The following is a 57297-nucleotide window of genomic DNA, read 5'->3' on the forward strand; positions in this document are numbered from 1 at the left end:
TGGGCAAGCACCTTGCCAAGGCACAAGATCATGTCGCTTATATTGATCTAAATCAAATCGGACGCAAGACTAGGAGTGATTCTGCTTAAGTGTAAGTGCTCACTATCTTTTAAACCATTACCAAGATTGAGGCTGACATGGTTAACCCGGTTTGTTGTTGAACCTAATTAACCCTATAATCAGCGCTAGAAGTATTGGCTTGATACCGCTTTTTTGGGCTTTTTGAGGCTTTATTGCCGCAAAAGTTCATGACAATAAACAGAGAATAAGATGAATTTATTTGGAAAAGTCACTAGGGCTTCGCTCTATTTAGTAGCAGCCTTCGGCACTGCAATTGCACAGGCAGCTGAAAATATGCCAGGCGGCCCAGCTGTCAATCAATTGAATTTTGCCGCTCCAGCGACAAAAATCATGCAAGAAATCCATTGGTTGCATTGGATGATGTTGATTATTTGTGCACTCATTTTTATTGGTGTTTTTGGAGTGATGTTCTATTCCATTCTCAAGCACCGTAAATCTTTAGGTGCTAAGTCTGCATCTTTTCACGAGAGCACTACGGTTGAGATCATTTGGACAGTTATTCCATTGTTGATCGTTATCGGTATGGCTTTGCCAGCAACAAAAACTGTTGTGGCAATGAAAGACACTACTAACTCTGATATCACTATTAAGACCACTGGTTACCAGTGGAAATGGGGTTACGACTACATCAAAGGTGAGGGTGAGGGCATTAGCTTCTTATCCACCATGTCTACTTCACGTGAGGCCATCAATAATTTGGCTCCTAAATCAAATACGTATTTGATGGAAGTGGATAACGAGATGGTTGTACCAGTTGGTAAAAAGATTCGTCTCATCACTACAGCTAACGACGTAATCCATTCATGGACGATTCCTGCATTTGGCGTTAAGCAAGATGCCATCCCTGGTTTCGTTCGCGATACTTGGTTCCGTGCTGACACTATCGGTAAATTCCGTGGCCAGTGTTCTGAGTTGTGCGGCGCTGAGCATGCCTTTATGCCTATCGTGGTGAATGTGGTGTCACAAGACGACTACACCAAGTGGGTAGAAGAGAAGAAAAAAGAAATGGGCGCGGCCTCTGATGATCCAACTAAGGTTTACACCTTGGATGAGCAAAAAGAGCGTGGTGCCAAAGTCTATGCGGCCAATTGCGCAGCTTGCCATCAGCCTAACGGTAAAGGTGCGGGCACATTCCCAGCGCTTGACGGTAGCAAAGTGGTGCTTGGACCAAAAGCTGGTCAATACAACATTCTTATCAATGGTAAGGGTGCTATGCCGAAGTGGGCTGGTGTAATTTCTGACGGCGATATTGCTGCCGTGATGACATATACCCGCAATGCTTGGGGCAATAAAACGGGCGAGATTATTCAGACCCAAGATATTGTTTCTGCACGCGCTGGCAAGTAATTTATTTATTAATACAGATCAAACTAAACCGGAGTAATCCATGAGCACAGTCTCTACCACCCACGATCACGCACACGACCACGCGCATGATGATCACACGCCACATGGTTGGCGTCGTTGGTTGTTTGCAACCAACCATAAAGACATCGGCACGATGTACCTCATCTTCTCATTCGTGAGTCTGATGGCTGGTGGTGTGATGGCTTTGGGTATTCGCTTGGAATTGTTCCAACCAGGTTTGCAATTCTTGCGCCCTGAGTTTTTCAATCAGTTAACTACCATGCACGGTTTGGTGATGGTGTTCGGTGCGATCATGCCGGCGTTCGTTGGTTTTGCTAACTGGATGATTCCTTTGCAAATAGGCGCATCCGATATGGCCTTTGCTCGTATGAATAACTTTAGCTTCTGGATTCTTCCAGTAGCAGCTTGCTTGTTGTTTGGTTCATTCTTAGCTCCTGGTGGTGCTCCTGCTGGTGGTTGGACTTTGTATGCTCCATTAACCTCACAAATGGGCCCTGGCTTGGACATGGGTATTTTTGCACTCCATTTATTGGGTGCCTCTTCCATCATGGGCTCGATTAACATCATCGTAACCATCTTGAACATGCGCGCTCCTGGCCTGACATTGATGAAGATGCCAATGTTCTGCTGGACTTGGTTGATCACTGCTTATTTGTTGATTGCTGTAATGCCTGTATTGGCTGGTGCAATCACTATGGTTCTCACGGATCGTCATTTCGGTACTTCTTTCTTCTCCGCTGTTGGCGGTGGTGACCCAATCATGTTCCAGCATATTTTCTGGTTCTTTGGCCACCCAGAGGTGTACATCATGATTCTTCCAGCATTCGGAATCATTAGTGAAATCGTTCCTGCATTCTCTAGAAAAACCTTGTTTGGCTACAGCTCCATGGTTTATGCAACCGCATCTATTGCGATCTTGTCATTCATTGTTTGGGCTCACCACATGTTTGCAACTGGCATGCCTGTAACTGGTCAGTTGTTCTTCATGTACGCCACAATGTTGATTGCCGTCCCAACTGGTGTGAAGATTTTCAACTGGGTCGCAACTATGTGGAAAGGTTCGATGACTTTCGAAACTCCAATGTTGTGGTCTGTTGGCTTCATCTTCGTATTCACAATGGGTGGTTTTACAGGCCTAATCTTGGCAATGGCTCCAATTGATATTGGCGTGCAAGATACTTATTACGTTGTTGCCCACTTCCACTATGTATTGGTAGCAGGATCATTGTTCGCAATGTTTGCTGGCTTCTATTACTGGTGTCCAAAGTGGACTGGCTACATGGCCAATGAAACTCGCGGCAAGATCCACTTCTGGACTTCCATGATTTTCTTCAACATTACTTTCTTCCCAATGCACTTCTTGGGCTTAGCAGGTATGCCACGTCGTTACGCTGACTACCCAACTCAGTTTGCTGATTTCAATATGGTTGCTTCTATTGGTGCGCTTGGTTTTGGTCTGTCACAAGTTTATTTCTTACTCTTTGTTGTCTTGCCAGCTTACAACGGTAAAGGCGAAAAAGCGCCAATGAAGCCATGGGATGGTGCTAAAGGTTTGGAGTGGACAATTCCATCGCCAGCTCCACACCACACATTTGAAACACCTCCTGATGCTAAAGAGTTGCATGCTGCAGGAATCTAAAGTAGCCGCACACAGATCCCAGTCTGCTAGCAATCGCAGATTGGGTTTTATCCTTTTAAGCGTTGCCCTAGTTTTCTTTATTGGTATCGTAATTAAACGGAGTGTGCTGGGTTAAGGCCCTTCATCATCATGTCTGCTATAGCCTCCATTAACCGCCAAATCTTACTCAAGCTATTGATCGCTTCAGTAATGATGTTTGGTTTTGGTTACGCACTAGTGCCGATGTACAAGGCCTTATGCGAGGTGACTGGTATTAATGTGGTGACTAGTAAGAATGACTATGGCATTCGAGCCTATAGCGCGAACAAGGTAGGCAATACCCAGGTCGATTATTCCCGTAAGGTAACTATCGAGTTTGACTCCAATAGTCGTGGCCCGTTTACGTTTCGCCCAGTAAAGAACTTCTTGGAAGTGCATCCGGGCGAAATGACGGAAATTGTTTACGAAGTAACAAATAATTTGAGTCGCCCTGTAGAGGCACAAGCAATTCCAAGTTATGCGCCTAAAAGCGCGATGGAGTTCTTCACCAAATTGGAGTGTTTTTGTTTTCAGCAACAAACCTTGGCAGCTCATGAGATGAAGAAGATGCCAGTAGTGTTTGTGATTGATGCAGGTTTGCCTGCTGATGTAAAAACAATTACTTTGTCGTACACCTTCTTTGAGTTAGGTGTTGGTCAGCAGCCAGCGGGCTCAACAACCCCTAAATCGAAAACGACGTCATGAGTAAGAAAAGTACTTTTATGCAATCCATGATCGCTGTATTGTGGGCTTTTCTGGGTGTGCGTAAAAAATCAGGATTGCAGGAAGATGTAGCTTCATTAAGTTTTGTCCACATTATTATTGCGGGAGTAGTTGGCGCCTTGATTTTTATGGGCGTACTCCTTTTGATAGTTAAAGCAGTTGTGTCCCATTGATTATTTTTTGATTGAATAGAGAGAATAAGATGTCATCCAATTCAACCCCTTACTATTTCGTTCCTGGACTATCCAGCCATCCAGCTGCAGCAGCTCTGGGCTTACTTGCCTTTGCTGCCGGTATGTCTGGCTGGGTAAACCATGCAGCTTGGGGCGGCCCAGTAACTGCAGTTGGTGTGCTCTGGGTTTTATTTGTTCTCTACAACTGGTTCGGGGACACGATTGCCGAGTCTAATGCCGGCAAAAATGGTGTAAACGTCGATATTTCTTATCGCTGGTCGATGGCTTGGTTTATCTTCTCTGAGATCATGTTCTTTGGTGCGTTCTTTGCAGCATTGTTCTATGCGCGCAATATTGCGATGCCTTGGATGGGTGATGTAGAGAGCAAATTGCTCTGGCCTAACTTCACGGCGGTCTGGCCTAATGATGGTCCTGCAGGTTTAGTTGAGAAATTTACTACTATGGGCCCATGGCCAATCCCAACAATTAACACTTTGTTGCTTTTGAGCTCAGGCGTAACGGTTACTTATGCTCACCATGCACTTCGTGACAATCAGATGAAGAAAGCTATCAAGGGCTTGGCTGCCACTGTTGGTCTTGGCATTATCTTTTTGGGCTTTCAAATGTATGAGTACTACCATGCATACCATGCCCTGAACTTGAAGCTGACTTCAGGTGTTTATGGTTCAACATTCTTTATGTTGACTGGCTTCCATGGCTTCCACGTATTCCTTGGGGGTTTGATGTTGGCGATTGTGTTGCGTCGTGCAATTCGTGGTGACTTTACTGCTGAACACCATTTTGCGTTTGAAGGCGCCGCTTGGTATTGGCACTTCGTTGACGTAGTCTGGCTCGGTCTCTACATCGCTGTTTACTGGATGTAAGGAAATAAAAAATCGGGGCGTTAAGCCCCGATTTGTTTTGGATTATCGCTTTTATATTTCTTAGTTAGTTCCCACCCGAACACCGGTAGCTTCAATATAACCAAAGTAGTGGGCAATCAATATGCCAAGAAACAGTACTATTGAAAGTCCGATACGAAGCATGAGAGACTGAACCATTCTTGAGCTGCCGCCCTTATCTTTCATCATGAAGTAGAGGGCAGAGCCTAAGCTCCCTACAATCATTAGCAGTGCAACTGGAATAATCCATTTCATCTCAAAATACCCCTGTGAATATCTTTTCTAGCTTAATTACTAGTCGTATAGTCGCTACTTTATCAGCCCTGCTGGTAATTTTGGTTGGCTGTGGCGCGGGTATTTGGCAGCTGAATCGGGCGGATCAAAAGATTCGCCTAGGTGACTCTCTGGCTGCCAAGCTGCAAATGCCCATACTCAACGCTAATACCGATAGCTTAAGCTTAGAGCAGGCTTCAGAGCGTCGTATTCTTGCCCGTGGCCGCTTTATCCCAGCCGAGGCTATTTGGCTGGATAACCGCCCACGCCCTATTCCGGATGGTGGGGCTGGCAGTGCAGGGCAGTCTGGCTTTTATGTGATGATGCCTTTGAAATTAGACGGTCAAGATGCCGTTGTTTGGGTCAATCGAGGTTGGGCTCCTCGGAATAACGAAAATCGTACTGAGCTACCCCCAGTCAATACCCCAGATGAAGTGGTGACTATTGAGGGTGTTGTTTTCCCCCACCCTGGAAGGGTTTATGAATTGGGGCAAAAAGGCGATACGAAAGCGATTCCTAGAATTGAGCAAAATTTTGATTTAGCGCTCGAGGCCCAAAGTCATGGGTGGAAGCAGTTGCCATTTATTGTTCGTGAATCTGATTCAGCCAAAAAAGATGGTTTAGTCAGAAATTGGCCCTCTCCAACAAATGGAGTCGATCGCCATTATGCTTATGCCTTTCAGTGGTTTGCTTTGGCATTGGCTGGATTTTTATTTTGGCTCATTAATGGGCTTATGAAATATCGGCGAGAGCTTGCTGTGAATGGAGATAGAGTGTGAGTGATAAAGAGTTATTGATCCCAGCTTCGCAAATGGATTCCTTGGCAATTAATGCGCAGACTCGCCGTGGTCGCCTGCAGATGCTATTTTTATTGCTTGCATGTGCAGCACCGGTCATCGCATCCTATTTGGCTTATTACGTTTTTAAGCCAGAGGGTGGAAAGACCAATTTCGGAACCCTGGTTCAGCCGGTGCAAGATGTGAATCCTGCTTGGTTTGATATTCCTTTTAATGGCAAGTGGACTTTGCTAGTGGCTAGACCAGCCGGCGAATGCACCATTAAAAATGAATCTTGCCTTGAGGCTTTATTCTTGATGCGTCAGTTGCGTATAGCTGTCGGTCGTGAGAGTGGTCGCGTTCAGTTGGTTTGGGTGAATACAGATGGAAAGCCAGTAGACCCAGAAGTATTGCTAGCCTACGATCAAAAGACTGCAGGATTTCAGATTCTGAGTTTGCCAGCAGATCCTAAATTGAAATCTGAATTTGATGCTTGGCTTAATCGTGATGGTGCAGGTCAGAAGATTCAGTTGATTGATCCGAGCCCAGCGAAGATGATGGTTTTCCCAGTGACGAATTCTCCAAAAGAATTTGGCAGTATTAAAAAAGATCTCGAGAAACTGCTGCGCCTCAATCGTAAGGGTGAGCAATTGCAATGAGTAGTTTGTTACTGCTCGCGGAGTTAGCTGCAATTGCAATTGTCTTTGCAGGTCTGCCATTGGCATATCTCTGGACTAGGCCTGGCTATAACTTTTTCCAAAAGCTCAACTGGGTTTTGGTCTTTATGACTTTTGACTTGATTGTGTTCGGTGCGTTTACCCGCCTTACAGATTCGGGCTTAGGTTGCCCTGATTGGCCTGGTTGCTATGGCACATCAAACCCATGGCATGCGATCGGCGAGATCCAGTTGGCTGAAGCCAATATGCCAACTGGCCCTGTGACCGTGATCAAGGCCTGGATTGAAATGATTCATCGCTATTTGGCAATGACAGTAGGCGCTTTGATTTTGATTCAGGTGGGCTTAGCTTTTGGCAAGCTAAAGAGCTTAGGCATGAAACCTTTTCTGGGTAGCCTCGGCTTACTTGTTTTGGTCTGTGTTCAAGGGGCATTCGGTGCCTGGACAGTGACACTCAAGTTACAACCCATCATTGTGACCATTCACTTAATGCTGGCTTTGGTTTTGCTGGCCTGTTTAACGGCTTATGCACAGCAAGAGTGGGAGGAGAAATCTTCTTCAGTGCTGCGCTTTGAGCCCAAGCCACTTTCTGCGAAGTTGCTGATTCTTGCCGCAATGACTCTCTGTATGCAAATATTCCTGGGCGCATGGGTGAGTACAAATTACGCAGTATTAGCTTGCCCTGATTTTCCGACTTGCATGGGAGCGCTTTTGCCAGAAACAGATTGGCAAGAGGGCTTTACTCTTTGGCGTGCGCTGGGTCTGAATGCTCAAGGTGAATCTATTTCTCCAGTTGCCTTGCAAACAATCCATTGGGCACATCGCGTGTTTGCAGTAGTTGCTATTGCAGCTCTTGGCCTATTGGGAGTGAGCGCTCTTCAGCTAGGTAATACTGCATTATCTGGAATGGGCAAGATTGCCAAGTTGTTGCTGGGCTTATTAATTCTTCAAGCCCTGACAGGCATTTCCAATGTAGTCTTCCAGTGGCCGCTCCTTGCTGCCTTGATGCACACCGGCGGTTCCGCAGCTCTGGTGTTTTGTTTGGTTCGCCTGACCCAGTGGTGCTCTTGGAGTGCCCCCGTTCATATTAAGATGGTTAAATCATTATGAGTAACCCTACTTCTTCCACCTCTGTAGCGATGCCGCGTTGGCGTCAATACTGGGTGCTTACCAAGCCCCGCGTCACTCAGCTGGCAGTGTTCTGTGCAGTCATTGGGATGTTCTTGGCTACTCCTGGAATGGTTCCGTATCCGGTTTTGATTGGCGGCATTGTTGGAATATGGTTATTGGCTGGCGCTGCTTTTGCAATGAACTGTTTGATTGAGCAAGCTGTTGATGCGAAGATGAAGCGCACCTCTTGGAGGCCATCTGCAACAGGTGAGGTAACACCGTTCCACATTACTATTTTTTCAATTGTTCTCGGTAGCTTGGGAATGGTCATCTTATGGAACTTTTGCAACCCATTAACGATGTGGCTCACAGTCGCAACTTTTGTTGGTTACGCTGTGATTTATACCTGGTTACTTAAGCCTGCCACACCGCAGAACATTGTGATTGGTGGACTATCTGGCGCGATGCCGCCAGCTTTAGGTTGGGCGGCAGTTACGAATAGCCTGTCTGCAGAAGCTTGGCTCTTAGTGCTCATTATTTTTGTTTGGACGCCACCGCACTTTTGGGCGCTCGCCCTATATCGTCGTGATGACTATGTGCAAAGTGGTTTGCCGATGCTACCAGTGACTCATGGTGAGCGCTTTACGCTACTCAATATTTTGCTTTATACCTTAATCTTGATCGCCGCTACTTTGCTGCCGTATATCTATGGCATGAGTGGGCTGGTGTATTTAGTCTCCGCAATCATTTTAGGTTTGATGTTTTTGGCTTATGTGATCGCTTTATTTGTTTCTTATAGCGACGAGTTAGCAAAGAAAACATTCCGTTTTTCGATTACGTATTTATCTCTGCTGTTTGCAGCGCTATTAATCGATCACTATTTCATTTGAGATGAGTATGAATTTATCAAAAATTTCTATGTGTATTGCACGTATCTTAATGTTGGCATTCATTGGTATCGCTTTGCTAGCTTGTAGCCCTAAGCCAAGCTTTAAGAATGTTGACATCACTGGCAGCAAGGCATTTGGCGCTGACTTTAGCTTGCTTGATCCCGATGGGAAGGTGAGGACGCTGGCTGACTTTAAAGGCAAGGCAGTTGTGATGTTCTTTGGTTATACGCAGTGCCCAGATATTTGCCCTACAACATTAACTGAGATGCAGCAGGTCATGACTCTATTAGGGCCTCAGGCTGATAAGGTGCAGGTATTGTTTGTAACGGTAGATCCTGAGCGAGATAGTGCAAGCATTCTGAAACAGTATGTTCCTGCATTTGATTCACGCTTCTTGGGTCTGCGTCCAGCGGATGAAGCTGCTTTAAAAAAGGTCACCAAAGACTTCAAGATTTATTACAAGAAGGTACCCGGAACGAGTCCTGGTTCATACACCATGGACCACACAGCAGGGAGCTATGCTTTTGATCCAGAGGGGCATCTACGCCTTTACATCAAGCATGCGCAAGGTGCTGAGACCTTGGCGCAAGACTTGAAGGAACTGCTGAAGTAAAAGCTGAGAAGAGAAGGCTGCTTATGCAGCTTCTGTTTGTAAGAGGCTGCGCATCTTCTTGAGAGCAGCAGTCTCAATCTGACGAACACGTTCTGCAGAGATACCGTACTCACTAGCGAGATCATGCAACGTTTTTGTGCCATTGCCATCTGCATCCATTGCTAACCAACGGGATTGCACAATGTTGCGGCTACGTTCATCTAAAGCCATGAGCGCTTGATCAAGTTGCGGGCCATGCAATGCATCGGTTGCGGCAGCAGCCATCATCTCAGTAGGTTCTTGACTGTTATCAGCCAACCATTGAATTGGTGCATAGGCTGACTCATCATCACTGTCGTCACCCTCTAGGGCAACATCGCCACCAGCAAGACGCATTTCCATTTCTTTAACATCAGAGCCTTTGACATCCAAAGCCTTGGCTAATGCCTCAACTTCATTTGGTGTTAAGGCTGCCAAAGTAGGTTTGTTGCTACGTAAGTTAAAGAACAATTTACGTTGCGCTTTAGTTGTTGCAACTTTGACTAAGCGCCAGTTCTTGAGGATGTACTCATGAATCTCCGCCTTAATCCAATGGATTGCGTAAGAGACTAAGCGTGCACCTTGATTAGGGTCGTAGCGCTTAACGGCTTTCATCAAGCCGATATTGCCTTCTTGAATGAGGTCGGCATGTGGAATGCCATAGCCTAGGTATTGACGTGCAACAGACACCACCAAACGGAGGTGCGAGAGAACCAAAGTTTTCGCGGCATCCACATTTTCAGTACGACGAAATTCTTGGGCGAGGTGAAGTTCTTCAGCGGCGCTGAGCATGGGCACGCGATTAACGTACGAGATATAAGAGTCGAGTGTGCCAACCCCAAGGGAAGGCAGCATCGGAAAGGCAAGCGAAGCCGCAGCAGTCTGCGCTGCTGGCAATGTTTGCCCTGCTTGCAATTGCGGTTTGTATGCTTTCTTTTGAACCATTTTTTTTATATATTTTAGGTATTAATAGAGTTCTATTTTAGCACTCTTGTCAAGAGAGTGCTAATGGTTTTTTACTTCTATAAGTCTATGATTTAATTGAATAATTCAGAAGAATATTGGGCGGCTGTAAAGGGGGCTAAATCATCAATTCCCTCGCCTTTGCCTAAGGCTAAAACCGCAGGTTTCGGCCCATCACTAAGGGTGTGGGCGAGTGCGCAGATGACCCCGCCCTTAGCGGTGCCATCCAATTTAGTCACGATTAAGGCGGAAAGCCCTAAAGCAGCATGAAAAGCCTTTACTTGGCTTAAACCGTTTTGACCAGTATTGCCATCAAGAACGAGCAAAGTCTGGTGAGGTGCCCCAGGAAGGGCCTTGCCGATAACTCTTTTAACCTTCTTCAGCTCCTCCATCAAATGGTCTTGAGTGGCGAGCCTGCCAGCTGTATCAATAATCAAAATATCGCTCTTGCGAGAAATCCCCGCATGAATAGCATCGTGTGCCACAGCCGCTGCATCACCGCTCTCCTGCATGATGACGTCGACTTGATTTCGACCACCCCATTCGAGAAGCTGGTTGCGTGCCGCTGCCCGGAAAGTGTCACCAGCCGCCAGTAAAACGGATTTACCTTGCGACTGAAAGAGTTTGCAGAGTTTGCCAATGGTGGTGGTCTTGCCGGCACCATTAACGCCAATCACTAGCCACACCTCTGGCGTGGTCTTTTGCTCATGAACGTACAAGGGATTGGGGCTTGGCTCCAGAGTCTTTAAGAGACTTGCTACCTCATGGATGAGTAGTTGCTTTAGATCTTCTGGGCTACTGGCTTTTTCTGATTTAGCGGCTTTACGCAGTTTGCTAATCAATTGTTCAGTCGTGGGTAGACCTACATCACTCAGTATGAGAGATTCTTCTAGGGCATCAAACCAGGCTTCATCAGTCTGATTGGATTTAAATAGGGATCCGAGGGTTTTACGTAGGCCGAACATAATCGATACAATTTAATCCTTGCATCTTATCAATTAAATACATGGGATAGGTGATCTTACAGATGCGCTCCACTTTATTGCGTTTTTCTTTCTCTTTGATGCTCTGCTGCTCCAGTTCCTGGGCGGCCACAGACGCAGTTCAAGCAAATACTCACGAGTTTCAACTTTCTAACGGTCTTAAGCTGATTGTGCGTGAGGATCATCGAGCGCCGACAGTTGCGCACATGGTTTGGTACCGCGCTGGCTCTATGGATGAGGTCAATGGTAAGACTGGTGTAGCTCATGTGCTCGAGCACATGATGTTTAAGGGTACCGACAAGGTGAAGTCAGGAGAGTTCTCTCGCTTAGTTGCAGCAGTAGGCGGTCGAGAAAATGCTTTCACCTCCCGTGATTACACGGCCTATTTTCAGCAGGTAGAAAAGTCTAAGTTAGATGAGGTGATGAAGTTAGAGGCTGATCGCATGTCTAACCTCAACTTTGATGATACGGAATTTTTGAAAGAAATTCAGGTGGTGATGGAAGAGCGCCGCCTACGTACCGAAGACAACCCAAGTAGTTTGCTGAATGAATCGCTCATGGCTACTGCTTATATGAGTTCACCTTATCGTCATCCGGTAGTGGGATGGATGAATGACCTGGTCAATATGAAGGCTGCTGATGCACGTGATTGGTATCACAGTTGGTACAAGCCCAATAACGCTACAGTCGTTATTGCAGGTGACGTTGATCCCAAAGCCATATTGCAGGCAGTAGAAAAATATTATGGGGTTGCTTCTGCAAGTGCCTTGCCTGAACGTAAACCACAGATTGAGCCGCCACAAAAAGGTATTAAGCGGGTGCAAGTGAAGGCGCCAGCAGATAGCGCACAGCTTGCGATGGCATGGAAGGTTCCTAAGTTACAAGTCGGTAAGTTAGGCGATGACGAGCCTTATGCTTTAGAGCTTTTAGCTGCAGTACTTGACGGCTACGACAACGCCCGTTTGAATCGCACGCTGGTAAAGCAAGAACGCGTAGTGAATGATGTGGGCGTCGGTTACGACATGATCTCCAGGGGGCCAGAACTCTTTTTGATTAGCGCCAGCATGGCCAAAGGCAAAACAGTGGAGCAGGCTGAGAGCAGCATTCGGAAGGCTTTAAAAGAAATTGTGGATAAGGGAATTCTGGAGTCGGAGCTCAAGCGCATCAAGGTGCGCATTTTGTCTGATCAGATTTATAAGCGCGATTCGATCTTTGGTCAGGCAATGGAAATTGGCAGCACGGAGATGGCTGGATTCTCATGGCGAGATATAGATGTGATGCTGGAGAAGATGCAAGCAATTACTCCTACACAAGTTCAAGCCGTTGCAAAAAAATATTTGGTCGATGAGGGACTTACTATTGCAGTCCTGGAGCCGCAAGCACGTCAGTCTGGTGAGAGTAAGCAAGGAGACAATCGTGCTGCTAAATAAATTCATTAAACAAACTACTCTTGCGATGGTATTGATGGCTGGGGCTATCACTTCAACTTATGCAATATTGCCGATTGAAAAATTAGAGCCCGTCAAGGGCGCGCAAGCCTACCTCGTTCAAACCAAAGCTCTACCGATGGTAGATATCGAAATCAGCATTGATGCTGGCGATCGCTATGATCCAGCGGTAAAGAGCGGCTTAGCCACTGTGGTTGGGCAGTTAATGAACTATGGGGCCAAGTCTGAAAAGGGTTTACTGACTGAGGCACAGATCGCTGATGAGATTGCCGACTTGGGTGCAAACCTGGGTGTTTCTGTGAGCGGTGAGCGTGCCGTGATGCGTATCCGAACTTTGAGTCGTAAAGATTTGCGTGATCGCGCTGTGCAATTGGCGTCAGCTATGTTGAGTGCGCCTACTTATGATGCCAAGATCCTGGCGCGTGAGAAGCAAAGAATGACTACTGCATTGCTTGAAGCGGAGACGAAGCCAGAGTCAGTCCTTGATCGTCGTTTTAGAAAATCAGTTTATGGAAACTATCCATTAGCTAATTCACCAACAGTGCAAACTATTGCCAATATCAGCGCAACTGATTTGCAGCAGTTTCATAAACAGTTCTACCGCGGTGATCGCATGATTGTCAGCATCGTGGGTGATGTGAGTAAAGCAGAGGCTGCTGAAATTGTTCAGGGTTTATTACAAAGAGTGCCTCAGTCTGGTCCTGCTATTGCCAAGTTGCCAGAGTTTGAGCGCTCACCAGTAGAGCCATTAAGTCAACGTGAAGTCACCATTCCATTTGATTCGCAGCAAGCGCATATCGCCATGGGAATGACTGCGGTAACCCGTAGCAACCCTGATTATTTTCCATTGCTAGTGGGGAACTATGTCTTGGGTGGTGGTGGCTTTGTGTCCCGTCTCATGTCAGAGGTCCGCGAAAAGCGCGGTCTCGCTTATAGCGTGTTCAGTTACTTTGCCCCTGGTAAGGATGCGGGGATATTTCAGGCGGGACTCCAAACGAAGAATGATCAGGCAGCTCTGGCGCTAGAGGTAATGAGTTCTTCTATTGCGCAATTTATTGCTGATGGACCGACACAATCTGAGCTCGATGCCGCTAAAGCAAATTTGATTAATGGCTACCCATTAAGAATTGATAACAACCGTAAGTTGCTGGATAACGTTTCCTCAATTGCTTGGAATAATTTGCCGCTCGATACGATGGAGGTGTGGACCAAGCAAGTGGAAGCGGTTAGCCTCGAACAAGTAAAGGCGGCGTTCCAAAAATACTTAGCCATGGATCGAATGAAGATTGTGGTCTTGGGAGCTAAAAATAAATAAGCCAGTTAAGCCTGCTACGCCAGGCAAGCATTCCGAGCCCCCTCAGAAAATACGCATTATTGGTGGAGTGTGGCGCAGTCGTTTGCTAAGTGTGCTGGATCTATCTGGCCTACGTCCCACCACAGATCGTGTTCGTGAAACCTTATTTAATTGGCTTGGGCAGGACCTAGTGGGCTTGAAGTGTTTGGATTTGTTTGCTGGTACAGGTGCCTTAGGTTTTGAGGCAGCATCACGACATGCGCATTCAGTGACCCTACTCGAAAAAGATAAAAAGGCTCATGCAAAGCTTTTGGCAAACTTTGCTTTGCTTCAGTCATCCCCTACTCCCGGAGCGGTCGAAATTTTGCACCGAGATAGTTTGGAGTTTTTAAAGCAACAAGCCGATCGTTCAAGCAATCTGATTTTTATAGATCCACCCTTTCAGGAAGAGGGCTTATTTAATCAAGCGCTGATAGAGGCTGCTCGCGTTTGCGATGACAGCGCTGGCGGAGGAATTTACGCGGAGTTTCCAGCCAGTCGCTCCCGTGAGGAAATTGAGGCTTTAGTACCTGATTGGCATTGTGGAAAGTACTTAGAGGCTGGGCAGGCAAAAGCCTGTCTATTTCGCTCTAAGAGGGGCTAAACTCTTGCCTGTAGCTGAAAAAGCCTTAGGAGCCTTATGACTGTAGCTGTATACCCTGGAACATTTGATCCCTTTACTCGTGGTCACGAGGATTTGGTGCGTCGTGCCTCAAGCATTTTTGGCGAACTGATTGTTGGTGTGGCTGATAGTCGTAGCAAGCGCCCATTCTTTAATTTGGAAGAGCGTATTGCAATTGCCAAAGAAGTCCTTGGTCATTATTCCAATGTAAAGATTGTTGGCTTCACGGGTTTATTAAAAGACTTTGCCCGCGAACATAATGCGCGTGTGATTGTGCGTGGTTTACGCGCAGCGTCTGATTTCGAATATGAATTTCAGATGGCCGGTATGAATCGCTATTTATTGCCTGATGTTGAAACGCTATTTCTGACACCTTCTGATCAATATCAGTTTATCTCCGGCACCTTTGTGCGTGAGATTGCTTCGATGGGTGGAGATGTCAGTAAGTTCGTATTTCCATCGGTAGAAAAATGGCTTGTTAACAAGATTGCAGCTGCCGATCAAAATAAACAGTAAGGCTGGTAGGCAAACAAGATGGCTTTAATGATTACGGACGAATGCATCAACTGTGATGTGTGTGAGCCAGAATGTCCGAATGATGCAATCTACATGGGTCTAGAGATCTATGAGATTGATCCTAATAAATGCACTGAGTGCGTAGGGCACTACGATGCGCCACAGTGTCAGCAGGTTTGCCCAGTTGACTGTATTCCACTCAACCCCGCGTTCTCAGAAAATCAGACGCAGCTCATGGCGAAGTATCAAGCCTTAACTGCCGCCAAAAAAGCCCTAGCTACAAAGTAGCGCGCTAATTCGTTTTTGAATGCAACTCCAGCATTGCTGACTGAGTGTCACCCTTCATAAATAATCCGAGAATTTTTAAGCCATCTTCAATGCTGGCATCAATCTGTTTTTGCTCTGCCTGCAAGGGTCTTCTCAATACATAGTCAGCAACGTCCATTGCGCGCGCACCTTCTGCGGCGAGATCTCGCGGGTGACCAATACCCAGGCGCAGGCGCCAGTATTCAGGCGTTCCTAGGTGAGCTTGAATATCTTTTAAGCCGTTGTGCCCACCAGTCCCACCGCCAAGCTTGATACGTGCTGTACCGGGCTTGAGATCAAGCTCATCCTGTACTACCAGGACATCCTTGGGCGTAATTTTGTGGAAGCGGCACAGCGCCCCTACAGCTTGACCGCTGAGGTTCATATAAGTGCTAGGCTTAAGCAAGAAAAGATCTTCACCTTCCCATTTAGTCTTAGCTACTTTCCCATGAAAACGTTTTTCAGTTTCAAAGCGGGTGCTCAATTGTTTTGCAAGGGCGTCAACAAACCAGAAGCCAGCATTGTGCCGATCTTCAATATGTTCTTCGCCAGGATTGCCGAGGCCAACAATTAATTTAGTCATGATGAGTGCTTAAGGATAAAAGCATTTCCGCAAAAAAGAAAACCCGCTTGTAAGCGGGCTTCCTCTGTCGCAAAGATAAGGCTTAAATAATTAAGCTTTGTCCTTTGGGGCTTCAGCAGCAGGAGCCGCAGCAGCTGCGGGAGCAGCTTCAGTATCGGCAGATTTCACTGCTGGGATACGTGCGTTAGCTAATACTGGGTTCTCTTGCTCAACATGCAATACCAAGGTAACGCCTTTTGGCAATGCGATGTCTTTAGCATGTATACCATGACCAACTTCAATCTTGTTCAAGTCCACTTCAATGAATTCTGGCAAGTCTGCTGGCAAGCAAGAAACTTCCAATTCAGTTGAGATATGGCTGATTACAGCGCCTTGCAATTTCACTGCAGCTGAAGTCTCAGCGTTGATGAAGTGCAATGGAACGCGCATGTGAACTTTTTCAGTCGCAGAAACGCGCTGGAAGTCGATGTGCAGAACCAAAGGCTTAAATGGGTGCATCTGGTAATCACGCAACAACACTTTTTGTGCTTTGCCGCCGATTTCGAGATCAAGGATGGATGAGTGGAATGCTTCCTTGCGGAGAGCATGGAACAGTGCGTTGTGATCCAACTCAATTACAGTTGCGGCGTCTTTACCGCCGTAGATGATGCCCGGAGTTTTACCGGAGTTGCGCAGACGGCGGCTCGCACCCGTTCCCTGTACGCTTCTTTCAAAGGCTACTACTTTCATATCGAATTCCTAAATTAAGGTTAATTTCCGTTCGCGACCAAACAGAAAAGCCTTTGATTATATCGTGGGAATGACGGTTTTTGCCTAGAAAGGGCTCAAAACTGCCAAAAACAGGGGTGGAAACGCTGTTTTTGGCTTATTCAGCAAACATCGACATCACTGAATCACCCTTACTAATGCGGGAAAGGGTCTCAGCAAGGATGGGGGCAACGCTTAATTGACGAATTTTTGCTACTTTCATTGCCTCTGGAGTCAATGGAATGGTGTCTGTAACGACTAATTCATCTAATTCGGAGGCGGCAATACGGGCCACGGCGCCACCGGAGAGGACGGCATGAGTACAGTAGGCGGTAACGCCCTTAGCGCCACGCTCTTTTAGCGCCTCAGCGGCTTTACAGAGCGTTCCGCCGGTATCAATGATGTCATCCATGATCACGCAATGGCGGCCTTCTACTTCGCCGATAAGGTGCATTACTTCTGACACATTTGCCTTAGGGCGGCGTTTATCAATAATCGCCAAATCTGTGCCCAATTGCTTGGCCATCGCACGGGCGCGAACTACGCCGCCGATATCCGGCGAAACGATGATGAGATCTTTTTTGGTTTTTTGGGCTTCTAAATCCGCCAATAGAACTGGGGAGGCGTAAATGTTATCTACTGGGATATCGAAGAAGCCTTGAATTTGGTCGGCATGGAGATCCATGGTTAAAACACGCTCAACACCAGCAACGGACTGGAGCATGTTTGCAACGATTCTGGCAGAGATGGCAACCCGAGCTGAGCGTGGGCGACGGTCTTGTCTAGCGTAACCGAAGTAAGGGATCACTGCGGTTATGCGGCTTGCTGATGCTCGTTTTAGGGCATCAATCATGATCATGAGTTCCATCAAACTATCGTTCGTTGGAGCGCAAGTGGATTGGATAACAACCACGTTCTTACCGCGAACGTTTTCTTGAATTTCTACCTGGATTTCACCATCAGAGAACCGACCAACAAATGCTTTTCCCATCGGGAGATTAAGCTCTTTGGCTACCGCATGGGCCAAAACCGGATTTGCATTACCTGTGAAAAGAGTCAGTAAATCAGCGTTCATTGGGGCGGACATAGGTGATTTTGGAATTTTGGTAGGGGTCGGAATGGATGTCTTTTGGTCGTATCTACAGTAGTTGGCAGGGGAAGAAGGATTCGAACCTTCGCATGCTGGAATCAAAATCCAGTGCCTTAACCAGCTTGGCGATTCCCCTACAGGTCAATCTGAAGAAATCAAATTGTAAGCGGGATTTTTATTTAGCCCCCGAACAATTCGACCTATCCATCCTTTTGGAAGATTTTGCAGAAGAATTTCCAGATTTGCGGTATCCGTCTTAGGGTCTAAGGCGGCAAAAACGCTACTTCCAGAGCCGGACATGCAAGGCGCCGAGTTTGGCGCTACCTTGTAAATCCAGTCTAATGCTTGCTTCACTTCAGGACATTTCTGCACCGCTACTGCCTGACAATCATTCGACTGATATGACCTTGGCGATGCAAGAAAGCGATCTATTGTAATCGGAGCATGATCTCGGGTCAATTGAGGGTCTTGAAAAATCTGAGCAGTGGCAACCCCCTGGTTTGGGAAGATCACCACAAAGTCTTGGGTTTCCAGGGAAATTGCCTGTAATTTCTCTCCAACCCCCTCAACAAAGGCATTTTGGCCAAAGATGAAAAATGGCACGTCGGCACCGAGTTTTAGGCCGAGCTGGCAGAGGGTGGCGATATCGAGATGCAGGTCCCAAAGTACATTAAGACCGATGAGGGTGGATGCCGCATCAGAGGATCCACCCCCCAGGCCCGCTCCCATTGGGATATTTTTCTCGAGGCTAATTTCAACCCCCCGATCAATCTTGCAGTGCTCTTTGAGGAGTTGGGCTGCGCGAACGACTAAGTCTTGCTTAGGGAGCACCCCAGGAATGGGATCGATGCGGCGAACTTCGTTTTCTGGAACGGGCTTCAAGGTGAGGACGTCACACCAGTCAATCAACTGAAAAACAGATTGCAACAAATGGTAGCCATCATTGCGGCGCCCAACAATATGTAGAAAAAGATTGAGCTTTGCGGGGCAACGAAGTTCTATCGCATTACTCATCATTCACATATCACTCGTTTGGAGTATCAAATACCAAGCGGATATCAATCGACCCGATATTAGAGCTGCGAGTCATCGTGAGTTTTTCTAACTGCTGAGAATTATTCCAGTTGTAATTTAAGGTCCAGCCATCTTGCGTAATTTTGCTGACTTGACCTTTTGCATTTCGATCCACACTCGCATTGCTACCAGGGCGTGTTTTTCCGCGCAACCAGTCAGATAAACCGCGGGCTGGTAGTGGAAGTCCCAATGCATTTTGAATCAGGGTGTCAGCATCAATGGCTGTAGTTAATTGACCATCGCGCTCAAGAATTGCTTCACCAGGCTTAATCGTAATTTTGGCAATTGATCCGCCAACAGGATTGCGAATTTCTAATACATCAGTCAGCGCATCTTGAGTCAAAGTAAATCCACCTGAGCCACCTTGATTTTTACTCTCGGTAAGTCCTGTAACCTTTACCGCAAAACGTCCGTCCCATGAGCCTTTGAGGGCGGTATCCGCAACAGACCAATCTGGCTTTAAGCGCTTCAAAGTTTCTTTGAGGGTGGGGTTGTTGGCATCTAACTGCTGCCCTTTTCGCCACATATCTTCCGCTTCGATTGGGCGGTTCATGACCCACAAGACCTCACCAATATGTGCAGCAATGTCTGCCTCGGGCTTGATGTTAAATGCCTGTTGCAGTTGTTCAAGCGCTAACGCATTTTTGCCCATACGAAAGTTCACCCAACCAAGACTATCCAAAATAAAACCATCTTTAGGTGAGAGTTGATGTGCTTTGCTAATGAGCTTAAATGCTTCTGGCAATTTTTGATTACGATCAGCCAGAGAATATCCAAGTGCGTTAAGACTGTTAACGTCATTTGGATTCTTACGCAAGATTTCACGTAGCGTTTTCTCCATAACTTCGATTTGTCCTGACTTTTCAGCGGACATGGCGTAGGTATAGAGTAGCCCCGGATCTTTTGGTTCTGGTTTTACTGCTGAAACAATTTCATAAAAAGCCCTTAAGGCTTCTGACTCATCAGTAGCCTTGGCTAGTAGCGCCTGAATCTGTAACAAAGTAATTTCACGTTGGGCTGGTGTCTGCTGATTCAATAGGGAGATCGCAGGCTTGACTGCATCGGACCAGCGTTGATTCAGAATCAAGAGGGTGACCAGCACTTCTTTGGGCTTAGTTTGTTTTGGCCCCGCCAAGCTATCCCAAGTTTGTGCAGCTTGAAGTGCTTGGTTGGGTGCGCCTGCTGTAATAGCAATCTCCATAGCTCTTTGCGCCAAGCGAGGGTCATCTAGCTGTCGAGCAAGCTCTAGATAGGTGTTATAGGCCAGGCCAGCTTCACCGCGTTGCAGGGCGATTTCTGAGGCTAAGACCTCGAATACGGCTTGACCGTTATCCAGGCTGCTAGTTTTGGCGCTGGCATGATTGGAGGAAAGACTTAATCCAAGTCCAGCTACGAGCAATAAGGCCCTTAAAGAAGGCTTTAATGAAAATTTGGTCATGAGCACATTCTAATCCGCGAATCTACAATCCATTTATGCCAGAACTTCCAGAAGTCGAAGTTACCCGATTGGGTATTGCGCCCCATTTAGAGGGTCGCAGGGTAAGCGCGGTCAAAATTATTGATGGTCGCTTACGTTGGCCGGTACCGAGCAATTTAAATACGCTGCTTTCAGGTCAGAAAGTCTTGGGAATTGAGCGCCGAGGCAAATACCTCTTAATGGAGTTTGATGCCGGATATCTATTGCTACACCTAGGAATGACGGGAACATTGCGAGTATTGCCCGGTAGCGACCCACTGAAGACGCATGATCGAGTGACCTTTGAATTTGGCAAGCTGAGTTTGCGTTTGCATGATCCCCGAAAGTTTGGTGCCGTCTTGTGGCATCCAAAATCTAAGGGGCCGATTGAGAACTACGCGTTATTACAAAAACTCGGGGTCGAACCTTTTTCATCTGAGTTTGAGGGTGAGCTTGGCGCAGATGTCTTGTATCAGTGTTCACGTAAGCGCAGCGTTGCTGTGAAGCAGTTTCTATTGGCAGGTCAAGCTGTGGTGGGTGTAGGCAATATCTATTGCTCAGAAAGTTTATTTGAGGCAGGAATTCATCCGGCAAAGGCTGCTGGAAAATTAACGCGTCCGCAGTGCTCTCGACTCGCTGCTGCAGTGAGATCAATTTTGAAAAAAGCCATTGCTGCTGGCGGCAGTACCTTAAAAGACTTTGTGAATAGCGAAGGTGATCCAGGACACTTCATGGTGCAAACCAAAGTCTACGATCGTAAGGATCAGCCTTGCAAGGTATGCAAGACGCCAATTAAGCAAATAGTCCAAGGTCAACGATCTACTTATTTTTGCCCCCAATGTCAGAAGCGCTGATTAAGAACTTCGCCACTAAGCTCATCGCTTGGCATGGCAAGGATGGGCGTCAAGGCTTGCCATGGCAAAGTATTCGAGATCCCTACGCAGTATGGGTTTCTGAAATCATGCTGCAACAAACTCAAGTAGCTACTGTTCTTGAGCGCTATCCCCGTTTCATGAAACGTTTTCCGACGGTGAAGAAGTTGGCTGCTGCACCCTTAGATGATGTCTTGGCAGAATGGGCGGGTCTCGGCTACTACACGCGAGCTCGCAATCTCCATGCTTGTGCCAAGCAGGTTATGGAAGAGTTTGAAGGAAGGTTTCCTGCTGACCCAGTATTGCTCGAGCAACTTAAGGGTATTGGTAGATCCACTGCAGGTGCCATTGCAGCTTTTGCATTTCATGAGCGAGCACCAATTCTGGATGCGAACGTCAAGCGGATTTTGGCAAGACTGTTTGGCATAGAGGGCGCCATTCAAGAAAAATCAGTAAACGATGCATTGTGGTTGATCGCCAAAACAATCCTCCCTAAAAAATCTACAGATATGCCGGTCTATACCCAGGCTCTGATGGATTTTGGGGCAACTTGGTGCACCTCTCGCAAGCCTGTGTGTTTGAGTAGCGAAAAGAAATGCCCGTTTGAAAAAGAATGCCAAGCCAATCTCAGTGATCAAGTATTGCTATTGCCCCGTAAAGCAATCAAAGCAAAATCGCCCGAATTTAATTGCGATATGTTGTTGCTTAGGCATGGAGATTCAGTTTTGCTGCAAAGGCGTCCAGACAAGGCCATCTGGGGTGGAATGTGGTCTTTACCGGAGTCCTCTTGGCGACCTAAAGAAAAAAACTCCAAACCTTTAGCTAACCATTCAGTTGATTTAACTGCGAAAGAATTATTTCAGCTGGTGCTGCCAGATGAAAAGGTCTCTAACATTGCAAAGGGCTTTAAATCCATTGAGCGGGGAGTGGAGATTAAGCATATCTTTACGCATCGACGTTTATGGATGCAGATTTGGCATGTGACTTCAAGTGATGCCATGAAATTCTCAGGCGATGATTTGAAGTGGGTTCCTTTGCGACAGCTCGGAAAGTACGGCCTACCCCAACCAATCAAATTGCTGTTGCAGGGATTGAGTCTAGCTCGCGGTGACGGCTTAAGAAATTAATCTGGAGTGCTGCTAAATCTTTTTGCGGTAGAAAGTGCGCAATGATGCGACTCACTAGATAGACTGAGCGATGTTGCCCACCAGTACAGCCGATGGCAACAGTCAGATAACTACGACCATCTGCAATGTAGTGGGGCAGCCATTTTTCAATAAATTGAACAATGTCATTTTCCATGCTGACGACTTCAGGAATTTTCTCCAAGAACTCCCGAACCGGCTGGTCTTTGCCAGATAAGGGGCGCAATACTTTGTCGTAGTGCGGGTTGGGTAGACAGCGCACATCAAATACAAGATCTGCTTCACTCGGTAAGCCTTTTTTAAATCCAAAAGACTCAAAAATCACTGTAAGTCCTTGAGGCTTATCTTTAAGAAGATCCTGTATCCAGGAGCGCAGCGCATGGGCAGGCAGATTGCTGGTATCAATACTGTGGGCTTGGGTGCGCAGCGGCTCTAAGAGATTACGCTCTTTATCAATTGCCTCGATCAAGGTGGCTGCTTGAGTCTGTTGCGTTTTTCCGGAGAGTGGATGACGCCGACGGGTTTCAGAGAAACGCTGGATCAACGTATTGGTATCAGCGTTTAAGAAAACAACTCGTACTTGATGGTTACGCCGTAGGTTTTCTAGGATCTGGGGTAGCTCTGCAATGGACTGACCACGACGGGCATCAATAGCCACTGCAACGCGCTCACTCTTTTCATTTTCTAGTGTAGTGATGAGGTTTTCTAAGAGGGTAACTGGAAGGTTATCTACGCAGTCATAGCCTGCATCCTCAAAAGCTCTCAACGCAACGGATTTACCTGATCCGGAGATGCCGGTAATCAGATTGATCTGCATATTAGATAAGTCGACCTTGAGACTTGGAAGATTCAGCCTCGGCATTCATTTGTAAACGCTGGCGCTCCATGAATTCTTTTAGGGTATCAATGCCGCGCAATTGCAAAATAGTATTACGTACTGCGGCTTCTACGAGAACCGCTAAGTTGCGTCCTGCAGCCACCTGAATTTTGACAGTTCTGATTGGGATGCCCAATACATCTATGTGCTGCGCTTCTAATGGGAGGCGCTCAAATTCACCATCATTACGACGAACCAGCTGCACTATCAAACGTAATTTCAATTTACGGCGTACGGCTGTTTCACCAAAGATGGTGCGAATATCTAGCAAGCCCAATCCACGAACCTCTAAGAGGTTACGCAAGATCACGGGACAGCGACCCTCAATGTAGTCTGGGCCAAGACGAGCAAAGTCCACAGCATCATCAGCCACTAAACCGTGACCACGAGAAATCAACTCTAGGCCTAATTCACTTTTGCCTAGGCCAGACTCACCCATGATGAGGACACCCAAGCCCAGGATATCCATAAATACACCATGCATGGTGATCTGAGGGGCGCCAATCTTGGTGAGATAAGTGCGAAGGTGATCAATTACCTCTGCAGCCGAAATAGCAGTTGTAAAGAGTGGGGTGGAGGATCTTTGGCAGAAGAGTTGTAGGTCAGCATCAGCTGCTTTTCCATCGGCCACAATGACGCAAGGTGGCGTTTTAGAAATTAAGCTGGAGATCTGCTCTTGTCTTTGTTTTGGCTCAAGTTCAGCATGATAGTCAACCTCTTGTTCACCAAAAATCTGGATACGGCTAGGGTGAATCAGATTTAAGTGCCCCACTAGATCAGAGCTAGCTGCAGCTGCTTTAACTGCCTCCGATGGAAATGTGCGGTCTGCACCTTCTAAGCCACCAATCCAAGAGAGCTTTAAGTCAGAGACATTGTCATCAAAGATCTGTTGGGCAGTAACTCCCTCAAGGAGTAGGGGTTGGGTTGTCAAGCCGAGCCCCAAGTTTGTAACAGCTGGCACACCTTCTCTGGACTGTCTTCCGAGGCAAGTGACTTACGAGCGTCTTGGTCGGAAAGGAGTTGTGCAATCGAGGACAGAATTTCTAGATGTTGCTGGGTTGCTTTTTCTGGGACGAGCAAAAAAATCAAAATCGAGACTGGCTCACCATCGGGCGCGGCAAATTCAATTGGCTCTTTTAGTTTGACAAAGGCTGCAATCGGATGCTTAAGCCCCTTTACGCGGCCATGAGGAATGGCTACGCCAGCACCTAATGCAGTCGAGCCCAAGTCCTCGCGAGCATTTAAGAAGCCAACAATTGCCTCGGCCTCCAATCCCGCTTGCTTCGCAAAGAGCTGCCCTACGGCCGCAAATGCCTCAGCCCGATTTTTAGAAGGGCTATTTAAGGCAATGCGGTCTAAAGCGAAAAGATTGGTCAGGGCATTCATGTCAATTGATTATAGGTGTCCTGACGTCAAGCATCACTCAAAATGCTTTTCATGGTGATGATCTTGGATTTTTTCTTTGTGCTTGACTACTTGGCGTTCAAGTTTATCAACCACCGCATCCATAGCGTGGTAGAGATCAGCGTTATGCGCTTCGGCAAAGAGTTCCTTGCCTTTGAGGTGAATCGTAATCTCGGCTGCTTGGCGAAGATTCTTTTCTTTGGCGTTATCGACAATCAAAAATGCGGAAGCATCTAGGACGTGGTCAAAGTGTTTGCGAATTTTGGCTAACCCGGCTTCGAGGTGGGAACGCATAGCTGGAGTAACTTCAACATGACGGCTATTAATTTTCAGATTCATCAGCAGCTCCTATTCATAGCAAAACAAAATGCATGCGCAAATAATTACCCGGGGTGCGCAGCATGCCCCTGTAATGTTGTACTTGTTTATATGGAAATGAACTTCATGAGCCTCCAGCGTATCAGCGATTTTGCTGAAAACCAAGGGGGCAGATCATTTTTATTTAATAAATATTCAAAAACTCCGAATATTTACATGCGGAAGTTTTCGCCTAGGTAGACTCTTCTGACGGCATCGTTCTCAATGATTTGGTCTGGCTTACCAGCAGCCAGTACGCTACCTTCGCTGATGATGTAGGCGTGGTCACAAATACCTAAAGTTTCTCGAACATTGTGGTCGGTGATCAGAACACCAATTTGACGGTCTCTTAAGAAGCGCACAATCCGCTGGATCTCACCAACTGCAATTGGGTCAACACCGGCAAATGGCTCGTCCAGCAAAATGAATTTAGGCTGTGATGCTAGGGCCCTAGCAATCTCAACGCGACGACGTTCTCCACCAGAGAGTGAGAGGGCTGGGTTATCGCGAAGATGGCTGATTTGGAGTTCGCCCAAGAGCTCATCTAAGCGATGCGCAATCTCTGCCTTGCTTAATGGCTTACCACCTTGTACTTGTAGCTCTAATACAGCTTGAATATTTTCAGCCACATTGAGCTTTCGGAAGACAGAAGCCTCTTGTGGGAGATAAGACAAGCCCATCCGAGCCCGTTCATGAATAGGGAGATGGGTGATATCAGTGCCATCTAGAACGATGCTGCCACCATCTAGAGGAACAAGTCCAACAATCATGTAGAACGAGGTTGTTTTGCCGGCGCCATTTGGGCCTAGGAGTCCAACTACTTCGCCACACTTCACCTCTACCGATACGTCGCGCACCACTGTACGAGATCCGTAACGCTTTTGTAGATGTTGCGCGCTTAAGGTTGCCGAGTTTTGATTGTTGCTGGAGTCCGTGGTCATTTCTCTAGTGTAGCTTTTCTTCTTGGTGAAAGGATGGCTCTAGCCAGCGGGAGGTCTTCAGCTTTGGCGTTTGCGGGCGGTGAGACTTTGTAGCGTTGTTGAACATCGTCGTAGTCAATTTTCCAGCCACGCAGTTGATCCAGCATTTGCATATTGTGAAGACGCTTTAAGCTGGCATCTCCAGTTAAAGTCAGGAGTTCTGTTTTTGCATTGTAGGTAACCGTTTGACCGCGACCCTGCATGAACTCATTAGCGGGACCTTCACGTCTCTGTCTAAAGCTTGCAGTAGATTCAGGGTTGCCCTGAACATCAACGTATTCATATCCCTCGGGATCAACTTTGATATTGCCTTTCTCGCCAGTAATCAAAATGCTACCTTTGGTTAATAGCACCTGACCATCAAGCTCATAGACCTGCTGCACGTCATTCACGGAAACTTTCTCAGCCTCCAAAACAACCGGTTTGTCTTGATCTCCCTTTTCTGCATAAGCAGGGGCAATAAAACAGGATGTTAATAGTGAAAAAGATAGAACGAGTTTGCGTAAGGAGATCATGGTTGCGCTCCAGGTTGAACGCGCTCGATACGGCCCCTTACTTGTCCAGATAAAACCATACTTTGTTCGATGTTGTTAAAGACGCCACCATCAGTTGAGCGAATAACAGAAAGGCCTTGCTCAAGCGTAATAGGTTTATCTGTCTCAATAATGTCATCATTAATGAGTACTTTGAAGTATGAGGAGCGTGCAAGCATACGAGGCCTTGCTGGCTCAGTTGCTGTAGCTACTTGAGGGGGGCGAAAAATTTCGGCGTTATCAATCAAGTCGAGAATCGTTAAGTCGCCATCTAAATGACCCGTATCTGCCTTAACGGTAACAGGTGATTTTTCAGGTGGGAACAAGCGCATCCGAGGCGTTTCTATATCGATCGAAGCATCATCGTCATAGTGAGTCACCTTTTTGCCTAACACTCGATATTTAGTGTTGCCAGACTCATTGAGTGCGGATAGAGCGCCATTGTTAATAATGTAATCAGGCTCATGTAAGCGGACGCGTTCGATAGCAGACTTTTCTGCCGGAGTATTTTTCTTAACCAGCCAAAATGTGACGAGGGTTAGTGTGCCCATCAATAGCAAAGGCATAAGGCGCAATAAGGTGCGCCAGATACTCAGTTTGATTTGTTGGGCTTTCAGTTGCATTGCAAAATACCTTAAGCACGCGCCTGAGAGAGTAATTCGTCATAGCGGTTTTGTGCTTTCAGGATCAGGTCGCACACTTCGCGTACCGCGCCACTACCGCCGGATCTCGTCGTGACAAAGTGAGCAGTTTCTTTTACGGCCTCATGTCCTTGGGCTGGGCATACCTTGAGGCCCGCAGACTTCATCATTTGAAAATCAGGCCAATCATCACCCATCACAGCGCAGTCAGTTGACTTCAGCCCCAGTGATTGCAAAATCTTTTCTAAGGCTGCAGCTTTATTTTCAACGCCCATGTGCACGTGCTTGATACCGAGTTCATCGCAGCGGGCTAAAACCATTTTGGAGCTGCGCCCAGTAATAATGGCTGTTGGAATACCAATTTTTTCTAAGAGCTTGATTCCCAATCCATCTTGAATATCAAAAGCCTTCAGAGATTCTTTGCCATTTTCCCCAATAAACACTTGACCATTAGTCAAGACGCCATCGACATCCAAAACGAGAAGCTTGACTGCTCCAGCACGCTCCCAAGCCTGTGGATATTGACTCAGAGGGTTGGTGTTGTGAACGTTAAAGGCGCTAGGCATGTGAGTGGGGAGATAAATTATTGAAAGATGAGTGGCTTAAATAACCTTGGCGGCAAATAGATCATGGAGGTTCAATGCACCAAGTAGCGCACCGTTTGGATCGGTTACCACCAAATGGTTGATGCGATGTTTTTCCATCATCTCAATAGCCTCTTCTGCCAATAGCTCTGGAGGAATTGTGCGCGGCGCTGAGGTAATCGCTTTTTCTAATGTGAGGCCGTCTAAATTGGTGCTCTTCTCTAGTAGGCGACGTAAGTCACCATCAGTAAAAATGCCAGCAACTTTATTTGCCTTGTCTAAAGTAACTACCATGCCCATGCGTTTAGCAGTCATCTCCAGCAAAGCTTCTTGCAAGGAGGCAGAGATTGAAATCTTCGGGGTCTCATCAAAGCTTCGCATGACTTCGCTGACATGCATGAGCTGTTTACGACCTAAGCGACCGCCTGGATGCGAACGTTGAAAATCTTCAGCCTGAAAGCCGCGAGCATCTAACAGGGCAACAGCTAGAGCGTCGCCCATGGCTAGTGCTGCAGTTGTGCTGGTAGTTGGGGCTAGGTTAAGTGGGCAAGCTTCTTTTTCAACGCTGGTATCTAAATGAGCATCTGCCAACTTTGCTAAAGAAGAATTTGGCGCACCGGTAAGGGCAATGAGTTTTGCACCCGTGCGCTTAACGATCGGCACGATAGTGAGTAGTTCATCAGTCTCACCAGAATTGGAGAGGGCAACAAAGACATCATCACGAGTCACCATCCCAAGGTCACCATGACTGGCTTCCGCAGGGTGGACAAAAAAGGCAGGAGAACCAGTAGAAGCAAAGGTAGCTGCAATTTTGCGAGCAATATGACCTGATTTACCAATTCCAGAAACAACGATGCGGCCTTTGCAGGAGTGCAGCAAATCCACCGCCAAAACGAGGGCATCCGCGTTTGCGCCTTCAAGGCGATCACGCATTGTGTGTAGTGCAGCAGCCTCAATGGTGAGGGTGTCACGCGCAAGCTTTAGGGTTCGGTCACGAGTCTTAGCTATCATGGGGTGAGTATATGCCGTCAGTCCTTCAGTTAACTCTCATCTTGCTGGCCTCCGGAGTGGCCGGGGTAGTTATTTTCCGCTATTTTGGGCTACCCCCCATTTTGGGCTATCTAGCCATCGGCGTCCTTATTGGGCCGCATGCCCTTGGTTTGGCCAATGATTCGGCCACAGTTAAGTATTTGGCTGAATTTGGCGTGGTTTTCTTGATGTTCTCGATTGGCCTGGAATTTAACCTCCACAAACTGCGGGCTATGCGAACCATCGTATTTGGCCTCGGCGGCAGTCAGGTCATTTTGACCATGCTCCTGGCGGTCCCCGCCAGCTTGTTGATGAACTGGATTTACCCCATTTCCTGGCAGGCTGCCATTGCTCTGGGGGGTGCCTTGGCCATGTCCTCAACTGCCATCGTCACCAAACTCATTTCCGATCGCTCTGAAATAGAAACTGAGCATGGACGCAACATCATCGGTATTTTGCTATTCCAAGATTTGGCAGTGGTATTCCTGTTGATTTTGTTGCCCTCGCTGGGCAAGAATCCCGGAGACCTATTCTTGGCCCTCACGGCAGCATCTATCAAGATCACAGTAGCCCTTGTACTCATTTTTGTAATTGGCCAAACCTTGATGAGTCGTTGGTTCAGTTTGGTTGCTAAGTTACGCTCCCAAGAACTTTTCATGCTGAACCTCTTACTCATTGTTTTGGGTATGGCAGGTCTGACTGAGCACTTTGGCTTATCGCTAGCGCTCGGGGCTTTCTTGGCAGGCATGTTGATTGCAGAGACACCTTATCGTCATCAAGTGGAAGAGGACGTCAAGCCATTTAGGGATGTACTTCTAGGTCTCTTCTTTATTACAGTTGGCATGCTGCTCGATTTCGAGGTGATCTATCAGCAGTGGATGCTAGTCCTTCTCTTGCTGATTGGACCGCTAGTCTTTAAGTTTGGCTTGATTGCTTTGCTGTCACGTGCGTTTGGTTCAAGCCCCGGCATCTCTATTCGGACGGGTTTGTGTTTGGCGCAGGCTGGTGAATTCGGCTTCGTTCTCTTAAACCAAATTGATGGCTTGGATTTAATTGATCCCGCTTTGAGTCAAGCAGTATTGGCGGCGATGCTGCTCTCGATGTTTGGCGCACCATTTTTGATTCAATATAGTGATCGTATTGCAATGCGCTTCTCGAGTAATGAGTGGTTATTGCAATCACTGGCACTGACACGTGTTGCCGCAAAAAGTGTCCGTACAGAAAACCATGTCGTCATTTGTGGGTTTGGTCGCTCAGGTCAAAGCTTAGCTCGCATGCTCGATCAAGAAAAAATCCCCTATATTGCTTTAGACATGGACCCAGATCGCGTGAAAGAGGCCGCCGCAGCTGGTGACAACGTGGTCTATGGTGATGCTAGTCGAGAAAATTATTTAGTGGCTGCCGGCTTATCGAGAGCAAAGGCAGTGGTGATTACTTATGCGGATACACCTGCAACATTAAAAGTATTGCATCAGGTCGAACATCTTCGTCCTGGTATGACGGTATTGGTGCGCACAAAAGACGATGCAGATTTAGCTAAGCTACAAGCTGCTGGCGCAACTGAGGTGGTGCCAGAGTTAATTGAAGGTAGCCTCATGATGGCCTCACACGTCTTGTTAATGATGGGTGTACCCATGCGTAAGGTAGTGCGTCGGATCACAAGTGCACGTGAAGCTCGCTATAGCCTTCTGCGCGGATACTTCCGTGGTGTTGCAGATGAAGTGGATTCCAAGGAGTCTTGGCGTTTGCATTCAGTCACTTTGCTGCCTGAGTCTGCCAGTATTGGACAGACTCTTGAAGGGTTGCATCTTGAAAATGAAGGTGTGAGCGTGCAAGCAGTCAGACGAAAAGTGGGAGGCTCTGACTATGTCAAATTAGAGCTCACCCCAGACTTGCGTTTGCAAGCTAACGACATCCTGGTGCTCTCAGGCAATTCAGAAGCGACCGATTTGGCCGAATCTAAATTGCTCGGATGATGTAATTCAACGGATTTAGTTTGAGTTACTTTTTCTTTTTGACGGCTGCTGGCTTACGAACCAGTAGTGGCGCTAAGTAGTGTCCGGTAAAGCTCGCTTCGTTCTTAGCAACTTCTTCTGGTGTGCCAGTAGCAATAATTTGCCCGCCGCCAGCGCCACCTTTAGGACCCAAGTCAATAATCCAATCGGCAGTTTTTATCACATCTAAGTTGTGCTCAATGATGACGATCGTGTTGCCTTGTTTCTTCAGTGTCTGAAGAACGGTCAGCAACAATTGAATGTCATGGAAATGTAAGCCCGTAGTTGGCTCATCCAAGATGTAGAGGGTTCTACCGGTATCACGTTTAGAAAGCTCTAACGAGAGTTTGACGCGTTGCGCTTCACCGCCAGATAAGGTTGTAGCGCTTTGACCTAGCTTGACGTAGCCCAAGCCTACGTCAAGCAAAGTTTTGAGTTTGCGTTTGACGATCGGAACTGCTTCAAAGAATTCATGAGCTTGCTCGATAGTCATCGAGAGTACTTCATGAATATTCTTACCTTTGTAGCGAATATCTAATGTCTCACGGTTATAACGTTTGCCGTGACAGACGTCGCAGGGCACATAGACATCAGGTAAGAAATGCATTTCTACTTTAATGACGCCATCACCTTCGCAGGCATCACAACGGCCACCTTTGACATTGAAAGAAAAACGCCCAGCTTCATAGCCACGCTCACGCGCAGCGGGAACACCGCAAAAGAGCTCTCTAATTGGCGTAAATAATCCAGTGTAAGTAGCGGGGTTAGAGCGAGGTGTTCTGCCAATTGGAGATTGGTCGACGCTGATGACTTTGTCAAAATTCTCCAAGCCTTTAATTGCGTCATGTGCTGCCGGCTCTGCATTCGAGCCGTAGATATGCTGCGCAACTGCGTGGTGCAGAGTGTCATTAATCAGTGTTGATTTGCCAGAGCCAGATACGCCAGTGACACAGGTTAATAGGCCTACTGGAATCTTGGCGTGAACGGATTGCAAGTTGTTGCCACGTGCGCCGATGATTTCTAAGAACTTGTCATTTACTGGAATACGTTTTTCTGGAACCGCGATCCACTCACGACCAGATAAGTAGGCGCCAGTTAAGGATTTTAGATTGGCTTCTACTTCTGCGGGAGTGCCTTCAGCAACGACTTCGCCTCCATGTACGCCAGCGCCAGGACCAATGTCAATGACATAGTCAGAGGCGCGAATCATATCTTCATCATGCTCAACTACTAGTACGCTGTTGCCCAAATCACGCAAATGCTTCAGGGTGCCGATGAGTCTATCGTTATCACGTTGATGCAAACCAATTGACGGTTCATCTAACACATACATGACACCAGTCAGGCCGGAGCCAATCTGAGAGGCCAGACGAATGCGCTGTGCTTCACCGCCGGAGAGGGTATCGGCACTGCGTTCAAGGGATAGGTAGTCCAAGCCCACGTCGTTGAGGAAGCGTAGACGTGAACCAATCTCTTTCACAATCTTGTCGGCGATTTCTCGTTTAGCACCTTTAAGTTCTAAAGACTCAAAATATTCTTTAGCTTCTTTTAAAGGCAGTGCGCTGATTTCATAAATGGCGCGTGATTGCTTGCCGTCACCCACTTTGACAAAGCGAGCCTCTTTGCGCAAACGGCTGCCATTGCATGAGGGACAGGTTTGTACATTTTGATAGCGTGATAATTCTTCACGAACTGTTGCTGAATCAGTCTCACGATAGCGACGCTCAAAGTTGGCAACAATGCCTTCAAAGGCATGTTCACGAATACTGTTCTTACCACGCTCGTTAATGTATTCAAATGGAATAGTGACATCGCCAGAGCCAAGCAAAATGAGATCTTGTTGTTTCTTATTCAGAGTCTCAAAAGGCTTCTCGACATCAAAGCCGCCATGCTTTGCAAGGGTCTGCAAGAGCTTGAAGTAAAACTGATTGCGACGATCCCAGCCCTTGATAGCGCCAGATGCTAGCGATAAATCGGGGTGAGCAACAATCCGTTTTGGATCAAAGAAAGATTGATGACCTAAGCCATCGCAGGATGGGCATGCGCCCATCGGATTATTAAATGAGAAAAGGCGTGGCTCAAGTTCTTGTAAAGAATATGAACAAATTGGGCAGGCAAATTTGCTGGAGAAAATCATCTCTTTGCCGGTGTCCATATTGACGATCATGGCTTTGCCATCAGCAAGGCGCAGGGCGGTCTCAAAAGACTCTGCTACACGTTGCTGAATGTCTGGACGTACTTTAATGCGATCTACAACCACTTCAATAGAGTGCTTGTCGTTTTTCTTGAGCGCGGGTAATTGATCAACCTCAAAGATCTCTGCTTTAGCGGTATTGGTTGTGCCGCCACCAGAGCGCACACGAAAGCGGACAAAACCCTGAGCTTGTAGGTCTTGGAATAAATCGACGAACTCACCTTTGCGCTCGCTCACCACGGGAGCCAAGATCATCAGTTTTGTATCTTCAGGCATGGCCAAAACGGTATCCACCATTTGAGAAACGCTTTGCGCTTCTAGTGGCAGATCATGTTCTGGGCAATGTGGTGTCCCAGCGCGCGCAAACAATAAACGCAGGTAATCATGAATTTCTGTAACAGTACCTACAGTCGAGCGAGGGTTGTGGCTGGTCGCTTTTTGCTCAATCGAAATTGCGGGGGAGAGGCCTTCAATCGTATCGACGTCTGGCTTTTCCATTAATTGCAAAAACTGACGTGCGTAGGCAGATAGTGACTCTACATAGCGACGTTGACCTTCGGCATACAAGGTATCAAAAGCCAATGAGCTTTTGCCAGAACCAGATAGACCGGTCAAAACGACCAATTTCTCTCTAGGGATATCTAGATTGATGTTTTTGAGGTTGTGCGTGCGCGCACCGCGGATCTTAATTTCGTTATTCATGATTTTTTAGCGTAACTTGTTAATATAGCCCTTTCCCATGAATCCTTCTGAACTTCGCTCCACTCTGGCCTTAGCAGGCATCTTTGGCCTCCGTATGCTGGGCCTATTCCTGCTTTTGCCGGTTTTCAGTATTCATGCGCGAGGCTTGCCGGGTGGCGAGCACGCCCTTTGGGTTGGATTAACCCTTGGAATCTTCAATATTGTTCAGGCCTGCTTCTATATCCCCTTAGGCCGCCTTTCTGACCGCATCGGTCGAAAACCAGTCGTTTTATGGGGACTTTCTTTATTTGTAGCGGGCGCCTTAATTTGCGCTGCTCAAGATGATCTTCTTTGGATTGCTATCGGTCGCGGGGTAATGGGTGCTGGCGCGGTTTCAGCTGCGATCTCTGCCTGGGTCGCTGATTTAACGCGTGAGCAGGTTCGCACTCGTGCCATGGCCTTAGTGGGTGGCAGCATTGCACTTTCATTTGCGCTGTCGCTTGTGATTGCTGCGCCAATTTATCGCTTAATTAGTTTGAGTGGGATTTTTATAGTTCTTGCAGTGTTGGGGATTGGGGCGATGTTTGTTACCTACTATGTTCTGCCAAGCACTAAGCCTGAGGCCAAGCTGCAACAAGCAAGTTTGAAAGAAGTATTTTTGCGTCCTGAGTTGATGCGTCTCAATGCAGGTGTATTTGTATTGCATGCAACTCAAGTAGCGATGTTCTTGGTAGTACCGCGTTTATTGGTGCAAGCGGGCCTGCCTTTAGCATCTCATTGGCAGGTTTATCTCCCAGTTGTTTTGCTATCTTTTTTCTTGATGGCACCAATTTTAATTTTTGGTGAAAAGAAGCAGCAGCTAAGAACTATCCTATTAGTAGCAATTGTTTTGCTTTTGATTGCCGAGATGTTGTTTACAAATACTGCTTCGATTACATCTATCGCGATTGCTTTATTGATTTACTTTGTGGGCTTTAACTTACTTGAAGCCTTACAACCATCATTGGTATCCCGCTTTGCCAAAGAATCTAAAGGTACTGCATTGGGTGTTTACAACACCACTCAATCGATTGGCCTCTTTACAGGCGCTGTAATTGGGGGCTACTTGATGGATAGCCATGGTGATTTATCGGTCTTTGTAATGGGCGCGGGGCTACTTTTATGCTGGCTTATAATTGCTTGGTCGATGGGTTCGATGCCAACAAGGGCTTCAGAATCAAAGGATGTAGCGGCAAGTACGTAACCGTAGCTTCATTGGTTTAATTTAAGCGAGTAGTTTATTTTTAGTAGTAATAACAGCAGTATTTTTCTTCGGGAGACAACATGGCTTCGGTAAATAAGGTCATCATCGTAGGTAACGTAGGGCGTGACCCAGAAACACGTTACATGCCAAGCGGCGACGCCGTAACAAACATTTCAGTAGCGACATCAGATCGTTACAAAGATAAGCAGTCTGGCGAAATGAAAGAAACCACAGAATGGCACCGCGTTGCATTCTTTGGAAAGCTTGCAGAAATCGCTGGTCAATATCTTAAAAAAGGTTCGCAGGTTTATGTAGAAGGTCGTTTGCGTACTCGTAAATGGACTGATGCTAGTGGCCAGGAAAAATATTCCACTGAGATCGTTGCAGAAACAATGCAAATGCTTGGTGGTAAGCCAGTAGGTGGCAGTGGTGATGGTGGTGAAAGCTATAGCCGCTCAAAGCCGGCTGAGCAGTCTGCTCCAGCATCTTCAAATGCTGCATCCCTTGGTGCAATGGATGACGATATTCCGTTTTAATTGGTACGTAAGCAGTTATTTGACTGCGTAGCGATCAACCCCAGCAAGCGCAGGCTTCCTGGGGTTTTCTTTTTCATACGGACGCATGCAAATGCTTGATTTACCGTATTCACCTTAAAATGTATCAATGAATTTTCTAGGGATAATCAAATCTCCACTTTTGGCATGTGTAGCCATTTGCGTTGCTGCTTTACCTCAGTCAACCTTGGCAGCCTCGTTTTTCTTTCCAGATATGAACCCCTCTTTTGTTAAAGGGGATCCTCCCGATTGGTTACATGATGGGCGAGGCAATGATGGATATCTCACGATTAGCTCTGAAGTGATTCCTGTGAGTAGTTGTACCCAAATGGCTAGCCGTAGTTTTTGGGGGTCTGATAAAACGCAGCTCGTGTTATCGGTTGTGACTCAGGGCTTCAAGGGTAAGCTCGATAAGTTAGAAATTCCGATTGCCACCTTTGATGGCAGGGAGGGTGGTTCTGAGTGCGCCTCACTGAGCACTACTCCTTTATCCATCGTTCCCATGACGGTGCTTGGAACTTATTCCATATTTAACCCGGGCGCGCTCTCTTTAGTCTTGAATGTCAGAAGTTCAAGCGACTCAAATCAGGATTTCATTGGGTCTGCCAAATTGCTATTGGGGGCTGCTGCAATAGTGGCAACTGGTGGTTCAGCAGCTGCGATTGGTGGGATTTCAGCAACAGTTGGAAATTCGGTGGTGGGTGAGACCCAAAAGAAAGCCAATAGCCTTTTGCAGGGAATGGTTGATGCTAAGGTCCCCGTTACCTTTAATTGGTCAGAATTACGCAAAGGGATTCGAGCGGTTGAAATCCACGTTTACAAAGCCGATCAAAGTGTTGGCAGCCTGACTGATAAGCAAATTCTGCAATTACAAAAAGATCCTAAATCTGAAAAGCAATTGCTATTTACTGTGAAGTTGGAGTTTCAATTTTTCCGTAGCGTGTTTTATCCAACGGTGTCCAATATTGAAGGATTGGCAAGTCGAGAAAATCTTTCATCTGAATATATTTTGAATTTCCAGATGCCTGGCTCGGGCCAAAATTTTATGCAGATCTTAAATAGTTCCGCTCCTAGTCTGCTACAGCGTATTGCCAAGGCGGAAGGCCCTGATTTAGCAAAGGCGTGCTCTTCGGGATTTACAAAACTGAAGACTGCTGGGCTTGATGATGTCGATAGCGCTATCGTCATGAAGTCATTTGTTGATGAGGCTAAGGGTAGCGATGCTTGGTATGCAAACCCAGCATTATTGAAAAACTGTTTCTCACAAGTGCCGAGTATTCAAAAAAATCTTGAACTGATTTATGGTCTCAGCGTAGCACCATCAAAACAGGTGATCGAGCCTTAGTTATTGCCTAGCGTGGCGGGTATTGTCTGGCCAAGGCGCATTGTGATCGGTGCGGAAAGGGTTGATATCTAACCCACCACGCCGTGTGTAACGCGCATAGACAGAAAGTTTCTCTGGCTTGCACTGGCGCTTGATGTCGCAGAAGATAGTTTCAACACAGTGCTCATGAAACTCACCTTTTTGCCTGAACCCAATCAGGTAGCGGAGTAGGCCCTCTTCCAAAATTGGCCGACCTTGATAGCGAATCTGCACACTTGCCCAGTCTGGTTGACCGGTCACCGGACAATTTGATTTGAGTAGATGGGACACCAAGCATTGCTCGATTGGTCCAAAAGATTCGTTTACTTCTAGCAAACCAGGGTCGGCAGATAGACTTGGGTCGATCTCGATGTCAAGGCGATCCATCAGGACGCCACTCATCTCCTGCATTCCTTTTTTGGCAATCAGTTCAGTTGGATTAATGCGGGTGGCAATCTTGCTGCCTGCTACTGCGGACAAATCCGTAATCAATCTTTCGCGCACTTCAGCTTCATCTTCGAAGCGGGCGCTATTCAGGCTATTGAGGTAGAGTTTGAATGACTTAGATTCAATCATATTGGGCGAATCTGCTGGAATCTGAAACTCCGCCAAAGCAATCTGCGGCTTCCCTTTTTTATTGAGCCAGCCAAGCTCAAAGGCATTCCAAATATCAACACCTACAAAAGGTAATGCTTGATTGGGTTTGATATCCAGCTTGAGGCGATTCTCAGAACGCGGAATAGGGAAGAGCAGGCTCGGATCATATTGATCGGGATATTGCGTTGCCTGGCCAAGTGGAATGGTGGACATTAGCTTTTAGGTTTATTAGAAACGCCAGATACAACATGACCAGTAGGTGCTACTGATGCAGCGGATTGGCAGTGACCTGTTTGGTCATCAAAGAAAAAGTCTGGTTCAAACTCGCGGAGGAATTCGCTTTTGGAAAGTCCGCCGAGGAACATGGCTTCATCAACATCGATACCCCAAGCCATCAACGTGCGAATGGCGCGCTCATGTGCAGGTGCAGAGCGAGCGGTAACTAAGGCGGTACGAATACGCATACCTTTTTCGCTGGTGCTACGTTGCAGGCGATGTAGCGCTTCTAGCAAAGGCTTGAATGGACCTGGCGGTAAAGGGATCGCAGCTTTCTTGCTTTCATGATCCACAAAAGCTACTAAGCCTTCGCTCTGAAATACTTGCTCTGCTTCATCGGAGAAAAGAACAGCATCTCCGTCAAATGCGATGCGGATTTCATTTGGATGGGATTCTGCAGTTTTGCTAGATTCTGGATAAACGCGCGCTGCAGGAAAGCCTGCATCAATCGTTGCACGTACATCATCCTCATTGGCCGAGAGAAACAAGTTGGCATGTAGCGAGCGCAGGTAGTGATAGGGTGGACGCCCTCTGGTAAATACACCGCGCTCTAAATGTAGGCCATGGTGCTCGGCCGAGCGGAATACGCGCAAGCCGCTCACAGGATCATTACGAGAGAGAATGACCACTTCAACGCGTTGCTCACCTTCTTCATTGAAAGCGAGCAACTTCTTTACTAATGGAAAAGCAACGCCGGTTTGAGCGGCTTTAGACAGGCGCTCTAACTGCAGTTTCATATAGGCGCTGTCATCAGTCGATTCAAAGATGCGATTCTCTTCTTCGAAATCAAACAGTGCGCGCGATGAAATCGCAACAACGAGTTTCCCGGTGAGTGTGTATGACATTTATGTATTACATCTCATTTAAGGAACAAGCGATAAGCCGGGTTATCAGTTTCATTCCAGTGCGGATATCCAAGAGAGGCCAAGAAAGTTTGGAATTTCTTCTGCTCATTCTTGGGAACCTGCAGGCCCACCAAGATGCGGCCGTAGTCTGCGCCGTGATTGCGGTAATGGAAAAGACTGATATTCCAATTGGGTGCCATGCTGGTGAGGAACTTCATCAGTGCGCCTGGACGCTCTGGAAATTCAAAGCGGTAAAGGAGTTCATCTTTTGCAAGAGTAGAGCGGCCGCCCACCATATGACGTAGGTGCGACTTCGCTAGCTCATCATGCGTTAGATCGATTGTTGCAAATTTTGCTTTACGAAAATGCTTTGCAATAGTGGTGCTATCGGCTGCTTTTTGTGTGCCGATACCCACAAAAATATGCGCTTCACTTTGATCGGCGATTCGGTAATTAAATTCAGTGACATTGCGATTACCAAGTAATTCACAGAAACGCTTGAAGGAGCCACGCTCCTCTGGGATAGTCACAGCAAAAACAGCTTCGCGGAATTCACCAACATCGGCGCGCTCAGCGACAAAGCGTAAGCGACTGAAGTTCATATTGGCGCCGCAAGCAATTGCTACCAATGTTTTCTTTTTCAGGCGGTGCTTCTCTACATACTTCTTCATGCCGGCAATGGCTAAGGCGCCAGCAGGTTCCAGAATGCTGCGGGTATCTGTGAAGACATCGTTGATGGCGGCGCAGATCTCATCAGTATCGACAGTGATGATGTCATCTACTACGCGTTTACAGATGCGGAAAGTTTCCTTGCCAACCAACTTGACAGCAGTACCGTCTGAGAAGAGGCCAACATCTTTCATCTCAATGCGCTTGTTGGCTTCGAGCGAACGTCTCATGGCATCTGAGTCTATGGATTGAACGCCAATCACTTTGGTTTTTGGGCTGACAGCTTTGACGTATTCGCCAATGCCGGCAATGAGGCCTCCACCACCGATAGCAACAAAAATGGCATCAATCGGCTCTTGATATTGCTGAAATATTTCTTGGGCAATCGTTCCCTGTCCAGCGATGACATCGGGGTCATCAAAAGGGTGAACAAAGGTCAAACCCCGTTTTTTCTCTAGCAGTTCAGAGTATTTGAAGGCATCGCTATAGGATTCGCCATGCAAAATTACCTCAACCCAAGACCCGCCGCGAGCCTTGACTGCGTCAATTTTGACGCTAGGAGTGGTGAGGGGCATCACGATGACTGCTTTGCACTTCATTTTTGCTGCCGCTAGGGCTACGCCCTGGGCGTGATTGCCTGCTGAGGCTGCAATTACCCCCCTTTTTAGGGCTTCTGGGGGTAAATGGGCCATTTTGTTATAGGCGCCACGCAATTTAAAGGAGAAAACCGGCTGGTTATCCTCTCTTTTCAGTAAAACTTGGTTACCTAAGCGCTTTGTGAGTTCGGGGGCTACTTGGAGCTCTGTTTCCCTGGCCACATCGTAGACTCGGGCCGATAAAATTTTCTTTAAATAGTTCGTTGCCATGCGATGAGCGTACCATGAATGGGCTCTAAGCCCTTAGATTTGCAAGGGTTTATCGCCATAGGCCAACATCTTTCTTGGTTTCCTGCCAATATCAAGATCCCTCAATTAAAATGCATATTTATCAAATATGACGCTATGAACGCTCCATTAGCTTTGAACCAGTTGCTGGATGCCGAAGCGGGCTCACCCCGCCTCCGCGAAATCCCCTACAACTACACCTCCTTTTCCGATCGTGAAATCGTTATCCGCTTATTGGGCGAGGAGTCTTGGCGTGTTCTGAATGATTTGCGTGGGGTTCGCCGCACTGGCCGTTCGGCTCGTATGTTGTTCGAAGTCTTGGGTGATATTTGGGTGGTTCAACGTAACCCCTTCTTACAAGATGACTTATTAGATAACGCTAATCGCCGTCAATTATTGATTGACGCACTATGGCATCGCCTTGGCGAAGTAAAGAAAAGATCTAGCGGTGAATCCGTGGAGCAGGTTCAGATTTTGTTGAAAGCCGCACATCGCGCGGTTGAAAATTTTGAGCAGGGCTTTAAGGAAGTTACAGAGATTCGTAAACGCGCTCGCAAAGAGCTTGGTCGCATTACTGCTTCTGACAATATTTGTTTTGATGGTGTCTCACGTGCAGCGCATGTGACTGATGCAACGGACTGGCGTGTTGAGTTTCCGCTGGTAGTTCTGAAGCCGGATTACGAATCTGAAATTCCTGGCTTAGTGAAAGCTTGCGTTGAATTAGGTTTAACTATTATTCCTCGTGGAGGTGGCACTGGTTACACGGGTGGCGCTATTCCTCTCTACGCTATGTCGGCAGTGATTAACACCGAGAAGCTTGAGCAAATTGATGCAGTTAAGCTCAAACATTTACCAGGCGTAGATCATGAAGTGTCTACGATCTTTACTGGTGCTGGCGTAGTAACTCGCAGAGTCTCAGACGCTGCAGAGCGCGCTGGGCTTGTGTTTGCGGTCGATCCGACTTCGGCGGATGCGAGCTGTATTGGTGGCAATATTGCTATGAACGCAGGCGGTAAAAAGGCGGTCTTATGGGGTACTGCACTTGATAACTTAGCCAGCTGGCGCATGGTGGATCCAGAGGGTAATTGGCTTGATGTCGAGCGCCTTGAACACAATCTGGGAAAAATTCACGTTGCAGAAAAAGTACGCTTTCAACTGACTTGGTCTGATGGTTCGAGTGAGCCAGGCGAGCGCATTCTCAAAACAGAAATTTTAGAAGTGGAAGGCAAGCGCTTCCGTAAAGAAGGTTTAGGTAAGGATGTGACTGATAAGTTTTTATCAGGCTTACCTGGCGTTCAAAAAGAAGGTTGCGACGGATTAATTACGAGCGCTACTTGGATTTTGCATCGCATGCCTAAATTCATGCGTACTGTTTGTTTGGAGTTTTTTGGTCAAGCACAAGAAGCAATTCCAAGCATTGTTGAAATCAAAGCTTATCTCGATGGCTTAAGTAAGAATGGCGGGCCAATCCTTGCTGGCCTAGAGCATTTGGATGATCGCTATTTGAGGGCGGTTGGTTACTCAACTAAATCCAAGCGCAATTCCTTGCCTAAGATGGTATTGATTGGTGATATCGCCGGTGATGATGAAGAGGCTGTAGCGGCAGCAACCAGTGAAGTCGTGCGCATGGCTAATAACCGGGTGGGCGAAGGCTTTGTGGCAGTTAGTGCTGAAGCGCGCAAGAAGTTTTGGCTGGATCGCGCACGTACTGCGGCAATTGCTCGTCATACCAATGCTTTTAAGATCAATGAAGATGTGGTCATTCCATTGCCACGCATGGGTGAGTACACCAATGGCATTGAGCGGATCAATATCGAGCTCTCCCTCAAAAATAAATTACAAGTTTTAGATGGTCTCGAAGCATTCCTGAAAAAGAGCGCCTTGCCGCTTGGCAAGAATGATGAAGATTATGAAATCCCGAGCGCTGAAATCTTGGGTGATCGTGTACAGCAAGCGCTTGAGCTGATTGCTAGAGTGCGAGCAAATTGGTCTGTGTGGCTTAAGGAGATGGATACCTACTTCCCAGGCTTGCAGAATTACAGCCTACGCGCTTCCTGGAAGACAGAAGTTCGTGCTGAGCTCAGAATTATTTTTGGCGGCTTAGCATTTGAGCCTATCCTCAATGAGCTAGAGGCTATTCATAAAAATATTTTGCGTAAGCGGGTGTTCGTAGCGCTGCATATGCATGCCGGTGACGGTAATGTGCATACCAATATTCCAGTGAATTCGGATGACTATGAGATGTTGCAAGATGCGCATCGCGCTGTCGATCGGATTATGAAATTGGCTCGCTCATTAGATGGTGTGATTTCTGGTGAGCATGGCATTGGTATTACGAAGCTGGAGTACTTGACTGAGGAAGAGCTTAAGGATTTCCGCGCCTACAAGAAGCGTGTAGACCCTGAAGGTCGCTTTAACAAAGGCAAGTTAATGCCGCATGCTGATCTCAGCATTGCCTACACTCCGAGTTTTGGTTTGATGGGTCATGAGTCCATCATCATGCAGCAGAGTGATATTGGCGCGATTGCTGATAGCGTGAAAGATTGTTTACGTTGCGGTAAGTGCAAACCAGTGTGTTCCACACATGTGCCGCGCGCTAATTTGCTGTACAGCCCGCGCGACAAAATCTTGGCAACTTCTTTATTGATCGAAGCTTTCTTATATGAAGAGCAAACGCGTCGTGGCGTATCGATTCGTCATTGGGAAATGTTTGATGACGTTGCTGCGCATTGCACCGTTTGCCATAAGTGTTTAACGCCATGCCCAGTCAAGATTGACTTTGGCGACGTAACCATGAATATGCGTAACTTGTTGCGCAAGATGGGTCAGCAGCGTTTCAATCCTGGAACGGCAGCATCCATGCTCTTCCTGAATGCTACCGATCCAGACACAATCAAGTTGGCTCGTAAGACCATGATTGGTTGGGGTTATAAGCTCCAGCGTTTGGGTAACGATGTTTTCCGTAAATTGGCGCGCAAGCAAACTGCGCATCCTCCAGCGACGGTCACAAAGCCTAATATAAAAGAGCAGGTCATTTTCTTTGTAAATAAGAAGATGCCTGGCAACTTGCCCAAGAAAACGGCTCGCGCACTCCTGGATATTGAAGATGCGAACTACGTTCCTATTATTCGTGATCCAAAAACAACTTCTGCAGATACAGAGGCCGTGTTTTATTTCCCGGGTTGTGGTTCGGAGCGTTTGTTCTCACAGGTAGGCTTAGCTACACAGGCAATGTTGTGGAATGTCGGCGTGCAGACTGTATTGCCTCCGGGTTACCTCTGTTGCGGTTATCCACAGCGCGGCAATGGCGACTTTGATAAAGCAGAAAAGATGATTACGGACAATCGCGTTCTTTTCCATCGCGTAGCCAATACCCTAAATTACTTGGATATCAAGACCGTCGTAGTCTCTTGCGGCACTTGTTATGACCAGTTGGCGGGTTATCAGTTTGAACAAATCTTCCCGGGTTGCCGCATTATTGATATCCATGAATACTTGCTTGAAAAGGGTGTCAAACTTTCAAATGTGACTGGCGTGAAGTATATGTATCACGATCCATGTCACTCACCAATGAAATTGCAAGATCCATTAAAGACGGTAAATGAGTTGATTCAGCAAGAAGACGGTAAAGCGATTCAGAAGAATGATCGTTGCTGTGGTGAGTCCGGAACTCTTGCGGTGACAAGACCTGATATCTCAACTCAAGTGCGCTTCCGTAAGCAGATTGAAATGGAGAAGGGCGCTAATGAATTGCGCAAAGATGATTTCACTGGTGATGTCAAAGTACTTACCAGTTGCCCATCTTGCCTGCAAGGCCTCACTCGCTTTGATGCGGATAGCGATACAACGGCTGACTATATCGTCGTTGAAATGGCGCAAAAATTATTAGGCCCTGATTGGATGCAAGATTATGTTTCCAAGGCAAACCAAGGTGGTATCGAGAGGGTATTGGTTTAATGATTCCAACTAATGTTGTTGTGCATCAACAATCAAAAGTACTAGAACTCAGCTATGAGAATGGCAATACTTATCGCCTTCCATTTGAGTTTTTAAGAGTGGTGTCTCCTTCAGCTGAAGTGCAGGGCCATGGCCCAGGGCAAGAAACTTTGCAAACTGGTAAGCGTGAGGTGCTCATTGCCAATATTGAGCCGGTAGGCCATTACGCACTCAAACCTTCTTTTTCAGATGGGCATGATTCCGGTTTGTATTCTTGGGACTACTTGCAATTTTTATGCGAGAACCACGAAGCTCTTTGGAAAGAGCACTTGGATAAATTAGCTGCTGCTGGTCTGGATCGCGACACTCCAATGAGTGTTGCTGGTGGTAAGTCTTGCGGTAGTCATTGAGCATTTAAATAAATAGAGCGAAGAATATGAGTAAGACTCACTTTGGATACCAAAGCGTTGATGAAGCTGAAAAAGCGGGCAAGGTCGCAGAGGTATTTCATTCTGTAGCTAGCAAATATGATGTTATGAATGACTTGATGTCATTTGGCCTTCATCGCTTATGGAAGAAGGTCACGATTGCTCGTGCGCAAGTTCGTCCTGGGCAAAAGGTATTAGATATCGCTGGTGGTACCGGTGACTTAGCCGCCGCCTTTGCGCGTGCAGCAGCTTGGGGGCATAACCCGGAAGCTCAAGTATGGTTAAGCGACATTAACGCTTCTATGTTGGGTGTTGGTCGCGATCGTCTTTTAGATAAAGGTTTGGCTTTGCCTTGCGTTCAGTTTGACGCAGAGAAAATCCCTTTTCCAACCGCTCACTTTGATGTGGTTACGGTAGCTTTTGGCCTGCGCAATATGACTCATAAAGATATTGCTTTAAAAGAGATGTTGCGCGTCATTAAGCCAGGTGGCCGAGTATTGGTGCTGGAGTTCTCCAAGCCAGATGCTTTTTTGCAGCCGGTTTATGACACTTATTCGTTCAAGGTATTGCCCTGGTTGGGTGAAAAAATTGCCCAGGATTCTGAGAGCTATCGTTATTTAGCTGAATCCATTCGTATGCATCCTGACGCTGAAGCCCTTAAAGACATCATGCTAGGGGTCGGTTTTGATGAGGTTGATACCCATAGGATGACTGGGGGTATCGTTGCGCTGCATATTGGTATTAAATACTAGTGAATTTGTAGTTTTTAGCAGTCAAGAATTAAAGTAGTTTTATAGGGGATAAAAAATATGAACAAGCATTTTTTCAAGGCAGTTCTATTAAGCATCAGCTTAATATTTGCTACCGTTGGTCATGCTGATGCTGCCCGCTTAGGTGGCGGAAGAAGTATTGGTAAGGCGCCAAGTGCACCAATGCAAAAGCAAGCCGCTCCTGTGCAAAAACCAGCTCAACAAGCTCAACCAGCGACACCGGCTGCAGCTCCTCAGGCCCCGGCACCAAGCCGCTTTGGCGGGATGGGTGGCATCTTGGGAGGTCTTGCTGCTGGACTTGGTATTGGATACCTTTTATCTCACTTTGGCTTGGGTGAGGCCGCATCTTCATTAATTACTGGATTGTTGATTGCCGTTTTAGCAGGCTTTGTCATCATGTTCGTAATGAGAAGATTGATGCCGGCTTTATCCGGTGCTAATAAGGGCCCTCAGGTCACATCGCAAGGAATGCAGCGTGCCAATCTGGATCAAACGCCTAGGCAGGAGCCTGCATTTACGCCAGCTGCAAATGCATTTGGTGGTGTTGCAGCTGAGCCTGCGCCATTCCAATCCACTTTGCCGCCAGGATTTGATGAATACGCATTTTTAGATAATGCGAAGCAATATTTTTCAGGCCTACAAAAGGCGTGGGATCAGGGTGACCTTGCTGCCTTGCGTGAGTACACCACTCCAGAGATGTTCGCCACAATTGAGCAGGATCTTGCGGGTCGTGCTGATAGCGCCAATCAAACCGATGTCGTTACGCTCAATGCGCAACTCATCGGAATTGAGACAACCGACAGTACTTATTACTGTAGCGTGCAGTTCACGGGCATGATTCGTGAGCAAGTAGGTGCACAGGCGAATAATTTTTCTGAAATTTGGAATTTAAGTAAGCCAGTAAACGGCCCTGGAGGCTGGGTACTAGCGGGTATTTCTCAGTTGGTTTAAGCTTGAGGTACTTTCCATTGAAAGCCCGCACTTGTGCGGGTTTTTTACACTTATGACCACCGCTTCTCCCGCTACCCACCATATCGCAGCTTCTGCCGCTTGCCGAGGGATCAATCATGTCCTGAAGGCTGAGCCATGGGCTATGGCAGAGTTAGCCCGTCATGCCGGCAAAGTGATTTTGCTGAGCCTGCCAATTGGCAAGCTCTGTTTTGAATTGACACCCGAGGGCTCATTAGCCTCTTTATCAAATATTGATAACCCCTCTCTAGAATTAGAGGTTTCTCCCGAGGCGTTGAGTGCTTTGGCTAGTGGACCTGGTAATTTGCGAGAGCAGGCAATGAAGTCGGCCAAGATTACTGGTGACGCTGACTTAGCCCAACTATTGGGCCGCTTAGCAGGTCAGATTCGGTGGGAGTATGAAGAGGATTTGGCTCGTTTCATCGGAGACGCTCCCGCCAACTTTGCTGTTCGTCAAGGTAAGAAATTCATTTCTGCTGGGAAGTCCGCTGCGACTGATCTACTTGAAAATGTAGTGGAGTACGTCAGCGAAGAAAGAAAAGTACTTTTGAATAAACGAGATTTTATGATTCGCAAAAATGAGTTAAACGCATTGCGTGATGCGGTTGATCGAGTAGAAAAGCGCATCCAACTTTTAGAGCGAAAAGGTTAATTCATTGTGCGTCGTTTAGCTCGTCTTTCTTTCATTTTCTTCACTGCATGGCGTTATGGCTTATTGCCATTGCTACGCGATATTCTGAAGCCCGGTATTCGTCGTGGTCTATTAACTATTCTTTGTTGGACTTCTCCAGGCCAGTCTCTGCCCAGAGGTGAGCGCATTCGTTTAACTTTAGAAGCGCTAGGTCCAATCTTCGTGAAGTTTGGACAGGTGCTTTCTACTCGACGTGATTTATTGCCGGAAGATATTGCTAATGAGTTGGCGAAGTTGCAAGATCAAGTCCCACCATTTTCTAATGCTGAATCTTGTCGCTTAATTGAACAGGCGCTTGGTCAATCTATCGAAGAAGTATTTATTAGTTTTGATGCAACCCCCGTGGCTAGTGCCTCTGTAGCCCAAGTGCACTTTGGCATATTGCGCGGCACCGAGAAGCATCCAGAGTGGGAAGGTCGTGCAGTAGCGGTTAAAGTTCTACGCCCAGGCATTTTGCCAATCATTGATGGCGATCTTGCTTTGCTCTATGACTTAGCAAAAATCATCGAGAGACTTTCTGAGGATGGTCGTCGCCTAAAGCCACGCGAGAATGTTGCAGAGTTTGATACCTATTTGCATGATGAATTAGATCTCATGCGTGAGGCGGCAAATGCAAGTCAATTGCGTCGCTATTTTGTTGACTCTAAAAAGTTAATGATTCCTGAGATGTATTGGGATTTATGTCACACCAATGTCATCGTGATGGAAAAAATGGATGGCATTTCGATTGGACGAACAGCAGAGTTGCGCGCTGCTGGTGTTGACTTTAAAAAGCTTGCCGCTGATGGCGTAGAAATATTTTTCACGCAAGTATTTGAGCATGGCTTCTTTCATGCCGACATGCACCCTGGCAACATCATGATCAGTCTTGAGCCAGAAACATTTGGTCGATTTATTTCTTTGGATTTTGGGATTGTTGGCGCGCTGAGTCAGTCTGACAAAAGTTATCTGGCATTAAATTTCTTAGCCTTCTTTAATCGCGATTACCGTCGTGTTGCGGAATTACATATTGAATCTGGCTGGGTTCCTGCCAATACACGCGTTGAAGAACTTGAAGGTGCAATACGCTCCGTTTGCGAACCTTACTTTGATCGTCCTCTAAAGGAAATCTCCTTGGGTATTGTGCTGATGCGTTTATTCCAGACCTCTCGCCGTTTCAAGGTGGAAATTCAGCCGCAGCTAACTTTGCTCCAGAAGACTTTGCTAAATGTCGAAGGTCTTGCTCGCCAGCTTGATCCAGATATGGATCTTTGGAAGACTGCTAAGCCAATTTTGGAAAAATGGGTCAGTCAGCAGTTGGGTTGGCGGGCTTTGGTGGATGGCATTAAGGCCGAGGCGCCTAGTTGGGCCCAAATTTTGCCAACCTTGCCACGCCTGATTGCCGAAAGTTTGGCGCAAGCGCGAATCCCTCGAAAGGATCAAAACACTGAATTAGAGGTCTTAAAAGGCCTTTTATTGCAGGAAAGACGTACTCATCGCCTCTTGGTAGGTGCTTTGCTGTTTGCGGGCGGCTTTTTGGCTGGGATTCTGATAATCGGTCTTGGTCTTTACTAGACTGTCCCCAGTCGTCGCTTAAACCGCTAAAATGCCAGGTTAGGCAAGGCGTAAGCATAGGCAAATGAAAAAATACTTTATTGCAGGCATTTTGGTGTGGGCACCGATGTCAATCACCATTTGGGTGATTGCATGGGGTCTAGGCCTGCTCGACGGTGTTTTTGGCTCCGTAATGCATGCCATTATTGCTGTATTCCCCAGTCAGTTTGCCGCCGATCTTCAGCATTTCCGTGAGTTGCCGGGTGTTGGTATTTTGATTGTTGTTTCAGTCATTATGGCTACCGGCTTGATTGCGATTAGTTTTGCTGGTCAGTGGTGGATCAAGATGTGGAATAAGCAGATGAATCGCATTCCAATTGTGCGATCGATCTATTCCAGCGTTCAGCAAGTGTCATCCACTTTGTTTTCTGGCAGTGGCCAAGCTTTTAGCAAAGCATTATTAATTCGTTATCCGCATGCAGATTCTTGGGCGATTGCGTTCCAGACTGGTATGCCAGCAAAAGAAGTTGCTGCTAAGTTGGGCGAGGACTACGTCAATGTATTTCTGCCAACGACACCAAACCCAACCTCCGGATTTTTTATGATCGTCCCACGTGCGCACACCATTGAATTAGAGATGAGTGTCGAAGAGGCGCTCAAACATATTGTTTCAATGGGATCCGTCCCCCCCACCAGTTCAACTGGTTTGACCGCTATTGGGTCAAACCATCATCTTTGATTTATAGGAAATTGTTATGTCGATGCGAAGCCATACCTGCGGTCAGGTAACTGAATCACTCATTGGTCAAGAAATTACTCTCTCAGGTTGGGTGAATCGTCGCCGTGACCATGGTGGTGTGATCTTTATTGACTTGCGTGATCACCAAGGTTTTGTTCAGGTAGTTTGCGACCCAGATCGCCCGGAGATGTTTGCATTGGCTGAGCAGGTTCGTAATGAGTTCTGCATTCAGATCAAAGGCTTGGTACGTGCACGTCCTGCCGGCACTGAGAACAATGATTTAGTGAGCGGAAAGATTGAAGTGCTTTGCCATAGCTTGGTCATTCTCAATGCATCTATTACTCCTCCATTCCAATTGGAAGATGAGAATTTATCTGAGACCACTCGCTTAACTCATCGCGTGCTCGATTTGCGTCGCCCGCAAATGCAAAAGAATTTACGTCTGCGTTACAACGTTGCCATGGAATGCCGTCGCTACTTAGATGCCGCTGGTTTTATTGATATTGAAACGCCGATGTTGACGAAGAGCACTCCTGAAGGTGCGCGCGACTATTTAGTTCCTTCACGCGTTCATGATGGCCAGTTCTTTGCGCTGCCACAGTCTCCTCAGTTGTTCAAGCAGTTGTTGATGGTGGCTGGCTTTGATCGCTACTACCAGATTACAAAGTGTTTCCGCGACGAAGATTTGCGTGCTGACCGTCAGCCTGAATTTACTCAGATCGACTGTGAAACAGCCTTCTTAGACGAATTAGAAATCCGTGAGTTATTTGAAAACATGATCCGTCATATTTTCAAAACCACCATGAATGTTGAGTTGCCTAATCCATTCCCAACCATGCCTTACTCAGAAGGTATGGCGCGCTTCGGTTCAGATAAGCCAGATCTGCGTGTGAATTTTGAGTTCACAGAATTGACTGACTTGATGAAAGATGTGGATTTCAAGGTGTTCTCTGGCGCAGCAAATCAAGAGGGTGGGCGCGTAGTTGGCTTGTGCGTACCCGGCGGTGCTGAAATTAGCCGTAGTGAAATTGATGACTACACACAATTTGTAGCAATCTATGGGGCTAAAGGTTTGGCATGGATCAAGGTGAACTCTGTTGCTGAAGGTCGCAATGGTTTGCAGTCTCCAATCGTGAAGAACTTGCATGATGCTGCGATTGAAGGCATCTTGAAGCGCACTGGTGCTAAAGATGGCGACATTATTTTCTTCGGTGCAGATAAAGAAAAAGTAGTTAATGATGCTATCGGTGGATTACGTTTGAAGATTGGTCATTCAGCTTGGGGTAAAGAGCATGGCCTATCTACTGAAGGCTGGAAACCATTGTGGGTAGTTGATTTCCCAATGTTTGAATATGATGAAGACAATGCCCGTTGGGTTGCATGTCACCATCCATTCACAAGCCCTAAGGATGAGCACATGCAGTACCTCGAATCAAATCCCGGTAAGTGCTTAGCTAAAGCCTATGACATGGTTTTGAACGGCAGTGAGATTGGTGGCGGATCAGTCCGTATTCACCAAGAGGTAGTTCAGAGTCAGGTATTCCGTGCATTGAAGATTGGTGCCGAAGAAGCGCAAGCCAAGTTTGGATTCTTGTTAGATGCCTTGCAATATGGTGCGCCTCCCCATGGTGGTATTGCGTTTGGTCTGGATCGTATCGTCACGATGATGACTGGTGCCGAATCTATTCGTGATGTGATTGCCTTCCCTAAGACGCAACGAGCACAGTGCTTATTGACACAAGCTCCTAGCCCAGTGGATGAGCGTCAGCTAAAAGAATTGCATATTCGTTTGCGCCAAGCTGCTCCAGCTGCTTAAGCAGGAAAGTCTTAAAGTATCTTGAAAATCCCCATTTCGGTTTTAGTAGTTATTTACAAATCGAATGGGGAGGTCTTGCTGATAGAGCGGGCCGATAAAGCTAATTTCTGGCAATCTGTGACTGGTAGTGTCGATTCTCTCGATGAGGATCTCCGGATTGCTGCCGAACGCGAAGTCCTTGAAGAGACGGGAATTGATGTTGATGCTCTTCCGGTAGGTTCCTTGCAAGATATGCATCATCAGATCGAGTATGAGATCTATCCGCAGTGGCGTCACCGCTACGCTCCTGGGGTTACTAGAAATACTGAGCATTGGTTTTCATTGTTAGTGCCAGACGACACCCAAGTGCATCTGGCTCCTAGAGAGCACGTAGCCTATCAGTGGCTGGCTTTTACAGATGCTGCTAGCAAATGTTTTTCACGCAGTAATGGTGAAGCAATTTTGCAGCTATTCTCTGCGCGCTAGAGTGGAAGTGACTAAGATAGAGTGATGAGACATTCATCAGGGCATCACCATTCAGCAGGAAATCCAAAGCCATCATCGGGAAACGACTGGAAAGTCATTCGTGATTTACTTCCCTATTTATTGGAATACAAATTTAGAGTTGCAATTGCGCTGACTTGTTTAGTAGCGGCTAAGGTTACCAACCTTGGTATCCCAATTTTGATGAAGCAATTGATTGATGCTCTCAATATCAAAGCTGATTCTCCTCAAGCATTGTTGGTGGTCCCGGCCGGATTGATATTGGCCTATGGACTCTTAAGAATCTCTGCCTCCTTATTTACCGAGTTGCGCGAATCTCTCTTTGCGCGTGTCACTCAAAATGCAGTACGCAAAGTAGCTCTTCAAGTCTTTGAGCACTTACATTCCTTAGCGCTCAGCTTCCATTTGGCTCGTCAGACTGGTGGAGTCAGTCGAGATATTGAGCGGGGTACTCGCGGTATTCAGTCTCTGATTTCTTATTCTCTTTACAGCATTCTGCCGACCTTGATTGAGTTTTGCTTGGTGCTCGGTTACTTTGCGTACGCATACGATATTTGGTTTGCTGCAATTACGTTGGTTGCCTTAGTGCTTTATATCGGCTTCACGGTTGTGGTGACAGAATGGCGCACCCATTTCCGTCGCACTATGAATGACATGGATTCCAAGGCCAATCAGAAGGCGATTGATTCCCTCTTAAATTTTGAGACCGTAAAGTATTTTGGTAACGAGGCTTTTGAAGCGAGTCGATATGATCAGAATTTAGTGCGCTATCAAGCTGCCGCTGTCAAATCTCAAAAATCTTTAGCAGTGTTGAATTTTGGACAGCAGACCATCATTGCGGTCGGCTTGGTTCTCATACTTTGGCGTGCGACCTTAGGCGTGATCGATGGTTCTATGACCTTGGGTGATTTGGTGTTGGTGAATACCTTAATGATTCAGTTATACATTCCATTGAATTTCTTAGGGGTGATCTATCGTGAGATCAAGCAAGCGTTGACTGATATGGATCGCATGTTCTCCCTTCTCAATACGGAGAAAGAGATTGCAGATGCACCCAATGCCCAGTCTTTGCGCATTGCAAATCAGGGCCGTGGCCCAGATGTTCGTTTTGAGAACGTCTCCTTTCATTACGATGCCAAGCGTGAAATTCTCAAAGATGTGAGTTTTAACATTCCAGCAGGAACGATTACAGCAGTCGTAGGGCAGAGTGGTGCTGGTAAGAGTACCTTGGCTCGCTTACTGTTTCGTTTTTATGACGTTCAGTCAGGCAAGATTCTGATTGATGATCAAAATATTGTGGATGTTACTCAATCGAGCTTGCGCAAGGCGATTGGTATCGTTCCACAAGATACCGTTTTATTTAATGACACGATTGGTTACAACATTGCTTATGGCAATCCCAATGCGTCGATTGAAGAGGTCCATGAGGCTGCAAGAGCTGCGCAGATCGATCGTTTTATTAAACATCTTCCCGATGGCTATGACACTCAAGTGGGAGAGCGTGGCCTGAAGTTATCAGGTGGCGAGAAACAGCGTGTTGCGATTGCCCGCACTTTGCTTAAAAAACCGGCGATGCTCATTTTTGATGAGGCAACATCGGCCCTAGATTCCAAGACGGAGAGAGCATTTCAGGAAGAGCTGCTTGGCTTGGCTAAGAATCGCACGACTTTAATCATCGCTCATAGGCTTTCTACGATTGTTCATGCTGATCAAATATTGGTTATGGATCATGGCCAGATTGTGGAGCGTGGAACGCATGCTGAGCTTTTGGCTGCTAATGGACGATATGCTGAGATGTGGCAAATGCAAGAGCGCACTGCTCTTGATTAGAATATCTGCATGAGCCAGCAAGAAACTATTCTCAAAAATGCCTTTGCAGCTGCTTTAGCGGTTGCCGACCCCAAGAAAATCGTCCCAGAATATCTTGCCAAGATCTTTCCTCTAGGCTCAGAGCCCAAAGGAAGATGTTTGGTAGTTGGTGCAGGTAAGGCAAGTGCATCTATGGCAACGGCTCTAGAGTCTCATGCGAAAAATCATTGGCCCAATTCAATTCTTGAGGGCGTCGTGTTGACCAGATACGGGCATCACTCTCCAACTAGCCATATCCAAATTATTGAAGCGGGGCATCCTGTGCCTGATCAGGCCGGTATGGATGGCGCTAAAGAAATTTACCGCTTAGTAAGTGAGTTGAATCAAGGCGATATTCTGATTGCCCTGATCTCTGGCGGCGGCTCTAGCCTGCTCACTTTGCCACAAGCCGGCATCAGCATCGAAGATATGCGCAAGACTACTGAAGCGCTATTGCGTTCTGGCGCGCCGATTGAGGAGATGAATGTTGTTCGCAAACACTTGTCAGCGATTCAGGGTGGAAATTTGGCAAGATTAGCAATTGCGCGGGGCGCTCGAGTTGAGGCTTTGCTAATTTCTGATGTCACAGGAGATGCGCCTGCTGATATTGCCAGCGGTCCTTGCGCACCAGATTACTCAAGTTATCAAGATGCTATCAATATTCTGAATAAGCATCACTTGGGCTCTGACTCTATTCCGCGATCTGTTTTATCTCACTTACAGCGTGGTGTTGCTGGCGAAGTTCCAGAGACCTTAAAAGAGGCGGACCTGCAAAACAGTGCAGTAAGTAATCATGTAATTGCAACCGCTTATAAGAGTCTTGAGGCGGCAGCAGATTATGTTCGTACACAAGGTTACGAGCCTGTCATTTTGGGAGACACGATTACTGGTGAGGCACAGGATGTGGGTGTAGAGCAAGCCGCCTTAGCACGTCAGCATTCACTCTCTAGTGGTGATAAGTCTGTAGCCCTTATCTCAGGTGGCGAGTGTACCGTTACCATTCCTGATGGAATAAAAGGTCGCGGTGGGCGCTGTAGCGAATATTTACTTTCACTATTTGCGGCATCTACCGATACCCCTAATATTTGTGCTCTGGCTGCGGATACCGATGGTATCGACGGCAGTGAGAAGAATGCAGGTGCGTGGTTTACCCCCGAGATTCGCCAAGCTGCTAATAAGCAAGACTTGATCTCTTCACGGTATCTGGATCAGCACGATTGCTATGGTTTTTTTGCGCAATTAGATGCTTTGGTGGAAACTGGCCCTACACTGACGAATGTGAATGATTTCCGCATCATCTTGCTAGATAAATAATTATGATTAATACCTCAACCCAAATTGAACTGATTCAGCCAGATGATTGGCATTTGCATATTCGTGATGGTGAAGTCATGAAAGATGTATTAGCAGATACTGCGCGCCAGTTTGCGCGTGCCATCATCATGCCGAACTTGAAGCCACCAGTAACTACGGTTGATTTAGCAAATGCCTATCGCACTCGGATTGAGGCTGGTCTTCAATCATTGGGTGTGACTAGCTTTACCCCCTTGATGACTTTATATCTCACGGATAACACTTCTGCAGATGAAGTGCGCAAAGCAAAAGCTGCTGGTATTGTTGGATTTAAGTTGTATCCTGCTGGAGCGACAACGAATAGTGATGCTGGTGTTAGCGATATCAAGCGTTGTTATGCTGCGCTCGAAGCGATGCAAGCCGTCGGTATGCCTTTGCTGGTCCATGGTGAAGTGACTAGTGCTGAGATTGATATCTTTGATCGCGAGGCAGTATTCATTGATCATGTGCTCGAACCTTTGCGCAAAGATTTTCCTGAGCTCAAGATCGTGTTTGAACACATCACCACCAAGCAGGCTGCGCACTATGTGCGTGATGCACAAACTGCGGGTAAAAATAGCTTAGCTGCCACTATCACTCCACAACACTTATTGATGAATCGCAATGCGATTTTTGCTGGAGGTATTCGTCCGCACAATTATTGCTTGCCAGTACTCAAGCGTGAAGAGCATCGCGTTGCCTTGCTTGAAGCCGCAACGAGTGGCAGCCCTAGATTTTTCTTGGGCACTGATAGTGCGCCACATGCCAAGGGTGCCAAAGAGGCTGCTTGTGGTTGTGCCGGTTGTTACAGTGCTTTCAATGCCTTGGGTTTATATGCTGAGGCATTTGAGAGTGTTGGCAAGTTAGATAAGCTTGAGGGCTTCGCCAGTTTCTTTGGGCCTGACTTTTATTCGCTACCTCGCAATAGCAAGAAAATTACTTTGGTGAAGCAGGCGCAAAGCATTCCAGCAGAACTTCCTTTGGGTGATGCCACGATTGTGCCGCTGCGCGCTGGCGAGACTATCGCCTGGACTTTGGCTTGAGCCAATCTTTATTCCCATATTGCGTTTTTAAGATTAATTTCTGCGACTGCGTTAGACTGCATGCGCAGAGTCAATTGGGCAATCGCCGCCTCTTTATTGAGGGGGAGGAAAGTCCGGACTCCATAGGGAAGGGTGATGGCTAACGGCCATCCACGGTGACGTGAGGAATAGGGCCACAGAGACGAGCGTATTTAGTTACGGTGAAACGCGGTAACCTCCACCTGGAGCAATCCCAAGTAAGCAGGCGATGAGGCGTCCCGCTGAGTCTGCGGGTAGGGAGCTTGAGCCGTCAGGTAACTGCCGGCCTAGAGGAATGATTGCCCCTAGATGCAAATCTAGGCGACAGAATCCGGCTTATCGATTGACTCTGCACTTTCCAAATACTTATTCGTCGTTCTGGATTTCAATGGAATAGGTGAGTTCTGCTGTTTTGGCGAGCATGGTTGTCGCTGAGCAGTATTTTTCGTGAGAGAGCTTCACTGCACGTTCAACCTTGGCTAAATCCAGGTTTTTGCCTTTAACCGTGAAATGCAGATTAATTTTTGTAAATACCTTGGGTTCAGTCTCTGCTCGCTCAGCTGTTAACTGGACATCGCAGCCGCTAATCTCTTGACGGGCGCGTTGTAGGATGAGAACCACATCAAAGGCAGAGCAGCCGCCAGTTCCTGCCAAAATCAGCTCCATAGGCCTTGGGGCGCTATTTTTACCTCCAGCTTCAGGTGGTCCATCCATAGTAACTTGGTGACCGCTACCGGTTTCTGCTGAAAAGGCCATTCCGCCATTACCCAACCAAGTTACTCGACATTCCATGCTAGTGACCCCTAAATTTGAAAATTAATCAATATTATCAATAGTTTACCAATAACAGCGGACTTCAGTTGCTGGCCCAATTTTGCAAAAAAGCATCAAAAACTTGATTTTGGTCAATTTTCTTGCGTCGCACCATCTATCTTGTGTAGAATAACCATATTGGTAGTCAGTCTTATACAAGACTGCGACTTACCTCCCAGTGTCTCCTCCACTTAAAACATAGGTGGATTCCAACCCAGGACTCGTTCCTGGGTTTTTTTTAGGTTACAATTCAAGGCTTTACTGGATTACCGAGCCGGTCAGCGGTAATTTGTTTTACCAGTTAAATTGCAGAATCTGCGAGCTTGCAAACATAAGCAGGGCCAAGGTGGACGTAATTTGGTTGGGGTAATTTTTTTTGACCATAACAATTTGAGAAATCATGAAAACTTTTTCTGCAAAATCCCATGAGGTAGTGCATGAATGGTTCGTGATTGACGCTACGGACAAAGTCCTCGGTCGTGTCGCCAGTGAAGTGGCACTCCGTCTACGCGGCAAGCACAAGCCTGAATACACCCCACACGTTGATACCGGCGACTTCATTGTTGTCATCAACTCTTCTAAGCTGCGTGTCACAGGCACAAAAGGCTTGAACAAAATTTATTACCGTCACAGCGGATACCCAGGTGGTATTAGCTCGACTAACTTCGACAAGATGCAAGATCGTTTCCCAGGTCGCGCTTTGGAGAAGGCTGTGAAGGGTATGTTGCCAAAAGGCCCACTAGGCTATGCCATGATCAAGAAATTGAAAGTCTAC

The 57297-nt window shown here is 46.9% G+C and carries 58 protein-coding genes, 1 tRNA gene and 1 other RNA gene (2 of these 60 running past the window's edge); 37 read left to right on the forward strand and 23 right to left on the reverse strand.

Annotated features, from left to right (window positions below; genetic code table 11):
- The 7 genes from ICN30_RS02155 to ICN30_RS02185 form a co-directional block, all read left to right on the forward strand.
- On the forward strand, positions 1–89 hold the end of the coding sequence (locus tag ICN30_RS02155) for a methyltransferase domain-containing protein (protein WP_255533058.1). 715 nt of this gene lie to the left of the window's left edge; only the last 89 of its 804 coding nucleotides appear in the window; its start codon lies off the left edge, out of view; its stop codon occupies positions 87–89.
- Positions 90–354: 265 nt separating this feature from the next.
- The gene (gene coxB / locus ICN30_RS02160; RefSeq protein WP_370626576.1) at positions 355–1428 is read left to right on the forward strand and encodes a cytochrome c oxidase subunit II; all 1074 of its coding nucleotides are present in this window, start codon (positions 355–357) and stop codon (positions 1426–1428) included.
- A gap of 40 nt (positions 1429–1468) precedes the next feature.
- On the forward strand, positions 1469–3088 hold the full coding sequence (gene ctaD / locus ICN30_RS02165; RefSeq protein WP_216272880.1) for a cytochrome c oxidase subunit I: 1620 nt from the start codon (positions 1469–1471) through the stop codon (positions 3086–3088).
- A complete protein-coding gene (locus tag ICN30_RS02170) occupies positions 3072–3203 on the forward strand; it encodes a cytochrome oxidase small assembly protein (protein ID WP_216272882.1) in 132 nt (43 codons plus the stop codon). The genes ctaD and ICN30_RS02170 overlap by 17 nt, the downstream gene beginning before the upstream one ends.
- Before the next feature lie 14 nt (positions 3204–3217).
- Entirely contained in the window at positions 3218–3811 is a 594-nt protein-coding gene (locus tag ICN30_RS02175; protein ID WP_216272884.1) for a cytochrome c oxidase assembly protein, read from the forward strand.
- A complete protein-coding gene (locus tag ICN30_RS02180; RefSeq protein ID WP_216249817.1) occupies positions 3808–4002 on the forward strand; it encodes a DUF2970 domain-containing protein in 195 nt (64 codons plus the stop codon). Before ICN30_RS02175 ends, ICN30_RS02180 begins: the two co-directional genes overlap by 4 nt.
- A 29-nt stretch (positions 4003–4031) precedes the next feature.
- The gene (locus ICN30_RS02185) at positions 4032–4886 is read left to right on the forward strand and encodes a cytochrome c oxidase subunit 3 (RefSeq protein ID WP_216272886.1); all 855 of its coding nucleotides are present in this window, start codon (positions 4032–4034) and stop codon (positions 4884–4886) included.
- 60 nt (positions 4887–4946) lie between these two features.
- Here ICN30_RS02185 and ICN30_RS02190 read toward each other — a convergent pair whose 3' ends face one another.
- Positions 4947–5159: a twin transmembrane helix small protein gene (locus ICN30_RS02190; protein ID WP_215376027.1), complete on the reverse strand. Its 213-nt coding sequence runs from the start codon at positions 5157–5159 to the stop codon at positions 4947–4949.
- Positions 5160–5173: 14 nt separating this feature from the next.
- On the opposite strand from ICN30_RS02190, the gene ICN30_RS02195 reads away from it, so the two are divergent.
- Genes ICN30_RS02195 through ICN30_RS02215 form a run of 5 tightly spaced genes read left to right on the forward strand, consistent with a single transcriptional unit; the run spans position 5174 to position 9242 of the window.
- Positions 5174–5956, forward strand: coding sequence for an SURF1 family protein (locus ICN30_RS02195; RefSeq protein ID WP_370626572.1), 783 nt, complete (start codon positions 5174–5176; stop codon positions 5954–5956).
- Entirely contained in the window at positions 5953–6612 is a 660-nt protein-coding gene (locus ICN30_RS02200) for a hypothetical protein (RefSeq protein ID WP_216272888.1), read from the forward strand. Before ICN30_RS02195 ends, ICN30_RS02200 begins: the two co-directional genes overlap by 4 nt.
- The gene (locus ICN30_RS02205; RefSeq protein WP_216272889.1) at positions 6609–7739 is read left to right on the forward strand and encodes a heme A synthase; all 1131 of its coding nucleotides are present in this window, start codon (positions 6609–6611) and stop codon (positions 7737–7739) included. The genes ICN30_RS02200 and ICN30_RS02205 overlap by 4 nt, the downstream gene beginning before the upstream one ends.
- The gene (gene cyoE, locus ICN30_RS02210) at positions 7736–8629 is read left to right on the forward strand and encodes a heme o synthase (protein WP_216272891.1); all 894 of its coding nucleotides are present in this window, start codon (positions 7736–7738) and stop codon (positions 8627–8629) included. The genes ICN30_RS02205 and cyoE overlap by 4 nt, the downstream gene beginning before the upstream one ends.
- Positions 8630–8657: 28 nt before the next feature.
- On the forward strand, positions 8658–9242 hold the full coding sequence (locus ICN30_RS02215) for an SCO family protein (RefSeq protein WP_216273061.1): 585 nt from the start codon (positions 8658–8660) through the stop codon (positions 9240–9242).
- Between the two features lie 21 nt (positions 9243–9263).
- Here the strand turns inward: ICN30_RS02215 and rpoH are convergent, their stop codons facing one another.
- Positions 9264–10205: an RNA polymerase sigma factor RpoH gene (gene rpoH / locus ICN30_RS02220; protein WP_216272893.1), complete on the reverse strand. Its 942-nt coding sequence runs from the start codon at positions 10203–10205 to the stop codon at positions 9264–9266.
- A gap of 92 nt (positions 10206–10297) precedes the next feature.
- On the reverse strand, positions 10298–11188 hold the full coding sequence (gene ftsY, locus ICN30_RS02225; protein WP_216272895.1) for a signal recognition particle-docking protein FtsY: 891 nt from the start codon (positions 11186–11188) through the stop codon (positions 10298–10300).
- A gap of 62 nt (positions 11189–11250) precedes the next feature.
- On the opposite strand from ftsY, the gene ICN30_RS02230 reads away from it, so the two are divergent.
- The 5 genes from ICN30_RS02230 to ICN30_RS02250 are packed head-to-tail and all read left to right on the forward strand — an operon-like array spanning position 11251 to position 15413.
- Positions 11251–12636, forward strand: a complete 1386-nt coding sequence (locus ICN30_RS02230) for a pitrilysin family protein (RefSeq protein WP_216272898.1) — start codon at positions 11251–11253, stop codon at positions 12634–12636.
- A complete protein-coding gene (locus ICN30_RS02235; RefSeq protein WP_370626573.1) occupies positions 12623–13969 on the forward strand; it encodes a M16 family metallopeptidase in 1347 nt (448 codons plus the stop codon). The genes ICN30_RS02230 and ICN30_RS02235 overlap by 14 nt, the downstream gene beginning before the upstream one ends.
- The gene (gene rsmD / locus ICN30_RS02240; protein ID WP_216863375.1) at positions 13941–14591 is read left to right on the forward strand and encodes a 16S rRNA (guanine(966)-N(2))-methyltransferase RsmD; all 651 of its coding nucleotides are present in this window, start codon (positions 13941–13943) and stop codon (positions 14589–14591) included. The genes ICN30_RS02235 and rsmD overlap by 29 nt, the downstream gene beginning before the upstream one ends.
- A gap of 36 nt (positions 14592–14627) precedes the next feature.
- Positions 14628–15125 (forward strand): pantetheine-phosphate adenylyltransferase, encoded by a 498-nt coding sequence (gene coaD, locus ICN30_RS02245; protein ID WP_216272900.1) that lies wholly within the window; start codon positions 14628–14630, stop codon positions 15123–15125.
- An 18-nt stretch (positions 15126–15143) separates the two neighbouring features.
- Positions 15144–15413, forward strand: a complete 270-nt coding sequence (locus tag ICN30_RS02250) for a YfhL family 4Fe-4S dicluster ferredoxin (RefSeq protein WP_216135287.1) — start codon at positions 15144–15146, stop codon at positions 15411–15413.
- Positions 15414–15417: 4 nt separating this feature from the next.
- On the opposite strand, the gene pth is transcribed toward ICN30_RS02250, so the two are convergent.
- From pth to ICN30_RS02280, 6 genes are all read right to left on the reverse strand, one after another.
- A complete protein-coding gene (gene pth, locus ICN30_RS02255; protein ID WP_216272902.1) occupies positions 15418–16014 on the reverse strand; it encodes an aminoacyl-tRNA hydrolase in 597 nt (198 codons plus the stop codon).
- 90 nt (positions 16015–16104) lie between these two features.
- A complete protein-coding gene (locus tag ICN30_RS02260; RefSeq protein ID WP_216229757.1) occupies positions 16105–16743 on the reverse strand; it encodes a 50S ribosomal protein L25/general stress protein Ctc in 639 nt (212 codons plus the stop codon).
- A gap of 136 nt (positions 16744–16879) precedes the next feature.
- Positions 16880–17836 (reverse strand): ribose-phosphate pyrophosphokinase, encoded by a 957-nt coding sequence (locus ICN30_RS02265; protein ID WP_216135680.1) that lies wholly within the window; start codon positions 17834–17836, stop codon positions 16880–16882.
- Between the two features lie 74 nt (positions 17837–17910).
- Positions 17911–17987, reverse strand: a tRNA-Gln gene (locus ICN30_RS02270).
- Between the two features lie 5 nt (positions 17988–17992).
- Positions 17993–18868 (reverse strand): 4-(cytidine 5'-diphospho)-2-C-methyl-D-erythritol kinase, encoded by an 876-nt coding sequence (ispE, locus tag ICN30_RS02275; protein WP_216272904.1) that lies wholly within the window; start codon positions 18866–18868, stop codon positions 17993–17995.
- Between the two features lie 7 nt (positions 18869–18875).
- Positions 18876–20363 (reverse strand): lipoprotein insertase outer membrane protein LolB, encoded by a 1488-nt coding sequence (locus ICN30_RS02280; RefSeq protein WP_216272906.1) that lies wholly within the window; start codon positions 20361–20363, stop codon positions 18876–18878.
- A gap of 35 nt (positions 20364–20398) precedes the next feature.
- Between ICN30_RS02280 and mutM the strand changes: the two genes are divergently transcribed.
- Together mutM and mutY are read left to right on the forward strand one after the other, a co-directional pair.
- Positions 20399–21235 carry a bifunctional DNA-formamidopyrimidine glycosylase/DNA-(apurinic or apyrimidinic site) lyase gene (gene mutM, locus ICN30_RS02285; RefSeq protein WP_216272908.1) on the forward strand — a complete coding sequence of 279 codons (837 nt, stop codon included), beginning with the start codon at positions 20399–20401 and terminating at the stop codon, positions 21233–21235.
- A complete protein-coding gene (mutY, locus tag ICN30_RS02290; protein ID WP_216272910.1) occupies positions 21220–22380 on the forward strand; it encodes an A/G-specific adenine glycosylase in 1161 nt (386 codons plus the stop codon). The genes mutM and mutY overlap by 16 nt, the downstream gene beginning before the upstream one ends.
- On the opposite strand, the gene rapZ is transcribed toward mutY, so the two are convergent.
- The 9 genes from rapZ to ICN30_RS02335 form a co-directional block, all read right to left on the reverse strand.
- Complete coding sequence (gene rapZ, locus ICN30_RS02295) at positions 22325–23215, reverse strand: RNase adapter RapZ (protein WP_216272913.1); 891 nt, start codon at positions 23213–23215, stop codon at positions 22325–22327. The two genes, mutY and rapZ, sit on opposite strands and share 56 nt — an antisense overlap.
- A 1-nt stretch (position 23216) precedes the next feature.
- Positions 23217–24206, reverse strand: a complete 990-nt coding sequence (gene hprK, locus ICN30_RS02300; protein WP_216272915.1) for an HPr(Ser) kinase/phosphatase — start codon at positions 24204–24206, stop codon at positions 23217–23219.
- Positions 24203–24661 carry a PTS sugar transporter subunit IIA gene (locus tag ICN30_RS02305; protein WP_216272917.1) on the reverse strand — a complete coding sequence of 153 codons (459 nt, stop codon included), beginning with the start codon at positions 24659–24661 and terminating at the stop codon, positions 24203–24205. Before ICN30_RS02305 ends, hprK begins: the two co-directional genes overlap by 4 nt.
- 33 nt (positions 24662–24694) lie before the next feature.
- A complete protein-coding gene (gene hpf / locus ICN30_RS02310; RefSeq protein WP_216178586.1) occupies positions 24695–25018 on the reverse strand; it encodes a ribosome hibernation-promoting factor, HPF/YfiA family in 324 nt (107 codons plus the stop codon).
- A gap of 191 nt (positions 25019–25209) precedes the next feature.
- Positions 25210–25977: an LPS export ABC transporter ATP-binding protein gene (gene lptB / locus ICN30_RS02315; RefSeq protein WP_216229765.1), complete on the reverse strand. Its 768-nt coding sequence runs from the start codon at positions 25975–25977 to the stop codon at positions 25210–25212.
- Positions 25974–26531 carry a lipopolysaccharide transport periplasmic protein LptA gene (gene lptA / locus ICN30_RS02320; RefSeq protein ID WP_216272938.1) on the reverse strand — a complete coding sequence of 186 codons (558 nt, stop codon included), beginning with the start codon at positions 26529–26531 and terminating at the stop codon, positions 25974–25976. The genes lptB and lptA overlap by 4 nt, the downstream gene beginning before the upstream one ends.
- Positions 26528–27172 (reverse strand): LPS export ABC transporter periplasmic protein LptC, encoded by a 645-nt coding sequence (lptC, locus tag ICN30_RS02325; protein WP_216272941.1) that lies wholly within the window; start codon positions 27170–27172, stop codon positions 26528–26530. Before lptC ends, lptA begins: the two co-directional genes overlap by 4 nt.
- Positions 27173–27183: 11 nt before the next feature.
- Entirely contained in the window at positions 27184–27756 is a 573-nt protein-coding gene (locus tag ICN30_RS02330) for an HAD family hydrolase (protein ID WP_216272943.1), read from the reverse strand.
- Between the two features lie 36 nt (positions 27757–27792).
- Complete coding sequence (locus tag ICN30_RS02335) at positions 27793–28785, reverse strand: SIS domain-containing protein (RefSeq protein WP_216272945.1); 993 nt, start codon at positions 28783–28785, stop codon at positions 27793–27795.
- A gap of 11 nt (positions 28786–28796) precedes the next feature.
- On the opposite strand from ICN30_RS02335, the gene ICN30_RS02340 reads away from it, so the two are divergent.
- Entirely contained in the window at positions 28797–30779 is a 1983-nt protein-coding gene (locus ICN30_RS02340) for a monovalent cation:proton antiporter family protein (RefSeq protein WP_216272946.1), read from the forward strand.
- Positions 30780–30804: 25 nt separating this feature from the next.
- On the opposite strand, the gene uvrA is transcribed toward ICN30_RS02340, so the two are convergent.
- Positions 30805–33693 (reverse strand): excinuclease ABC subunit UvrA, encoded by a 2889-nt coding sequence (gene uvrA / locus ICN30_RS02345; protein ID WP_216272949.1) that lies wholly within the window; start codon positions 33691–33693, stop codon positions 30805–30807.
- Positions 33694–33730: 37 nt separating this feature from the next.
- Here uvrA and ICN30_RS02350 point away from each other — a divergent pair, with 37 nt between their 5' ends.
- The 3 genes from ICN30_RS02350 to ICN30_RS02360 all read left to right on the forward strand — a co-directional run bounded on the left by ICN30_RS02350 (position 33731) and on the right by ICN30_RS02360 (position 36814).
- The gene (locus ICN30_RS02350) at positions 33731–34915 is read left to right on the forward strand and encodes an MFS transporter (protein WP_216272951.1); all 1185 of its coding nucleotides are present in this window, start codon (positions 33731–33733) and stop codon (positions 34913–34915) included.
- A gap of 80 nt (positions 34916–34995) precedes the next feature.
- The gene (gene ssb, locus ICN30_RS02355) at positions 34996–35451 is read left to right on the forward strand and encodes a single-stranded DNA-binding protein (protein WP_215333974.1); all 456 of its coding nucleotides are present in this window, start codon (positions 34996–34998) and stop codon (positions 35449–35451) included.
- A gap of 127 nt (positions 35452–35578) precedes the next feature.
- Positions 35579–36814, forward strand: a complete 1236-nt coding sequence (locus tag ICN30_RS02360; protein WP_216272953.1) for a hypothetical protein — start codon at positions 35579–35581, stop codon at positions 36812–36814.
- Here the strand turns inward: ICN30_RS02360 and queF are convergent, their stop codons facing one another.
- From queF to ilvA, 3 genes are read right to left on the reverse strand one after another with little or no spacing between them, the layout of a single operon-like run.
- Positions 36815–37642 carry an NADPH-dependent 7-cyano-7-deazaguanine reductase QueF gene (gene queF / locus ICN30_RS02365; RefSeq protein ID WP_216272955.1) on the reverse strand — a complete coding sequence of 276 codons (828 nt, stop codon included), beginning with the start codon at positions 37640–37642 and terminating at the stop codon, positions 36815–36817.
- Positions 37642–38550, reverse strand: coding sequence for a 5'-nucleotidase (locus tag ICN30_RS02370; protein WP_215333972.1), 909 nt, complete (start codon positions 38548–38550; stop codon positions 37642–37644). Before ICN30_RS02370 ends, queF begins: the two co-directional genes overlap by 1 nt.
- A gap of 14 nt (positions 38551–38564) precedes the next feature.
- Positions 38565–40085 carry a threonine ammonia-lyase, biosynthetic gene (gene ilvA / locus ICN30_RS02375; protein WP_216272957.1) on the reverse strand — a complete coding sequence of 507 codons (1521 nt, stop codon included), beginning with the start codon at positions 40083–40085 and terminating at the stop codon, positions 38565–38567.
- Between the two features lie 135 nt (positions 40086–40220).
- On the opposite strand from ilvA, the gene ICN30_RS02380 reads away from it, so the two are divergent.
- The 13 genes from ICN30_RS02380 to rnpB all read left to right on the forward strand — a co-directional run bounded on the left by ICN30_RS02380 (position 40221) and on the right by rnpB (position 56064).
- Positions 40221–44060 (forward strand): FAD/FMN-binding oxidoreductase, encoded by a 3840-nt coding sequence (locus ICN30_RS02380; protein WP_216272959.1) that lies wholly within the window; start codon positions 40221–40223, stop codon positions 44058–44060.
- Positions 44060–44449: a gamma-butyrobetaine hydroxylase-like domain-containing protein gene (locus ICN30_RS02385; RefSeq protein ID WP_216272962.1), complete on the forward strand. Its 390-nt coding sequence runs from the start codon at positions 44060–44062 to the stop codon at positions 44447–44449. Before ICN30_RS02380 ends, ICN30_RS02385 begins: the two co-directional genes overlap by 1 nt.
- A gap of 26 nt (positions 44450–44475) precedes the next feature.
- Positions 44476–45219: a bifunctional demethylmenaquinone methyltransferase/2-methoxy-6-polyprenyl-1,4-benzoquinol methylase UbiE gene (gene ubiE, locus ICN30_RS02390; RefSeq protein ID WP_216272964.1), complete on the forward strand. Its 744-nt coding sequence runs from the start codon at positions 44476–44478 to the stop codon at positions 45217–45219.
- A 57-nt stretch (positions 45220–45276) separates the two neighbouring features.
- Complete coding sequence (locus ICN30_RS02395; protein ID WP_216272966.1) at positions 45277–46188, forward strand: Tim44 domain-containing protein; 912 nt, start codon at positions 45277–45279, stop codon at positions 46186–46188.
- A 52-nt stretch (positions 46189–46240) separates the two neighbouring features.
- Entirely contained in the window at positions 46241–46858 is a 618-nt protein-coding gene (locus ICN30_RS02400; RefSeq protein ID WP_216272968.1) for an SCP2 domain-containing protein, read from the forward strand.
- Between the two features lie 6 nt (positions 46859–46864).
- Positions 46865–48451, forward strand: coding sequence for a ubiquinone biosynthesis regulatory protein kinase UbiB (ubiB, locus tag ICN30_RS02405; protein WP_216272970.1), 1587 nt, complete (start codon positions 46865–46867; stop codon positions 48449–48451).
- Between the two features lie 64 nt (positions 48452–48515).
- Positions 48516–49169, forward strand: a complete 654-nt coding sequence (locus ICN30_RS02410; protein ID WP_216178568.1) for a DUF502 domain-containing protein — start codon at positions 48516–48518, stop codon at positions 49167–49169.
- Positions 49170–49185: 16 nt separating this feature from the next.
- Positions 49186–50985, forward strand: coding sequence for an aspartate--tRNA ligase (gene aspS / locus ICN30_RS02415; RefSeq protein WP_015422041.1), 1800 nt, complete (start codon positions 49186–49188; stop codon positions 50983–50985).
- 21 nt (positions 50986–51006) lie between these two features.
- Positions 51007–51450 carry a dihydroneopterin triphosphate diphosphatase gene (nudB, locus tag ICN30_RS02420; RefSeq protein ID WP_216272972.1) on the forward strand — a complete coding sequence of 148 codons (444 nt, stop codon included), beginning with the start codon at positions 51007–51009 and terminating at the stop codon, positions 51448–51450.
- 24 nt (positions 51451–51474) lie between these two features.
- Positions 51475–53298, forward strand: coding sequence for an ABC transporter ATP-binding protein/permease (locus ICN30_RS02425; RefSeq protein ID WP_216272974.1), 1824 nt, complete (start codon positions 51475–51477; stop codon positions 53296–53298).
- 9 nt (positions 53299–53307) lie between these two features.
- On the forward strand, positions 53308–54630 hold the full coding sequence (locus tag ICN30_RS02430) for a glycerate kinase (RefSeq protein WP_216272976.1): 1323 nt from the start codon (positions 53308–53310) through the stop codon (positions 54628–54630).
- Positions 54631–54632: 2 nt separating this feature from the next.
- A complete protein-coding gene (gene pyrC, locus ICN30_RS02435; RefSeq protein ID WP_216272977.1) occupies positions 54633–55691 on the forward strand; it encodes a dihydroorotase in 1059 nt (352 codons plus the stop codon).
- 66 nt (positions 55692–55757) lie between these two features.
- Positions 55758–56064: RNase P RNA component class A (gene rnpB / locus ICN30_RS02440), an RNA gene on the forward strand.
- Positions 56065–56075: 11 nt separating this feature from the next.
- On the opposite strand, the gene ICN30_RS02445 is transcribed toward rnpB, so the two are convergent.
- A complete protein-coding gene (locus ICN30_RS02445; RefSeq protein ID WP_216272979.1) occupies positions 56076–56501 on the reverse strand; it encodes an OsmC family protein in 426 nt (141 codons plus the stop codon).
- A 421-nt stretch (positions 56502–56922) separates the two neighbouring features.
- Here ICN30_RS02445 and rplM point away from each other — a divergent pair, with 421 nt between their 5' ends.
- On the forward strand, positions 56923–57297 hold the 5' portion of the coding sequence (gene rplM, locus ICN30_RS02450; RefSeq protein WP_011903721.1) for a 50S ribosomal protein L13. It continues 54 nt past the right edge of the window; the window shows 375 of its 429 coding nt (coding positions 1–375); it begins with the start codon at positions 56923–56925; its stop codon lies beyond the right edge, outside the window.

Origin of the sequence: Polynucleobacter sp. 31A-FELB (assembly GCF_018882405.1) — a bacterium.
GTDB lineage: Bacteria > Pseudomonadota > Gammaproteobacteria > Burkholderiales > Burkholderiaceae > Polynucleobacter.

Bases quoted from the DNA above. Each gene is read 5' to 3' on its own strand.
- ICN30_RS02265 (WP_216135680.1), bottom strand. From the start codon at position 17,836: ATGAACGCTGATTTACTGACTCTTTTCACAGGTAATGCAAATCCGGTT.
- ICN30_RS02260 (WP_216229757.1), bottom strand. From the start codon at position 16,743: ATGAAAGTAGTAGCCTTTGAAAGAAGCGTACAGGGAACGGGTGCGAGC.
- coaD (WP_216272900.1), top strand. From the start codon at position 14,628: ATGACTGTAGCTGTATACCCTGGAACATTTGATCCCTTTACTCGTGGT.
- rpoH (WP_216272893.1), bottom strand. From the start codon at position 10,205: ATGGTTCAAAAGAAAGCATACAAACCGCAATTGCAAGCAGGGCAAACA.
- pyrC (WP_216272977.1), top strand. From the start codon at position 54,633: ATGATTAATACCTCAACCCAAATTGAACTGATTCAGCCAGATGATTGG.
- ICN30_RS02335 (WP_216272945.1), bottom strand. From the start codon at position 28,785: ATGATAGCTAAGACTCGTGACCGAACCCTAAAGCTTGCGCGTGACACC.
- ICN30_RS02380 (WP_216272959.1), top strand. From the start codon at position 40,221: ATGAACGCTCCATTAGCTTTGAACCAGTTGCTGGATGCCGAAGCGGGC.
- ICN30_RS02350 (WP_216272951.1), top strand. From the start codon at position 33,731: ATGAATCCTTCTGAACTTCGCTCCACTCTGGCCTTAGCAGGCATCTTT.
- ilvA (WP_216272957.1), bottom strand. From the start codon at position 40,085: ATGGCAACGAACTATTTAAAGAAAATTTTATCGGCCCGAGTCTACGAT.
- ICN30_RS02425 (WP_216272974.1), top strand. From the start codon at position 51,475: ATGAGACATTCATCAGGGCATCACCATTCAGCAGGAAATCCAAAGCCA.
- ICN30_RS02250 (WP_216135287.1), top strand. From the start codon at position 15,144: ATGGCTTTAATGATTACGGACGAATGCATCAACTGTGATGTGTGTGAG.
- ICN30_RS02190 (WP_215376027.1), bottom strand. From the start codon at position 5,159: ATGAAATGGATTATTCCAGTTGCACTGCTAATGATTGTAGGGAGCTTA.
- ICN30_RS02180 (WP_216249817.1), top strand. From the start codon at position 3,808: ATGAGTAAGAAAAGTACTTTTATGCAATCCATGATCGCTGTATTGTGG.
- aspS (WP_015422041.1), top strand. From the start codon at position 49,186: ATGTCGATGCGAAGCCATACCTGCGGTCAGGTAACTGAATCACTCATT.
- ICN30_RS02280 (WP_216272906.1), bottom strand. From the start codon at position 20,363: ATGACCAAATTTTCATTAAAGCCTTCTTTAAGGGCCTTATTGCTCGTA.
- ICN30_RS02215 (WP_216273061.1), top strand. From the start codon at position 8,658: ATGTGTATTGCACGTATCTTAATGTTGGCATTCATTGGTATCGCTTTG.
- uvrA (WP_216272949.1), bottom strand. From the start codon at position 33,693: ATGAATAACGAAATTAAGATCCGCGGTGCGCGCACGCACAACCTCAAA.
- lptB (WP_216229765.1), bottom strand. From the start codon at position 25,977: ATGACCACGGACTCCAGCAACAATCAAAACTCGGCAACCTTAAGCGCG.
- rapZ (WP_216272913.1), bottom strand. From the start codon at position 23,215: ATGCAGATCAATCTGATTACCGGCATCTCCGGATCAGGTAAATCCGTT.
- ICN30_RS02385 (WP_216272962.1), top strand. From the start codon at position 44,060: ATGATTCCAACTAATGTTGTTGTGCATCAACAATCAAAAGTACTAGAA.
- ICN30_RS02400 (WP_216272968.1), top strand. From the start codon at position 46,241: ATGACCACCGCTTCTCCCGCTACCCACCATATCGCAGCTTCTGCCGCT.
- ICN30_RS02330 (WP_216272943.1), bottom strand. From the start codon at position 27,756: ATGCCTAGCGCCTTTAACGTTCACAACACCAACCCTCTGAGTCAATAT.
- pth (WP_216272902.1), bottom strand. From the start codon at position 16,014: ATGACTAAATTAATTGTTGGCCTCGGCAATCCTGGCGAAGAACATATT.
- ICN30_RS02230 (WP_216272898.1), top strand. From the start codon at position 11,251: ATGCGCTCCACTTTATTGCGTTTTTCTTTCTCTTTGATGCTCTGCTGC.
- coxB (WP_370626576.1), top strand. From the start codon at position 355: ATGCCAGGCGGCCCAGCTGTCAATCAATTGAATTTTGCCGCTCCAGCG.
- ICN30_RS02360 (WP_216272953.1), top strand. From the start codon at position 35,579: ATGAATTTTCTAGGGATAATCAAATCTCCACTTTTGGCATGTGTAGCC.
- ICN30_RS02185 (WP_216272886.1), top strand. From the start codon at position 4,032: ATGTCATCCAATTCAACCCCTTACTATTTCGTTCCTGGACTATCCAGC.
- ICN30_RS02305 (WP_216272917.1), bottom strand. From the start codon at position 24,661: ATGAATGCCCTGACCAATCTTTTCGCTTTAGACCGCATTGCCTTAAAT.
- mutY (WP_216272910.1), top strand. From the start codon at position 21,220: ATGTCAGAAGCGCTGATTAAGAACTTCGCCACTAAGCTCATCGCTTGG.
- ICN30_RS02445 (WP_216272979.1), bottom strand. From the start codon at position 56,501: ATGGAATGTCGAGTAACTTGGTTGGGTAATGGCGGAATGGCCTTTTCA.
- ispE (WP_216272904.1), bottom strand. From the start codon at position 18,868: ATGATGAGTAATGCGATAGAACTTCGTTGCCCCGCAAAGCTCAATCTT.
- ssb (WP_215333974.1), top strand. From the start codon at position 34,996: ATGGCTTCGGTAAATAAGGTCATCATCGTAGGTAACGTAGGGCGTGAC.
- ftsY (WP_216272895.1), bottom strand. From the start codon at position 11,188: ATGTTCGGCCTACGTAAAACCCTCGGATCCCTATTTAAATCCAATCAG.
- ICN30_RS02430 (WP_216272976.1), top strand. From the start codon at position 53,308: ATGAGCCAGCAAGAAACTATTCTCAAAAATGCCTTTGCAGCTGCTTTA.
- ICN30_RS02395 (WP_216272966.1), top strand. From the start codon at position 45,277: ATGAACAAGCATTTTTTCAAGGCAGTTCTATTAAGCATCAGCTTAATA.
- ICN30_RS02410 (WP_216178568.1), top strand. From the start codon at position 48,516: ATGAAAAAATACTTTATTGCAGGCATTTTGGTGTGGGCACCGATGTCA.
- lptA (WP_216272938.1), bottom strand. From the start codon at position 26,531: ATGATCTCCTTACGCAAACTCGTTCTATCTTTTTCACTATTAACATCC.
- lptC (WP_216272941.1), bottom strand. From the start codon at position 27,172: ATGCAACTGAAAGCCCAACAAATCAAACTGAGTATCTGGCGCACCTTA.
- hpf (WP_216178586.1), bottom strand. From the start codon at position 25,018: ATGAATCTGAAAATTAATAGCCGTCATGTTGAAGTTACTCCAGCTATG.
- ICN30_RS02170 (WP_216272882.1), top strand. From the start codon at position 3,072: ATGCTGCAGGAATCTAAAGTAGCCGCACACAGATCCCAGTCTGCTAGC.
- ICN30_RS02205 (WP_216272889.1), top strand. From the start codon at position 6,609: ATGAGTAGTTTGTTACTGCTCGCGGAGTTAGCTGCAATTGCAATTGTC.
- ICN30_RS02175 (WP_216272884.1), top strand. From the start codon at position 3,218: ATGTCTGCTATAGCCTCCATTAACCGCCAAATCTTACTCAAGCTATTG.
- cyoE (WP_216272891.1), top strand. From the start codon at position 7,736: ATGAGTAACCCTACTTCTTCCACCTCTGTAGCGATGCCGCGTTGGCGT.
- mutM (WP_216272908.1), top strand. From the start codon at position 20,399: ATGCCAGAACTTCCAGAAGTCGAAGTTACCCGATTGGGTATTGCGCCC.
- ICN30_RS02370 (WP_215333972.1), bottom strand. From the start codon at position 38,550: ATGTCATACACACTCACCGGGAAACTCGTTGTTGCGATTTCATCGCGC.
- ctaD (WP_216272880.1), top strand. From the start codon at position 1,469: ATGAGCACAGTCTCTACCACCCACGATCACGCACACGACCACGCGCAT.
- ubiE (WP_216272964.1), top strand. From the start codon at position 44,476: ATGAGTAAGACTCACTTTGGATACCAAAGCGTTGATGAAGCTGAAAAA.
- ICN30_RS02340 (WP_216272946.1), top strand. From the start codon at position 28,797: ATGCCGTCAGTCCTTCAGTTAACTCTCATCTTGCTGGCCTCCGGAGTG.
- queF (WP_216272955.1), bottom strand. From the start codon at position 37,642: ATGTCCACCATTCCACTTGGCCAGGCAACGCAATATCCCGATCAATAT.